Below are 55,265 nucleotides of genomic sequence, written 5' to 3'. Positions count from 1 at the left end.
GTTAAAGAGCGACCTCGCGGCCTGGCTGAGGAAATGGTCGCCGCCCTACCCAAACTCACCAGCCGGGCGGTGGTACCGGCGATACGGAAAACGGTCTTGAGCGGATCGCCAATTATCTCGCCAAGCACAATGCGTTACGCGCCTTGTCATTTATTGCGAAGCCGCAGATCAGATGTGGGGATCTCATCGTAATCCAAACAGCTTCGCCCTCGCCCCGCCACGAGCGTCAATTCGTCGCCAAGTTGGTGGCGACAACCTGATCCTCCGCCGCATCGACGCCGACGGTCCTGCTAAAAGATCGCGGCAATGATCACCACGGCGCCCGCCAAAATGGTGATGGCCAATAACCCGGCGGCGAGCAGAAGGAACTCGACTGGCTCGTCCGCCAGAAGGTATCCTCTCTTCTGATGCTCCATGATCGCGCTCCCCACTCAATCGTGCGAATCAAATCCTCCAAGGAGATTAACTTCCGCTATCATTTAAGCAAGGTTGCGCATGACCTATGCGCGATGGTGCGCTGAACTGCTAGCGTCGGGTACAAGTTTGCCATGTCGTTGAGGACCAGTTGGCCAACGTCGCTGTCATGGGGCATTAACCCGATAAGTCGACCGAGCGCCAGATGCGCCGGCGACTCCCTAATACGCTCAAATCTCCGCTTTGCCTTGCCCGCCTTCACGAAGAGGGGTGAGTGCAGCGAGCGCCGACTGCTGTGTTTCAGAGACATGCCGACCTCACCCCAATCCGTTGCTGACATTTCAGGATCGCTTTGAGCTATACACCGATTTCGCTCCCGCTCAATTCGATCGAACAACCGCGGGATCTGCGTCCTCGGTCGGCTTTGTCGGCGTAAGCGTGGCTTTAATCTGATCAATCTTTCCCGCGGCCTCACCGACACCGAGAATAGACTTGGCCTTTTCGAGAGCGGCAGCGCTGACTTCGCCGGTTTTTGTCGCCGATGCCAGCGCATCTTTCAGGGCCTGGTCGCCGAGGATCGGGTCATCCTCGGACGGCTCGACACCGTTATCAAGTTCATATTGGGCATATGCCACGGCGTAGGCGGAAATGGCGGTCATTCGAGGGTCGGACGTGTGCAGATAGGCCTTGAAGCTGCGATTGAGTGAGTTCAAACCGGCAAGTTCCGCCGAAGCCTTGCGTTGTTTCGTGGTAACGGCAGGTGTTCGCTCCGCTTTCCTGGATTGCGACTGACCAACAGCTTCGCCTGACTTGCCTCTCGCGGCGTTGCCTTGCGACTGTGAATTACCATGCGTGGAGCTGCTGCCTTGGCTACCGCTATTGCCATGACCACCGCCACCATTGCCATTGCCGCCGCTTCCCCCTCCATTGCCACCACCGTTTCCGCCTTTCGCCATGGCCGCGATGTCGAAACCGGCGACGGCGAGGGGACTTGCGGCGAGGGCAAGAGACAGGGCGGCAATGGAAGCCAGGGTGGTGATGCGCATTGTGTCCTCCAAATCAAGCCGCCAACGCGACGGGATCGTTCAAGATGATCCCGAAGTTATCGGAAGATCGCCCACCCGACATCGGACGGAGGTCTGATACGGTTCAAATGAGAACGACAAGGGCCTTCGATGTTAACGAATGGCATCGCCGCCATGAGATTCTTGTGACGGATAATCCAATACGGAACAGAGTTCGCGTCATTTGCCTTTGCCCTTCACGGCGCCGCCACGTCGCACAGTCTGCCTGATCGACTTTAATCTTACGGTCGCCGGCACGCCGTGCAGGGACCCTGTCCCGCTTGCGCTAAGTTGGATACTAATATACTACTTATTTCCAAGCCAGCGGGAGGTGGCGACTGATGGAGAGAAATCTCGGGCCTATGTTTGTCGGCATGCGGCGTGCGACGCGATGAGCGAAGCTCGCAAGAAGCGCTCGCTCGCCGGCGTCACACATCTGTCGCATCAGCGCGCGGCTGCCCCGCGCGCTGCGACGCTCGTCTACAACGCGCTGCGCGACGACATCATCTCATTGCGCCGGAAGCCGATGGACCTCCTCAATGAGAAAGAACTGGAAGCGCAGTTCGGCGTCAGCCGCACGCCGATCCGCGAGGCGGTCCTGCGTCTTTCCGACGATGGCCTCGTCGATGTCTTTCCGCAATCCGGCACCTTCGTTTCGCGCATTCCACGTCGCGCGCTCTACGAGGCGATCCTAGTCCGCAAGGCGCTCGAGGATACGACCGTGTCAATCGCCGTCGAGAAGATCACACCGTCAGGTATCCGCGCGCTGGAGCGCAATCTGACTGACCTCATCGCTTGCGTGCGCGACGACGATGTCGCCGCGTTCCATGTCATCGACAACGATTTTCACAAGCTAATCAGCGATATCTCCGGCTTCCCCGGTATATGGGCGATCATCCAGCAAGTGAAGGTCCACTCCGATCGCTACCGCCTGCTGACCCTGCCGCAGGAAGGTCGTCTTGTCCGCGTCATCGAGGAGCATTCGGCGGTGATCGGCTGCATGAAGACGGGCGACAAGGCAGGTGCCGCCGCCGCCATGGGCTTTCATCTTGGCAAACTGCTCGGCGAAGTCGAGAAGGCCGAAATCTGGGATCCGAACTATTTCGTCGAGGATGCAAAATCTCCCTTGGAACCCACTGAAGAGAAGGGAAAAAATCAATGAAGATCGATGTCCGTCACGCTTCCCATCCAGAGGCCGTTCGCGGCTACGACACGGAAACGCTGCGCCGCCATTTCTTGCTCGAGACAGTCTTTGAAGGCGGCGAAATTCGTCTCACCTACTCTCACTATGACCGCATGATCATCGGCGGCGCAACGCCGCTAGATGAAGGCCTGACGCTCGGCGCGCCGAAGGAGATTGGTCAGGAAACCTTCCTCGCTGAACGCGAGCTCGGCGCGCTGAATATCGGCGGCACAGGCCGCGTTATCGTGGACGGCAATACGCATGAGCTTCAGAAATACGACTGCCTTTATGTCGGCAAGGGCGCCAGGGATGTCCGCTTCGAAAGCCTTGATGCCGCCAAGCCCGCCAAGTTCTATCTGGTCTCGACACCGGCGCATGAGGTTCATCCGACCGTGCTTCTGACCCGCGACAAGGCGCGCCATCTGACGCCCGGCGAAGCGACGACCGCTAACAAGCGTTCGATCTATCAGTTCATCCACCCGGAAGTCTGCCAGTCCTGCCAACTGACCATGGGCTTCACCATGATCGATGACGGCAGCGTCTGGAATACCATGCCGGCCCATACGCATGACCGGCGCATGGAAGCCTATCTCTATTTCGATCTGGAAGCCGACCAACGCGTCTTTCATTTCATGGGCGAGCCGCAGCAAACCCGCCATATGCTGGTTGCCAGCGAGCAGGCGATCATCTCGCCGCCCTGGTCGATCCACTCAGGTGCTGGCACCAAGAATTACAGCTTCATCTGGGCGATGGCCGGCGACAACAAGAGCTTTACCGACATGGACCATATCGCCATCGCGGATCTGAGGTAGGGCGATGAGCAATCCCTTCGATCTCTCGGGCCGCACCGCCATCGTTACCGGCGCCAATACCGGTATCGGTCAGGGCATCGCCATCGCGCTCGCCAAAGCGGGCGCTTCGATCGCTGCCGTCGGCCGCTCGTCGATGGAGGAAACTGAAGCGCTGGTCACCAAGACAGGTGTCCGCTTCCACGCGATCAAGGCGGATCTTGGCACAATCGCCCCGGTCAAAGATATCGTTGCAGAAACCATCTCGGTTTACGGTGGCCTCGACATTCTAATCAACAATGCCGGCATCATCCGCCGCGCCGATGCGATCGACTTTACCGAGGAGGATTGGGACGCGGTCATTGATACCAATCTGAAAACGGCATTCTTCCTGTCGCAGGCGGCGGGTCGGCACATGCTGGAAAAGGGTAGCGGCAAGATCATCAACATCGCCTCGCTCCTGTCGTTCCAAGGCGGCATCCGCATACCATCCTATACGGCATCGAAGAGCGGCCTCGCCGGGATCACCCGGCTGCTTGCCTGCGAATGGGCCGGAAAGGGTGTCAACGTCAACGCGATCGCGCCCGGATATTTCTCGACGAACAACACGACGGCGCTGCGCGAAGATCCGGACCGCAATGTCGCGATCCTGGCGCGCATTCCGGCCGGACGCTGGGGTTCGCCATCGGAGCTTGGCGGTACCGCCGTGTTCCTGGCATCGGCAGCATCCGACTACGTCCACGCTACCGTCATCCCCGTCGATGGCGGCTGGCTCGCACGATAAGGCATGAGCGCCGGCGTGATCCGCCGCGCACGGAGGAGTTATGCAGTATCAGTTCGATTTCGGGGCACTTGTGCCCTATTGGCAGGATTTCCTGACCGGCGCACTGACGACGATTGAGATCACACTCTTTTCGGTGATCATCGGAATGGGTATCGGCGTGGCATGCGCGATTGCCCGCCGCTCGAACTCGACCATCCTGCGCGGCATCGTCGGCGTCTATATCGAAACAGTGCGCAACACGCCGTTTATCGTGCAGATCTTCTTCATTTTTTTCGGCCTCTCGTCCATTGGTTTCCGCCTGCCGATCATCGCGGCGTCGGTCTTCGCGATGGTCATCAACGTCGGCGCCTACACCGCCGAGATCGTCCGCGCCGGGATGGACTCGGTCCATCCAAGCCAGATCGAGGCCGCCGAGGCGCTTGGCCTCTCGAAGCTCCAGATCTACCGCGACATCATCCTCCTGCCGGCGATCGAGCGCGTCTATCCGTCACTCTCCAGCCAGTTCATCTTGATGATGCTGTCGACGTCGATCTGCTCGCAGATCTCGGCCGAAGAACTGACGGGCGTTGCCAACAACATTCAGTCGAACACATTCCGATCGCTCGAAACCTATTTCGTCGTCGCGCTCCTCTATATCGCGATCACCTATCTGATGCGCGCCGCCTTCTTCGGGCTTGGCCTCATCGCATTCCCGCGCCGCCGCCGGCTCGGGCTTGGCGTGTGAGGTGACGATGCTCGGCGCATTCTCCACCAACCATCTCTTCTACCTGCTGGACGGCCTGCTCTGGACCGTCGTGCTTTCGGCGCTGGCCTTCGTGCTGGGTGGCGTTGCCGGCTTCTTCGTCATGCTGGCGCGCATCTCGCGCTTCCGCTGGTTGCGGCGCGCGGCGCTCGTCTACATCCAGATCGTCCAAGGTACGCCGCTGCTAATCCAGATGTTCCTGCTTTATTTTGGCCTCGGCGTCTTCGGCGTGGCGGTTCCGCCGCTCGTCGCTGCCGGCCTCGGCATGATGGTTTATTCGAGCTCCTATCTCGGCGAAATCTGGCGCGGCGCGGTGGAATCGATCGCCAAGACGCAGTTCGAGGCGGCCGAATGCCTGGGTCTCACCCGCTGGCAGGCGCTGTTCGACGTCATTCTTCCGCAGGCGCTGAAGATCGCGACGCCGCCAACGGTCGGCTTTCTCGTTCAGCTCGTCAAAAATACCTCGCTCGCATCCGTGGTCGGCTTCCTGGAGCTGACGCGCGCCGCGCAGGTCATCAACAACTCCCTGTTCCAGCCGTTCCTGGTCTTCGGCGTTGCAGCGCTCTTCTATTTCTGCGTCTGCTATCCATTGTCGGTCTGGAGCCGTTCGCTCGAGAGGAAACTCAATGCCGGCCGCCGTTAAACTCACCAATGTCGTCAAGCGTTTCGGCATCCTTGAGGTGCTGAAGGGCGTGTCCTTCGAAATTAATACCGGGGAGGTCGTGGCACTGATCGGCCAGTCCGGTTCCGGCAAGAGCACGGCGCTGCGCTGCATCAACCGCCTGGAGACGATCCAGGATGGCACGATCGAAGTCTGCGGCCACCACGTCGAGGACCCGAAGCTCGATCTGCGCGCGCTTCGTCGCGATATCGGCATGGTGTTCCAGAGCTACAACCTCTTCCCGCACATGACCGTGGCGCAAAACATCATGCTGGCGCTGCGCCGCGTGAAGAACATTCGCAAGGACGAAGCCTACGAGATCTCCAGGCAGGTTCTCGCCAAGGTCGGCCTAATGGAGAAGATCGACAACTACCCCGAACAGCTTTCCGGCGGCCAACAGCAGCGCGTGGCGATCGCCCGCTCACTCGCGATGCAGCCGAAGGTGATGCTCTTCGACGAAGTGACATCGGCGCTCGATCCGAAACTCACCGGTGAAGTGCTGCGCGTCATGGAAGATCTAGCCCGCGGCGGCATGACCATGATCGTCGTCACCCACGAGATGGGCTTCGCCAAGCGCGCCGCCAATCGCGTCATCTACATGCATACCGGCAAGGTCTGGGAGACCGGAGGGGCAGACATCCTTTCCAATCCGCAGACGCCGGAGCTGAGGGAGTTCATGGCTGAAGAGCTGTGAGCTGAGGAGGAGGACCTGCGTGAAACCGCAGGGTCGGACAAACGAGAGAGGAGACTCAAATGCCGACGAGAATGATTTCGAAACTGGCACTTATTGCCGGAGCTGGCCTGCTGGCCTTTGCATCGGTCGCCAATGCCGACGTGCTTGACAACATCAAGAAGGCCGGGAAGGTTCGCATCGCCGTGGCAATGGGCATTCCGGAATATTCCTTTGTCGACGAAAACCTGAAGCCGACGGGCTCGGATGTCGAAACCGCCAAGCTGATCGCCAAGGATCTCGGCGTCGAGCTGGAGCTGGTGGAAATAACCAACGCCGCCCGCGTTCCCTCGGTCCAGACAGGCAAGGCCGACATGGTCGTCTCGTCGCTCGGCATCACCGAAGAGCGTAAGAAGGCGATCGACTATTCGGTTCCCTACGCGACGCTCGCTCTCGTCGTTGCCGGTCCGGCTGATGAAGCGATCAAGGACTATGCCGATCTCGACGGCAAGCGCATCGGCGTGACCCGTGCAACCACCAACGACCAGGACATCACCGCCAAGGCCAAGGGCGCCGATATCGTCCGCTTCGAGGACGATGCGACGCTGATCACTTCCGTCGTCTCTGGCCAGGTCGATATACTGTCCAGCCAGTCGGCGGTCATCAACGGCATCAACAAGAAGATGACCGCAAATCCGCTGCAGGTAAAATTTACCCAGAAGGAAACTAATCTGGGCATCGGTATCCCCAAGGGCGAGACAGCCTTGAAAGGTTGGCTCGACCAGTGGGTTAAGACCAACTTCGACAACAAGGTACTGCGTGACATCTACCGCAAGTACCACAATGCCGAACTGCCCGACGATCTGACCTCGCGTCAGTGATGGAAGGAAAAATCCTGGGGTCGAAAGGCCCCAGCGAATTTCCGGAAGGTGAAATTAGCCCAGCTCCGATGCTGAGAATCTATATCGCTAGCTGAGACTTCTGTGGCTCTTGAACATGGGGTAATCGCGGGTCGGTTTCCCCAAAGGCATTGCCTCAGCAATATCTGACATGGTTGGTTGCCCCCGGTAAGATGGAAATACGGGCTCACGATTGGAACCGGGCCCGGCTGAAACCCTCAACAAGACTGATGCCAATGATGCGGATGGCCTAGCGCAGTTGGCAGAAGCCGGATTTTACAAAGTCGTGCGAGTAAAGACTTTCGACAACATGGTGACGCGCACACTGGTGGCAGCGCGTAGCCAGCTCTTAAGCATTTCCAAGCAGCTCAGCAACCAAATACGTGGCCTCTTAAAAACGTTTGGTCTCATCGTACCCAAAGGGAAAGGCGGGGCATTTGATGCTAATGTGAGAGCGCTGCTAGATGGAAATAGCGGCCTGGCAGCTGTGATATTGCCCCTGCTCGAAGCATGGCGCGACATACGTAAGCGCGCATCCAATCTTGATCACCAATTGCTCGTAGCTTCCAGACAGAGCCGGGCTAAGAAGCTCCTGATGACGATTCCAGGCGTTGGTGCCGTCACGGCCGTCTCGTACATTGCCGCGATCGAAGATCCCGAAAACCTCCCCACCTCGCGCTCAGTCGGCGCTTTGCTAGGGCTGACGACGCGGCGCTATCAGTCTGGCGAAATAGATTATGGTGGCCATATCTCGCGACGCGGTGACAGTCGGCTGCGAGGATTACTCTACGAGGCAGCAACCGTTCTCTTAACAACAACCACTGCTAGGACCGAATGCAGTCTAAAGACCTGGGGGCTGATGCTGCGTGAGCGGCTGGGCTTCAAACGTGCCGCGGTTGCTTTTGCGCGAAAACTTGCCGTCATAATGCATAGCATGCTCAAGGCCGGGGAAGCGTTCAATCCATTGGGCGGCGCAGCGGCTTAACCGAAGCGCCGGCCTACCTGCCTCAGCACCTCAATCCGACTGGGATGCTGGGCGTCCCTGCTGTGGACGTGGGTTAGGTCATTCCGTCGATTCCGTCGCAGCTCATTGAGACTGCGTCTTGAACATAGGAAGACCTGCCCTGCGAAAACCCATCTTGCGGCGACTGCATGTCGACCGCGGAGACAACCGTGCTCCCAGCACCGGACGAATTTGCAGGGATGAAAGATGTCGAAAGAAAATCTAGGAAAGATGTCGCGCTAGCAACACGGCAATGACGTACCTCGTTTAAAATCTGCTTGACCCGATGCAAGCGATTAGACAACGGAATCGAACACCCGTTTACTTAGATAATTACCTCGGTAGAATTCATTAAATTAGGAACGGAACAGAGCCTTTCAGTCAGCACAGTGTCGTAGATGCGTCTCCCTCGATCACTTTTCTACGGCTGCAATCCGGCGCAACGCGCGGTATTTCGAATATGCGTTTCCATCTCATTGCGCGCCAAATCTCCGTCATTGGCCTTTAGAGCTGCGATAATGCGGCGGTGTTCCGCAATTGATTGTCGCATTCGTTCCGGATCCGTGATGGGGATAGGCTGACGCTGCGTTTCCGTAACCTGATCGCGCACCGTCTGGTAAAGTGCCTTCAGCATGGTGTTGGCGCAGGCGGACACGATGATGCCGTGAAACTCCAGATCGGCATCAACATTGGCGAGCAGGTCCTGATTAGCCCAGCACTCCTCCATGGTCTTGGTTGCCTTTTCCATCATATCGAGCTGTGCCTGGGACAGTCGCCCAGCGGAAAGGCGGGCGATCTCACCCTCTAGCAGGATACGGGTCTGGAAAACATCAAAAACAGAATAACTTTCGGAATAACGCCACGGCGCCATGTTGCCCGTTTGGCCGACAGTCCCATCACCGGCGGCCACGAATGTCCCTCTCCCAGCTTCCGTTTTAAGCAAGCCCAATGTCTCGAGCGTTAATAGTGCCTCGCGTAACGATGCTCGGCTAATACCGAATCTCTGGGAGAACTCACGTTGAGAAGGGACTTTTTCGCCTGCTTTCAATTCTCCAGACTGGATCATGGCCTGGATTTCGCGGGCAACCGATTGTGGTAAAAGCGTTTTATTCAGCATCCGATCCTTGCTCCCTGAAACCTACACTGCCTCTTTCGATACATTTTTCAAATGGGATCTTGCAAAGGATTAAAGCGCGTGCTTGTCTGGTCATACTGGTCTGACCAGTTAGACCAACGTAGATTGGCTTGAATCATAAAACAAGGGGTTCTCAAATGCTTCACGTTTCACGCATGAAAAGTACATTTCTAGCCGGACTGATATCGGCGCTCGGCGTCTTCAGCGTCCATGCTGCTGATCTGACGGTCGGTGCCAACATTGGTAACGTGCCATGGGAGTTTCAAGATGCCAGCGGGAAAACCGTTGGTTTCGAAGTCGATCTCGTCAACGAAATCGCAAAGCGCCTTGGCAAGTCGGTGGAGTTCGTCAACACGCCGTTCAACGGGCTCTTTCCCGCTGTTCAGTCCGGCCGTATTAATATGGCGATTTCATCGATTACCATCACTGAAAAGCGCTTGGCGTCGGTTAGCTTCGCCCAGCCATACTACGATAGCGATCAGTCTCTGACCGTGACAGCAGCTTCCGGCATCACCGGCCTGAAGGACATGAGTGGCAAGGTCGTTGGCGTAGACACCGGATCGACGGGCGATATGTGGGCGGAAGCCCATAAGGGTGATTACAAGCTTGGCGAAATCCGCAAGTTCGAAGGATTGCAGCCCGCCATGCTCGATCTCGTTGCCGGCCGTGTCGATGGCTATATCTCCGACATTCCGGCACTGCTCTACTACGCCAAGGACAAGCCGGAGCTAAAGGTCGTCGAGCGTATTCCGACAGGCGAAAAATACTCGATCATGTTCAACAAGGGCGATCCGTTGGCCGCAGAGGTCAACGCGGTTATCACCAAGCTGAAGGGCGAGGGCTTCATCGCCAAGTTGCATGAAACTTGGTTCGGCGCGAAGGCCGAGGACACGACCTCGACCGTTGCCGTACTTGATATGCCCAAGGCCAAGTAGGCTTACACCGCGTCTGGCGGGACTACTCGTGTCCCGCCAGATTGCCAAGGGAGCCTGTCCGGCATGAACCTCATAAATACCTTCTTCAACGTTCCCGTATTTCTCAACAGCTTGCCGCAATTGCTTTGGGGACTTGTTGTCACCATTCAGATCGGTATTGCCAGCATCCTTTGCGGTCTGGTCGGCGGTCTATTTCTGGCGGTGGCACGTCTTTATGCGCCGGCCACTTTCACGCCGCTGATCCGTATCTACATCGACATCTTCCGGTCGATCCCTTTGCTGGTGCTGTTGATCATTATCTATTACGCCCTCCCATTCGTCGGGATCCGGCTGTCGCCATTCTTCTCTGCTGTGACCGCGCTATCCTTGGTCTCTGCCGCCTATACCGCGGAAATCTTTCGCGCTGGCATCGAGGCTGTTCCCCACGGTCAATTTGAAGCATCCGCAGCCCTTGGCCTCTCCAACCGCAACACGATGGTGGATATCATTCTTCCGCAGGCCATCCGGATCGTCATTCCACCGCTTACCAACAACTGCATCAATGTCATGAAGGACACCGCCCTTGCATCGGTCGTCGCCATGCCGGACTTGTTAAAACAGGCAACCCAAGCGCAGGCGCTCAACGCCAACCCGACGCCGCTGATCGGTGCGGCCCTAATCTACATCGCCCTGCTCTGGCCAATGGTCGCCCTGGTGGCGCGGCTTGAAAGACATTTCAATCGGGGGAAACGCTGATGGAAAAGACCACACCCCCACTGATTTCGATCCGCGGGCTGACTAAAGCGTATGGGCTATTTACCGTTCTGCATGGCATTGACCTCGATGTGGCAGAAGGCGAAGTCGTCTGCGTTATCGGCCCTTCCGGTTCCGGCAAATCCACGCTCATTCGCTGCATCAATCATCTGGAAGCCTTTCAGCCAGATAGCAGCATCACCGTAGATGGTATTCGCGTTGCGCCCGGCCCGGCCCTAGCCAAGGTGCGTGCCGAAGTCGGCATGGTGTTCCAGTCGTTCAATCTGTTTCCGCACATGACCGTTCTGAGAAACGTCATGATCGCTCCCATGAGGGTTCGAAAGACACCAGAGGCGGAAGCCGAACGCAAGGCGCGCGAGCTTTTGGCCCGCGTCGGGATTTCTGAGCAGGCAGGGAAATTTCCAGGTCAACTCTCAGGCGGTCAGCAGCAGCGTGTGGCCATCGCCCGGGCGCTGGCCATGGAGCCACGAGTTCTGCTGTTTGACGAGCCAACATCGGCTCTCGATCCGGAAATGGTCGGCGAAGTGCTGGATGTCATGCGCAAACTGGCCGGCACCGGAGTGACCATGGTGATTGTCACACACGAGATGGGTTTTGCCCGTCAGGTGGCAGACCGCGTCATCTTCATGGATGGCGGGCGCCTCGTCGAGGCAGGCACACCTTCAGACATCTTCGACAATCCAAAAGAGGCAAGGACGCGTGGCTTCCTTCGCGCCGTCCTCAATCACTGAGACCATTCGGGAGACACTAGGAATGACCACCTCATCACCGCTCGACCTCGACTACGTGCGCAGCCAGTTCCCAGGCCTAAACCGCGGCTGGACCTATTTTGACAATGCCGGCGGATCTCAGATCCTTAAAGGCGCACTGGATCGCATCAATAAATTTCTGATCGAAAAGAACGTGCAGATCGGCGGGTCCTACGCCGTATCGCAGGCGGCCGCCGAAGCGCTCTACGAAGCGCGGACTGCAGCAATGCACCTGGTCAACGCTTCGTATCCGGAAGAGATCGTCTTCGGCAATTCCACCACAGCGTTGCTGCAGAACCTTGCCCGCGCGATGCAGAGCCAGCTTTCGTCAGGCGACGAGATCGTCGTCACGGTCAGCGATCACGAATCGAATATCGGCCCCTGGGACCGGCTGAAAGAGGCGGGCATCACGCTGAAGATCTGGCCGCTCAACAAAGACACGTTGATGCTCGATCTCGCGGACCTGGCGCTGCTGATGAGCGATCGCACCAAGCTCGTCTGCGTCACACACGTTTCCAACATCCTTGGATCGATCAATCCGATCCGCGAGATCGCCGATTTCGTGCATGCGCGTGGCGCAAAAATTTGCGTCGATGCCGTGGCATTTGCCCCGCACCGTGCCGTTGACGTACAGGCCCTAGACGCCGATTATTACGTCTTCAGCCTCTACAAGACTTATGGCCCACATTACGCGCTGATGTATGGCAAACATGACCTGCTGCTCGAACTCGACACGCTATACCATTATTTCTACGGCAAGGACAAAGTGCCAGGCAAGCTGGAGCCGGGCAATCCCAACTATGAACTGGCATATTCCACATGCGGCATCGTTGATTATCTAGCCGCACTCGGCGAACAGGCAGGCGAGACCGGACCGGTGCGCCAGAAAATAGAGGCAGCCTTTGCGGCAATCACCGCACAGGAAAATCTTCTGACGGAAAGGCTCCTGGGCTACCTACGATCTCGAAACGATTGCCGGATTGTTGGCCAGGCCAACCAGGACGAGAAGCGCGTGCCTACAATTGCCTTCCGCTTCGATGGCCGTGAGGCCGGCGAGTTGTGCAAAGCAATGGACGGCGAAAACATCGCCATGCGTTTCGGGGATTTCCATTCGAAACGGCTTGCCGAATATCTTGAGCTGACCGACCATGGCGGCATGCTGAGGGTGTCCATGGTTCATTACAATACGCTGGAAGAGGTCGATCGCTTCACGGCAGCACTTGACCGTATTCTGGCTGGAGATGCGGGATTTGCGAAAGCAAGCTGAGCTGTGAACGACAAGGAGGACAGGGAATGATGCGTTTCGATACGGTGATCAGGCACGGAACCGTGGTGACGGCAAGCGACACGTTCGTCAGCGATGTCGGCATCAAGGATGGTCGTATCGTTGCACTTGCCGCTGACCTGACCGATGCCGACGAGATGATAGACGCCACGGGACTCTTCGTGATGCCCGGCGGTATCGACAGCCATGTCCATCTTGACCAGCCCTCCGGCGATGGCATCGTCATGGCCGATGACTTCGACAGCGGCACCCGCTCCGCCGCCATTGGCGGCAACAGCACAGTTTTGGCCTTCTGCATGCAGGAAAAGGGACAGTCGCTTCGGGAGGCATTGAAGGTCTATCATGCCAAGGCAGAAGGGAAATGCCACGTAGACGTTGCCTTTCATCTGGTCATCACCGATCCGACTCCAGAAGTCCTCGGCCAGGAACTACCAGCATTGGTGCAGGACGGCTATACCTCGTTGAAAGTCTTCATGACCTATGAAGGCCTGCGGTTGCGCGACGACGAAATTCTTGCGACGCTGGATGCGGCACGCCGCACCGGCGCTCTCGTCATGGTTCACTGCGAGAACGAGGATGCGATCCGCTACCTGATCGGCCGGCATGAGGAAGAGGGCAAGTTCGCGCCGAAGTTCCACGCCACGACGCGGCCCGTTGCCGCCGAGCGAGAAGCCACCCACCGGGCACTTTCGCTTGCCGAAATCGTGGATGTGCCGGTCGTGATCGTCCACGTTTCGAACCGCGAGGCGATGGAGGAAATACGCCGCGCCCGCCAGCGCGGCCAGAAAATTGTTGGCGAAACCTGCCCGCAATATCTGATGTTGACCGCCGGCGATCTGGATCAGAACGAGATGGAGGGCGCCAAATATGTCTGCTCTCCACCGCCGCGTGACAAAGCGAGCCAGGATGCCTGCTGGGAGGGGTTGGAACAGGGCGTGTTCGATCTTTTTTCGTCCGATCATTGCCCTTTCCGTTTCGATGACCCCGAAGGAAAATTGAATGAGAAAGGCAAGCGGCATTTCCGTTGGATTCCGAACGGCATTCCCGGGGTTGCCACACGCTTGCCGATTCTTTTCTCTGAAGGTGTCATGAAGGGCCGGATCGACATCAACCAGTTCGTTGCGGTGACCTCGACCAACCATGCCAAGCTTTATGGTATTTATCCGCGCAAAGGCACGATTGCCATCGGTGCCGATGCCGACATTGCGTTATGGGATCCGGACAAAAGAGTCACTGTGACAAATGATATCCTGCAGCACGGCGCCGACTATACACCTTATGAAGGGCAGGAGGTGCGTGGCTGGCCAGTGCAACTGCTCTTGGGTGGCCAGACGATCGTGAAGGATGGGCTTCTAGCCCAGCAGAAGAGACGCGGCAACTACCTCCAGAGAAATCGATCTTCCCTCGTGTCGAAAGGCAAGTACCCCAGCTAGATAAAGCGTCGAAAAGTCCAAACCCGCTCACCGATTGGAAGCCCGGCTCAGCCACGCGCGTTCTATTTTAGGCTTTTGATAGGATCAGAACTACTTGCGTACCAAATGTTAAACTTCGTCCACCGCACCACGCTGGATCGCTCGCCCAATCTTCATGCCCGTGACGAATTCTTATGACGAACACGTTGTCATCTTCGATTATCCGAAACACGATCAGGTGCGCTTTGAAGGATGAATTCTGACCGGCGACTTAATCTCGAAACTCTCGCGAGCAATCCGTGGATTATCGGCGATCAAATCAAGTAAATCGAAAGGTTCATTGTTGTAGCGACCGTGCCTGCGGTGTTCCGAATATGCGCAAACCTTGCTCGGCGATCGCGACGACGTCCTCTTCCGCCTCGACAGATAACGTATATCTCATGATTTATTGGCACGAGCTTCAGCCTCAGCAAACAAGTCATGCTTCGATCGCACTCCAACGCCGCTCTCGAGCCCGGCGTCTACGAAACTCCGCATCGCTGCGACCTTGTCATTCCGGACCTGGTCACGGCGGATCAAATCACGCACGTAATCGCTAACGTTTGAATACCGTCCTGTGCGAGTTTGTGCCTCGACGCAGTCCCTGATCGGATCCGGTAGGGATACGTTCATTATTGCCATCGGTACACTCCATCTACGTCCACTGTGAACCCATTTGACAAAGATTGTCAAAGGTCCGGCAGTCGGCCTCATAGTGATCGCGGCAACTGCTTGTGGAATGCCAGTGGCGCCCGGAAGCGGGTTCTTGAAGTGTTGGTGAAGGCGGAACCGTTTGCCCACCTATTTTCATGAACTGAGAGGCAGGGGATCGGTGCCCTAGCTTGGAATTATATCGATAGCTTAACCCACGGCCACGCTTGCGGCCAGTCACCTCATCAACGAAGCCCAATCGCTCCAGATCTGCAAGTGCAGCGTTGACCGTAGGTGCGGACAGACCTGTTATCTGAACAACCTGGTTGGCCGTGTGAAAAGGATTCTGTTGGAAAAGCTCGTGAATGCGAAGGGCCGAACCTGCTCTATCGCTCTCGACCGTGATCCGTGTCGGATGAAAGCCGTTACCCACGGCCAGCGGCCGAAGCCGTCAGGTCCTTCATGTTCCTCCAACCTGGCCTCCATCTCGGGCTTCGACATAAGAACCTTTGCCAAATTCGTGTCTGCCGCCGTGGAAACTACCCGACGTCAGAACGCCGGGTTGAAGATATGAGGTGCGGCGAGCAGCGCTGGAGTGATCGCGACCATGGGCGGGAGGTCTTTGCCCCCTCGGTCGCATTCAAAAACTCCGGCTCGTTCTTCGGGCGGAAACCATTTCGGCTGATCCTGCCAGATCTGCTCGATCTCTACGAATACCTTGATGCCCATATCGACCGTCATCGCGGTGTGCTCCTTGGAGGAGCCAAGGATCCCGGAACGCTTTTCGTCAAGACGGTGATCCTAGCCATGCGCCGAGATCGCGGGCGCGATCGAAGCTGCTGGCGTTTCCTATTGCAGCAACCAAAGCCGTGGCATTCAACACTCCAATACCCGGAATGGCTGTTAGCCGACGCCTTGCAAGATCATCTCGTGCGAGCGCCAAGAACTCAGAATTGAGCGCTGCCGTTTTGGCATCGAGCATATTCCACTCGCTTCGCAGTTCGACGATCAACTGGTGAATTCGCGCTGACAGACTGCTCTCCTGTTAGCGTGGAAGAGCGTCCAGCGCACTCTCGAATTTGCAACGGCCAGCAGAGAAGATCCGGCCCGCTCCAAAAGGATGGCGCGGTTCTGATTGATCAGCGTCGTTCTTTGAACACGACCGAACTCTGTGCAAGGACTGGATATCGAGTTGCTCTTTGCTTTTGAGATCGACGAACCGCATTGCCGGACGCGACGCAGCTTCGGCAATACCCTCCGCATCCCGATCGTCGTTCTTCTGCGCTTTCACATATAGTCGAACGTACTCTGAGACATCAGCCGAACCTCGTGCCCTTGAGCCACGAAGAGCCGACCAAGGTAGTGAGCGCCGCAACATACTTCCATAGCAATGACACACGTTGGCGTCTTGCTGTTAAAACTCAATTAGCGTCTGCCGCCGTATCGTTCGACGTACGATGATTGCACCGTGGTCGTCGACACCGACAACGCTGCAGCTATCCTTGCCGATGTCAGCACCCAAAATTGAAATCGTCATGGGTCGGCTCCTCTTCCTTCAATGACGGACCATCCTACTCCATGTCCTCTGAAGGGGGCCATCCCATAATCAACACCATTGCGACTAGCGAGTTTGGGAAGAGCGATCTCATCTTGTCAGCAGGAGGTGTACCACGGAGATCGCTGGTACCGGATAAACGCGGCCGCAATAGCAGAAAACGTGGATACGGTCTGTCTACTGTGTCCGCATTACCTTCCGAAGGTGTGGTAGGAGCGCCACGCGATAAGAGAGTAGCTCGACAAAATCTTCGTCGCGATAGGAACTCAGATTGTGGAAAAATGATCCGCACGCCAGGGATCGACGTAATTCAACCGTGATGAAAGATAAGTCGTTGAGGCTTAGGAACGTGTCTTTTGCTCAGGCCTAGAGGTGGCAAGACGATGGATCGAACCTATTTCACAGGTGTCTCGCGGCCGCTGGCCACAAGTGAGCCAAACCTTGTGTTGCTTATTGTCGATGATGACATCACCTTCGCGAGAAGGCTTGGCATGGCTTTTCGAGAGCGCGGACTGGCTGTGGAAATATCCACGACCATCGAGGAAGCTGAGGTCGCCATCAGGCTTCGTCAATTCGATATAGTTATCACTGACCTGCGTATCGGAACGGGTAGCGGCCTAGAACTCGTGGAACTAACGAGTGAGATTTCTCCAACAACAAAATTGCTCGTCCTCACTGGATACGGGGATGTTCGGGCAGTGGTGTCGGCGGTCAAACGCGGGGCCACAGAGTTTCTGAGCAAGCCCGCCGATGCCGATGAGATCTTGGAAGTACTAGGCATAAAGATCGAAGGAGACAGGTCCGCAGATCAATTCATCAAGTCCGCAGACCTGGTGCGATGGGAACATATCAATACGGTCTTCGACCAGACTGGCCGTAATATATCAGCGACAGCGCGACTGCTCCAGATGCATCGGCGCACGTTGCAAAGATTGCTGGCCCGTGGGCCTCCGGGCAGCTGAATTATCGATCAGTTACGCCATATTTGTTTTTTTGATCTGCCGACAAAATGCGGCGCATCAACTGCGTCCTACTCGAAATCATTTGAAGGCGGGACAGGCTCCCCGCCCCAGGAGCTGTCGCGGGCCGTATAAACGTGCGCAGGGGTTGGCGGCACGTCCGCCGACCCCTTTTTTAATGGAGATGGTGGTTGAAGTATGAGGATGACATGACAGTTTTCCACGATCCGGTCACAAGGTCTGTGATCGTCGTTTTCCGCGGGAAAACGATCATATTGAGAGGGCCGTTTCAAGATGGTCGAAGCGGAATTGCTGCCGGTGAAGAGTTGTGCAAAGAACTCGGATGGCAGTCAAATGAGCGACCTGAAAGCTCGGGATTAACGCAACCCGAATAGTCTATAAAACAAATGCCGAGCCGCTAAGGCGGCCCGGCATCTCTCATCACATTTTCGGCAAAAGAACCTTGTCGATGACGTGAATGACGCCATTCGATTGCTTCACGTCTGCGATCGTCACCGTTGCCGTTCCGCCTGCCTCGTCGGTCAACATGATCTTACCCATGCTTTCCCTGGCTTTCAGAACGCAGCCGCCGACGGTTTTGATATCATGCTCGCCACCATCGTCTTTGATCATCTTGGCAACGGTACTGGCCATTGCGTCGGCCGCAACGACATGGCAGGTGAGGATTTTCGTGAGCTTATCCTTGTTTTCAGGCTTCAAAAGCGTGTCAACGGTGCCTTTTGGAAGTGCTTCGAACGCTTCATTTGTCGGCGCAAACACCGTAAACGGCCCTTTGCCCTCAAGCGTGGAGACGAGACCAGCAGCTTTCACCGCAGCCACGAGCGTAGTATGATCTCTTGAATTGGCGGCATTTTCTACGATGTTCTTGTTTTCATACATGGCCGCACCACCGACACTCGGGTTTGCGGCATATGCACTGAAGCTACCTGTGGCGGTGGCGGCAATGGCAACGGCCGAAACTATCATAAGCTTTCTCATAGTCGTCTCCTCTCAATGCCGGCCTTCTGGCTCGGTACTGATTGTACGAACGACCATGGCGCCGGTTCAAAATTCTCTCCACGACACCGAAGAATTTGGTGCTTCAATGTATCACGAATTCGTAAGAACGCTCGAACGTGGACGATATCCGTCAGATGCCAATCAATGGCTGTATCATCCGCAACAATCTACTTTTGAAGCGCAGCAGCGAGGCATATGCAGTTCTTGCCGGCGTCGACCCTAGGCTGATGCATCAGCGTGTCGTCCGCATCTCGACATCACCGCGCGAAAATGTCGAAACCGCGTCGCTGACGCTGCCTTCAAGGACAAGTGTCAATTCCATGCCGCGGTGCGAATGCTCCGGAACTGGCTGACCAGCAGGTACTTTTAGCAGCCGTACAGTTGTCGTGTTGTCGCCGGTCGGTATCAACATCCGCGCTGCCCCGCGACCGAGTTCGCACAACTTCAGCCCGCCGGCGGCCTCGATGTATCCATTGAGGGGCTTGGGATAGGGTTTTATCCTGTCGAGGATTCTTTTTTATAGGCAGGACGTTTTCTATCTCTCCAGCATCGATCCTTGCCTTGAGGCTCTGCCAGCTCTGCGACACGTCAGTTTCATCGGGAAGCTCGCAGTCTAAATGGCCGCCGACACTCTCCAGGATGCCGAGCTTTGATCGACAGGCTGGGTAATAGCGAGATGAGTTGCTACAGCTACACTCCAGCGCTCTGTTAGATCGTGCCCCACCGAGCGGTGTGACTCGGTGGTAGCGCAGCCTCTCGCGAGCGCGCCCCCAATTGCGCTGTAGCGAGTGAGGGGCTGTGCGGGCGGCCATCAGTGTTTTCCGCTAGGGTCGAGTTGTTCAAGACACAACCTGACGGAAAGATCACTGATGACCACTGACATGATGAACGTGCGTTCGCTCGTTGAGAAGAGCGCGGATGCGGATTTGTTGCGCGAGATGATCGGCTTTGCCGCTGAATGGCTGATGGAACTGGAGGCCGGCTCAGCTACGGGTGCAGGTTTCGGGGAAAAGAACCCTATGCGGCTTGCGCAGCGCAATGGCTATCGTGACCGCGATTGGGAAACGCGAGCTGGTGCAGTCAGGCTTCGCATTCCGAAGCTGCGCGAAGGTAGCTACTTTCCGAGCTTCCTCGAACCGCGCCGCATGGCGGAGAAAGCTCTGACGGCTGTTATCCAAGAGGCGTACATTCAAGGAATATCGACACGGTCGGTCGATGATCTGGTCAAAGCCATGGGGATGAGCGGCATCTCCAAAAGCCATGTGAGCCGGTTTCGCGCCAGCGAGAGATGGTGGAAGCGGATTATGGCGGCCTTTGTGTTCGCAGTTTTTGTGTTCACGCGCGGACATACATTGGCATGCCGCTGCACCTCTGGAACGAAACTGGCAAGCCTGACCGCTTTCATCGTGCATCGATACGCGAGCATCGATCGTGACTGACTGTTTTACGGCTCGATCGCGTTCGTTAAGTGGCGCCAACGTGTTGAGTATCTTGGCGGGGCAGTGACAGGTCGTTTTGATTGCAACGGTAGATACTTCAGCAAAACCACGAGGGCTGTTCAAGAATCGATCGGAACCCTCTCAATATTTGAGGCGTGAGTTCGACACGTCAATACGGTGCCGGACCGGCAGCGAAAGCAGCCAGGTCAAGGCGGTAGCGGGATCGGCACGTGTGCATCAATTGCCGACGGCGCTTACGCCCTTTAGCGCCTTTGCGAGGCTCAATCCGCTCATGTACGCGGCCTCAACGCGTCCAGCGATACACCAGTCGCCGCAAGCCGCAAGCTGTGTTTGCTTATCCCACAGAAACGGCTCACGAGCGGGAGTTTCGACGTCAGCGTACCGCCACTTGTGGAGGACAGTAGTTTTGGCTTCCGCCAATTCGATCCGCATAAAGCGCTGTAAGCCTGTCATCATTTCCGCGTGGACGATATCGACGGGCAAGTCGATATTGGAATCGGCCCAGGCGGAATTGGCGTTGACCACGACCGATGCTGGGCCTGTGCGGCCTGGCTTCGTTTGGTTAAAAGCAATCCATCCGATGATGGGATCAGAAACGTGAGCGCCCGAGAAAGGAACGATGGTGTTGGCATCCCGTGTGATCATCAATGTGAAGCATGCGTGCATTCTGACATTATTTATAATCTGATGATGTGCGAACATCGATGGGAGCAGAGCCGCGGTTTGGGCAGCTGGCGCGGTCACGATGATCCAATCGAACGGCCCCTCCAAAACATCCCCGGCGCGGATGTGCCAACGAGCGGGCTCCCCAATAATTTCGTCTACTCTCAGACCCAGCCGGATGTCGAGGCCGGCGGATATCCATTTCGGCAGGGCGGTCATGGAAGGAACCGCGACGTATCGCGTCGAACTGGGAAAGACGCGCCGGACAGGGTTGCCTTCCGCCAACGAAACAACATCGCCCATCCACGGCTTAACGAGACCGATGCTACAAGCCTCATTCACGAGGTTGCCGAACTCCTCATCCCTCACCGTGAAATATTGTGCTCCGTGGTCGAATGCGACATCCCCGATCCGACGCGTTGCCATCCGACCGCCGACGCCTTTGCTTTTTTCAAAAATTGTTACGTCGGCAACTTTCGCAAGCGACTTCGCAACCGTGAGGCCTGCCATGCCTGCCCCGACAATCCCAACTCTCAATTTGGCTGCCACACATAACCTCCACTTTAAATGCCCGCCCTTCCATTTTGCGCTTGTGATCCACGCTGCACCGACAATCTGCGCTATAGCCTGCGCATGTGTCCCTGCGCTATCAGATTTTCAACCAAGCTGCGCTCGGTATCGAACGGATGACCATCCCATCCTTGATGTGAGAAACCAGCGAGTAAAACCTGATCGTCAGGAGCGGAGATCTCACCAATGACATAGGCGATGGCGAGCAATCCCGAGCTCGGAACCACATAGCTGACAGGCGTGAAAGCCTGAAGCTCCAAATCGACGAGTTCGTGATATCGGCGCGGTATCACCGCGAAGCGTTTGTTTGTTTCACCGGCGAAGCTGGCGAACTGTTCCGTGTAGTCGTCACAGAAGTCGTCGAGCGAAGGGTGTTGGATCGCAAGCAGCGGCTTTAGCTCGACGAATTTCGAAATATCGCGAACGCACCATATCGTTGCGGCTCTTTTGACGGCAGGATTGTTGCGCCAGGTCGTTGACCCGATCATCACTGCCGCTGGGCGACCGGTGTTGCACACGGCAACAATATCGGTTCGAACGCCGCCCTCGCCGACCGACCGGCAGTCATTAAACCTGATGACGAGATCACAGCTATCTATGGCGCTCGCGTCATCGTTCGAAAATGTGCCGTTGCCAACAATCGCGATGGTTTTCGCCATTGATCTCCGCTCCGTAGGACGAAGTGTCTACGACACTCTCACGCAACAGATCAAAAATTTGGTGTCCGCGTCCGCTGGATTTGATCCGGCCACAGACGCTGATCGTACCATCGGAGCAAAAAAACAGATGAGAAGTTACAATGGACGCAATCGTTGGCGAGACCGATTTTCGAGCCACCTCAGAAATGCCGACACGGGAGGAAGCCGAGGCCGCGGTGCGGACCTTGATCCGCTGGGCCGGCGACGATCCCTCGAGAGAGGGTCTTATCGATACGCCGAGGCGCGTGGCCAAGGCCTACGGTGAGCTCTTTTCCGGCTACGACACAGCCCCTGCAGACATCCTGGCGAAAACCTTTTCCGACGTTGCGGGATACAGTGACATGGTGATTGTCAAGGATATCGAATTCCATTCTCATTGCGAGCATCACATGGTGCCCTTTCACGGCGTTGCCCACATTGCCTATTTCCCGGATGGCGGCGTGCTTGGACTGTCAAAAATGGCTCGCCTTGTCGATCTCTTCGCACGCCGGCTGCAGACGCAAGAAACGATGACATCTCAGATTGCCAAGGCGCTGGACGAAAGTCTGCTGCCCAGAGGCGTGGCTGTCATGGTCGAAGCCGAGCACATGTGCATGGCGATGCGCGGCATTCGAAAACAGGGTGCTAGAACCATAACGACTACGTTTACCGGGCAATTCGAAAGTTCGGTAGCGGACCAGTCGCGCTTTATGCTGCTCGTCCGCGGCTGAGCTACTGTCCCGATTCTTACCATGAACAGGAGCATCGCATGGCCGACACATTGATGAAATCTCTCGATGCGGGATACTCGGCTCTTGTTATCGGGGCAACCGGCGGCATCGGGTCGGCGATTTCGGGCTGCCTCGCATCGGACCGAAACTGTTCAAAACTTGTTCAACTTTCGCGAAGCATTGACGGAATAAACATCACGAACGAGGAGACGATCCGCCTTGCGGCGGATGGATTGAAGTCAACGGCTTTCGACATGATCATCTGTGCCACCGGTGCACTGACAATCAATGGCATAGGCCCCGAGAAGTCTATCCGGCAAGTGTCGCAACAAGCCATGCTCGACCAGTTCGCCGTCAATGCCGTCGGACCCGCACTGATACTGAAATACTTCGTACCGCTGCTTGCCAGGAAAAAGCGAGTGATCTTCGCGTTCCTGTCGGCGCGTGTTGGTTCGATTGGCGACAATCGGCTCGGTGGATGGATTTCCTATCGATCGTCGAAAGCGGCGCTCAACCAGATCGTTCACACTGCCGCAATCGAGGTCACCAGGATAAATAAGGAATCGGTCGTCGTTGCAGTTCATCCGGGCAGTGTCATGACATCCTTGTCGGATCCGTTCTCCGCCGGCCATGAGAGATCAGAGCCAGAAAGCGCGGCTTCTGCAATACTCCAGGTGCTCGACAGTCTTCAGCCCGTCAACAGCGGCGGATTCTTCGCTTATGACGGCAAACCAATCGTATGGTAACGCTAAGTGACATCGGGAAGCATGGTTCGGATCTAGCATCCGAGAATTGGGGCGACTTTGGCTCGGCTTCGTAGCGATGCGGCAATTGGCGGTGCGATCGGCTTTGGGCAGCTGTTGGTGACCCCGAAACTATCTACGAGGGACAATCAGCCTTAATACAGACTGAGCGAAAAAAGCCAGTCAATGGATGGCAGGTACAACCACATCCTGACTGGATTTTCGTGCGCGAGACCAGCGTCGATGAAGTGTTCTGGAATGAGAAAACTAGATGAGGTATTAACGCCCCATGGTCGGTTGTTCGAACGGCTATATAGATGCCCGAAAAAATTACGACAATACTTTGACCACGGTATTCGTTATCGCGTTTAACGGCGATGGGGAACTTCTATGTATACGCCGCGCGCGCGCTCCGGGCGTAGGTCTGTTGGGACTGCCAGGCGGATACCAGATGCGCGGAGAAACATGGCAGGAAGCCGGAGGAAGGGAAGTGCTTGAAGAGACCGGCTGTGTTATCGAAGCGACAAGTTTGCGACTAATATCACTTTCCACCGATCGCTATCACAACAACCTGATCATTGCTCGCACCGATGAGCCTGCAGAGATCACGACCTCGCATGATGATGAAAGCTTGGCCGTTCTGTTCCTGCGCTCGGCTGGCGCACGACAGGAATGGGCACACCCAGACCTTTACGACGCAGCGGCGTCATCCTTGGTGGCAATCGAGACCCCTTGAGGCCAGGATCCAGCCCCGTGCCCAACTCATGCATTCTTCGTGATCAAGTACGGACCGAACGACGGTAGACCGCATACAACCGCAATAGCTTCATAGGAAAAATAAGAGGAACAAATGCTAAAAGTTGCACCGAATGCGCTCCCGGATGAAAATGGGTTCTTTGGCAATTTTGGGGGTCGGTTCGTTTCGGAGACACTGATGCCTTTGCTTCTTTCCGTCACCGAGGAGTGGCAGGCGGCCAAAACGAGTCAAGACTTCTGGGACGAGCTGGAGGACCTGTCGCGACATTATGTTGGCAGACCGAGCCCGCTCTACTTTGCCGAAAGATTGACCGAGCGGCTACAAGGCGCGCGCATTTACCTGAAACGCGATGAACTGAACCACACTGGCTCTCATAAAATAAATAACTGCCTCGGCCAGATTCTCATTGCACTGCGCATGGGCAAAAAGCGCATTATTGCCGAGACGGGCGCTGGTCAGCACGGCGTGGCCACGGCAACGATGGCAGCACGTTTCGGCCTTGAGTGCATCATATACATGGGTGCGACAGATATCGCCCGTCAGGCGCCAAACGTCTTCCGCATGAAGCTCTTAGGCGCTGAGGTTCGCGCCGTCACCTCAGGCAATGGCACGTTGAAGGATGCCATGAACGAAGCCTTACGGGATTGGGTGTCAAACATCGAGGACACCTACTATCTGATCGGAACTGCAGCCGGCCCTCACCCCTACCCCGAGATGGTCAGGACCTTGCAATCCGTGATTGGTAGGGAAACCCGAAAGCAGATCCTGGAGTACGAAGGGCGGCTGCCCGATCTGCTGGTCGCAGCCGTCGGTGGCGGCTCGAACGCAATCGGCTTGTTCTACCCGTTTCTGGGAGATAACGGCGTTTCCCTGCGCGGCGTAGAACCGGCGGGCAAAGGGCTCGATACGAGGGAACATTGTGCATCTTTGACGAAAGGCTCGCCCGGAGTTCTCCACGGCAATCGCACCTATCTTCTGCAGGATGGCGACGGACAGATCATGGAGGGTCATTCGATCTCCGCCGGCCTTGATTATCCAGGTGTCGGGCCTGAGCATTCGTGGCTCAGGGACGAGGGCCGCGTGACCTACGCATCAGCGACTGATGTCGAAGCACTTGAGGCGTTTCAACTCCTGTCGACGGTGGAAGGCATCATTCCTGCGCTGGAGCCAGCGCATGCCATTGCTGAAGTCATGAAGATAGCACCAACCATGGACCGCGATGCCTTGATGATCGTCAATCTCTGCGGCCGCGGCGATAAGGACATCTTTACGGTATCAACGCTTTTGACGCTTGAGTAGGTTGGCAAGCGGAGTGCCGGGCGTCTTCCCATCAGGCGTACTGAACAGGCCGTGAACAGCCTAGAAATCGGATTACAGACCGCGAATTTCGGTTTACCGACAGGGTTCGCCATGCAGAGATCGCGGCCTCCAGGATCGATGAACCGCAAAACCGGTCCCACGAACAGCATGACGATGTTGAAGCCTACCACCCAGATGAACATGGTCTCTAGTTTCCGGGTCAGCGGTTGATGCCGGGGTCGAGGTGGCGTGTCGCGGCGTGCCCTATATTCGTAAAGATCCAGAAACACCGGCACCCTCCATATCGAAGCCTTGACATCTTACGGTGAAATCTGTCCGTCAGCCAAGGACAGTTGGTCGCCCCCAAACAGCGGCCACGGCCCTGCCGAGACGTGCTGGTCTGCCCTTAAGTCCGAAAAGAAAAGCGAAGTCAGGCCTAGCGTAAAAGCAACTTTTGCGTCGAAATGCACTCATGACGAAGGCTGCGGTCTCCACAGAAATAGGACAAGCGGTGATGCCGAAGATGATCAAGAAATCGGAATTGCCAACCAAAACCTGCGCAACCTGCGGATTGCCCTTCGCGTGGAGACGAAAGTGGGCGAAAAACTGGAACGATGTCAAATTCTGTTCTGACCGCTGCCGTCAGGACAAAAACATGCCGAAGGGCAACTAATCAATCCAGACGTCAGCTCACCAAGACGCTCTTCAAAGCCGCAATGCTATCGAGAATCAGTCCTAAACTTGACAGCATGCGGGCTCAAAGAGCTATGCCCCTTCCGAATGCCGGACCTAAATGTTTGATCCGCACTCTAAGTTTCTACGTATTTAGAGCATCTCAGCTGCTGGGAACTCAATTGGATTGCCGGATCTCAAAATTGGATCGAAATGCGTTCCCTCTCACACGCGAGGCGGCACTCAGCCGAATGGAAGGGTTTTTGCCCCTGGCCGGTGAGGCATACGCGCGCAAGCGCAACGTCGATCTCGGCGCGAACAGCCATGTGCATGTCTCGCGCCTATCGGCGGCACTGCGGCGTCGACTGATCAGTGAAGAGGAGTTGCTTGCCGCGGTCGTGGCGGAGCATGGCCCGGATGTCGCCGAAAAGTTTATTAGCGAGGTGTTTTGGCGCAGCTACTGGAAAGGCTGGCTTGAGCAACGACCAGGCGTTTGGGCTGGTTACAAAGAGGCAGTCGAGCGCGAGAAGCAACGACTTGAAGGCGATAGGGGTTTGGCAAGCCGCTACACCGATGCCTGCGACGGGCGCACGGGGATCGACTGCTTTGATGCGTGGTCGCAAGAGTTGCAAGCCACAGAATATCTCCACAACTGGGCGCGAATGCAGTTTGCCTCGATCTGGATTTTCACCCTCGGTTTGCCGTGGGAGCTTGGAGCTGACTTCATGCTGGAGCGTCTGGTCGACGGCGATCAGGCCTCCAATACGCTGTCATGGCGCTGGGTCGCGGGACTGCATACGAGTGGCAAACCTTACCTCGCGAATGCCGACCGCGTACAAGCGACGACCGGCGGCCGGTTCGCGCCGATTGGTCTCGCAACTCGTGCCCTTATTCCACTTGACAATGTTTCCATCCCCGATGCTTCGCCGCCGAGACTGTTTGCCTTACCGGACCCTTCTTGCCCGACGACCCTGTTGCTGACCGTCGAAGATCTGTCGTTGGAAACCTTGGCGGGAATCAATGCCCTGGATATTCAAGAGATTGCAGTGATGCCAGGGGAAACCGACGCGGACTGGTTGTCACTAGGCGACGCCCTGGTGCGAGCACGACTTCGTTGGCCCAATGCCGCGGTGATAGACTGGGTTGATATAACATCCTGGTCTGACGTTAAGGCATCAGGAAGGGTGCAAATCGTCACCGGCTTTGCTGCGGTGGGGCCAACAGCGGATCGGCTTGAGAAGCTAAAAACAGAATTGGCAGCGCAAGGTATAGCTCTTGCCGAGCACCTGCGGGACTGGGATCGGCGCACCTGGCCACACTGTCGAAAGGGTTTCTTTCACCTTCGGGAAAAGATTCCAAGCCTTCTCAATCGGAGGGGTCGCCGAGTATGACCGAACGCGTGACCGTCTGGTTTGATAGCAACTGCCCGCTGTGCCGCCGCGAAATCGCTTTGATACGACGTCTCGATCGCCGTGGAGCGATCCGTTTCCTCGATGCCTGTGACCCTGCGACCGCATGCCCCTTAAACCGAGCGGACATTTTGGCTCGGTTCCATGCAGAGGAGGCCGGCACGCTGCTGTCGGGTGCTGCAGCTTTTGCTGCAATGTGGCGCGCCATTCCGGCGCTACGCCCGCTTGGCCTGATCGCCGGTTGGCCCCCCGTCACGCCGCTGTTCGAAACAGCCTATCTCGGTTTCCTGCGTCACCGGCCCCGTCTTCAGAGGATGCTTCAATGAACGACCGTACCCGTCCCGTCCCGCAGGGCCGGCTCACTCGGCTCGCTGGCCTTGGAAAACTTGCCGGTGGTATTGCCGCTGGCGTCCTTGGCGAAGGCCTGGAAAGACTGGCACGGGGAGACCGGCCGCATTTGTCGGACTTGCTTTTGACCCCAACAAATGCCCGCAGGGTGACCGATCAGCTCTCAAGGATGCGCGGGGCCGCCATGAAACTCGGGCAGATGCTGTCGCTCGATGCCGGCGACCTGTTACCTGCTGAGTTAACCGTGATACTTTCCCAGTTGCGGGACGCGGCCCATATGATGCCATCAAGCCAGTTGCAGAAGACGCTGAATTCGGCTTGGGGTGCCGACTGGAGGCGACATTTCGCCGAATTCGATATCACACCCATTGCCGCGGCATCGATCGGTCAAGTCCATCGCGGCGTTCTCACGTCTGGGCGGCAGGTCGCGGTCAAAGTCCAATATCCAGGAGTTTCGGCTAGTATCGACGCCGATATCGACAATGTCGCCACGCTACTACGGATGTCAGGCCTGCTTCCACGAGGTCTCGATGTGGCCCCGCTTTTGGCTGAGGCAAAGCGTCAGCTCCACGACGAGGCGGATTATCTGCGCGAAGCAGAGCAAATGGGTCGTTTTGGGCATTTGCTGGCGGGAGATAGCCGTTTTGTCGTTCCCGAACCCATCGAAGCCCTGCTTCGCCCGACGATCCTGCCGATGGATTTTCTGGTGAGCGTTCCGATCGAGACGTTGGTAAGCGCCCCAGCCACCGAAGGAAGAGGTGCAACGGAAGCTCTTTTTGATCTCGTATTGAAAGAGTTGTTCGAATTCGGTCTGATGCAGACGGATCCGAACTTTGCCAATTATAGATGGCAACCAGACAGCGGACGGATTGTGCTTCTCGATTTCGGAGCAACACGGCAAGTACCAGCTCAAACCGTCGAACACTATCGTGGCCTTCTGCGTGCCGGGTTGGCGGGAGATAGGACAGCTGTCCGAGAAGCGCTTGTTTCGATGGGCTTTGTCTCAAAGGCGCAGGCTTCCAGGCACGCCCCCGCACTCGACGCGGTCATCAGAACTGGTCTGCGTCACTTGAACGCAAGCCGTGATGGATTATTTGACTTTGCGGATCGACAGTTTGTCGGAACGGTTCGCGACCAGGCCGCACCTCTCATCGCCGATCGCTCGAGCTGGGGGCTGCCGCCGCCTGACAAACTCTTCATCCAAAGGAAGATCAGCGGCATGGTGCTTCTGCTGACGCGGCTAGAGGCTCGAATGAATATAATGGACCGTCTCGCGGCCTATACTTGATGCATTACGAGCACAGCTGTCGAGCAATGCTGATCGTTCACTTTGGTGCGAAAAACGCGTGGCCGAGCAAAGAGTAAGCCAAACGCCCCTCGCATTGTCTAGCAATCCCCGCTCCACGATTGAATCATCGTAGCACTAGAGAAGATCATGCACCCATCGTCATCGAGACCTTAGCATCCGGCCGTCCCGAACGAGAACCATAGTGATTGCAGATTCGAGGAGTTTGCGTTTGGCAAAACTGATATTGATCCTGGGCGACCAGCTTTGTCCGCAGATTTCGTCGCTGGATGGCGCGAACAAGAATCAGGACGTCGTCCTGATGTGCGAGGTGATGGCCGAGGCGGCCTATGTCGGCCACCACAAGAAGAAGATCGCCTTCATTTTTTCGGCCATGCGCCATTTCGCCGATGAGCTGCGGGAGGCAGGGTTTGCGGTCCGCTATACCAAAATCGACGACGCCGACAATGGGGGCTCTTTCACAAGCGAGCTGAAGCGAGCCATCGAGAGTGTGACGCCGGAAGCGATATGTGTCACCGAACCTGGCGAATGGCGGGTGCTCGAGGAGATGAAGCGGTGGTCAAAAAGCCTTGGCATGCCAGTCGAGATTCGTCCCGACAGCCGCTTTATCTGCTCTCACGAAGAATTCGAGACCTGGGCTGCGGGTCGGAAATCGTTGACGATGGAATTCTTCTATCGCGACATGCGACGCAGGACCGGCCTCTTGATGGAAGGCGAAGCGCCGGTCGGTGGCCGCTGGAATTTCGACGCGGAAAACCGCAAGTCGGCCGAGCCTGACCTATTGCGACCGCGCCATCGCCGTTTTGAAGCCGACGAGATCACGACCGAGGTCCTCGCGACCGTTGCGAAGCTGTTTCCGGACAATTTCGGCAAGCTTGAGCGCTTTGGTTTTGCCGTCACACGGGCGGAAGCAAAAGAGGTTCTGGACGGTTTTATCGCCGATTTCCTGGCCAACTTCGGCGAAACGCAGGACGCGATGTTGCAGGATGATCCATTCCTCAATCACTCGCTCCTGTCCTTCTACATCAATATCGGCTTCCTCGACGCGTTTGCCGTCTGTCGCGCCGCAGAGCGAGCCTATTTCGACGGAGCCGCGCCGCTCAACGCCGTCGAGGGCTTCATCCGCCAGATCATCGGCTGGCGCGAATATATGCGGGGCGTCTACTGGCATGCAGGGCCAGGCTACGCAGAGAGCAATTTCTTCGACAACGACAGTCCCCTACCCTCCTTCTACTGGTCCGGCAAAACCGACATGAACTGCCTGGCGACGGTCATCAACGAGACGATCGAGAATGCCTACGCCCACCATATCCAGCGTTTGATGATCACCGGCAATTTCGCGCTGCTTGCTGGGATCGATCCAAAGGCCGTGCATCGCTGGTATCTCGAAGTTTACGCCGATGCCTATGAATGGGTCGAGCTGCCGAATGTCGTCGGCATGAGCCAGTTTGCCGACGGTGGATTTCTCGGGACTAAGCCCTATGCGGCAAGTGGAAACTACATCAACCGGATGTCCAACTATTGCGTGACCTGCCGCTTCGACCCCAAAAAGCGCATTGGCGAGGATGCGTGTCCATTCAACGCACTCTATTGGGATTTCCTCGCGCGCAATCGCAGCAAGTTACGGTCAAACCGCCGGCTGGCGCAGCCCTATGCCACCTGGGACCGGATGGATAGGGCGGTTCAGAACGAGCTACGGCAACAAGCCAGAATATTCCTGGCCAATCTCAAGTAAAATTGCCATCCACTTATAATGGAATAACGCAATGACCGCACACCCGACGCAGCCTGACAGAATCTTCGAAAGCAACCATCGCTGCTACGGCTATCGCAGACTGCAGGCGCCACTGGCAAGGTAGAGCGTGACAATCTCGGAAAAGGTTGTGCAGCGATTGATGAAACAGGAGAGTTTGGTCATCGCCAGACCGCGGCGACTGCGTTTTGGCTCGCATATGGAGGAAGTTAGTCCTGCGCCGGAGAACCTGATCAACCGGGAAAAACGGAACAGTTTTATCCTGGCGACTGGAGAACCATCACGATCAAGAAGTTTGCCCGCGAGGTTGATGCCTACATCCGATGGTACAATGAAAAGTGCATCAAGTTATCATTGGGATCACTCAGTCCCATCGAGTATCGCAGAAGTCTTGGCCTCAGCGTCCAGATCAGTCCAAGTTTTTATCCGCATCCCCACCGGAGATGCCCAGAGCGCGACATGGTGATCGGATAAAACAGCACCCAGGACATCAGCTCATAGAGCAGCTGTTCGAGCGACTTCGGCGGTTTCATGAAGTCCAAATTTTCTCCCCCTTTGCTTTCTGCCCTAACGTCCTTCTCTTATCAGCGAGAGGTGGTGATGTCTCGGCTGTCTTTCGTTCGGCGCACGCCATGCACCGAAGCGGCAGCCCCGCAGTACGCTGCGACAATCTGCCCATCGAGCGGACTTGAAGCATAAACATTATACGTTATATTAAAATGTATATGAGATCAGATTACGGAGCCAGCCATGCCTGTCATCAAGATTTGCGAGAAGCTCTCGGTCTCGCCACAGCCGAGCGTCGACGATATCAGGTCCCTGCGTGACCAGGGATTTGCGACGCTTATCAACAACCGTCCCGACGCCGAGGACGCCGCCCAGCCGGGAACGGAGGCCGAACGCCAGGCGGCCGAACATTGCGGCCTCTCCTATTTCTTCGTTCCCGTCACGCTCGGCACCATTACCGAAGCGGACGTGCGATCGTTCCAGAAGGCGCTCGACGCGTCCGACGGCCGGGTGTTCGCCCATTGCAAGTCCGGCACGAGATCCCTCAGCCTGTATCTGATCGGCGAGGTTCTGGACGGGCGGATGGCTGCCGAAGACGTCATCGAGTTCGGCCGTGCCCACGGCTTCGACACGAGCGCCGCCGCGGCCTGGCTCAAGCAGCACGCGGCACGCCGCCCGCAAGTGAAGGGCTTCTTCGACAAGCGCACCTGGAGTGTCCAGTATGTCGTGTCCGATCCCGATACCCGCAAGTGCGCCATCATCGATCCGGTGCTGGATTTCGACGAAAAGGCCGGAGCCACAGCGACCATCAATGCCGACGCGATCCTCGACTATATCAGGGAGAATGATCTGACGGTCGAGTGGATCCTCGACACCCACCCGCATGCCGACCATTTCTCCGCGGCCCAGTATCTGAAGGAGAAGACCGGTGCCAGAACCGCGATCGGCGAACGCGTCGTGGATGTGCAGCGGCTGTGGAAGGGGATCTACAACTGGCCAGAGCTCGTCACCGACGGCTCGCAATGGGACCGGCTCTTCGCTCACGGCGAGACATTCAAGGTCGGCTGCATCGACGCCAAGGTGATGTTCTCGCCAGGCCATACGCTTGCCTCGATCACCTATGTGGTCGGCGACGCGGCCTTCGTCCATGACACGCTGTTCATGCCCGACAGCGGCACGGCGCGCGCCGACTTTCCGGGTGGCGACGCCCGCATCCTTTGGACGTCGATCCAGGACATCCTCACCCTGCCGGACGAGACCCGCATCTTCACCGGACACGACTACCAGCGAGGCGGCCGTGCTCCGCGCTGGGAGAGCACTGTCGCCGAGCAGAAGAAGTCCAACGGGCATCTTGCTGGCGTGAGCGAAGACCAGTTCGTCGCGCTGCGGACGAAACGTGACAAGACGCTGCCGATGCCGAAGCTGATCCTGCACGCCCTGCAGGTGAATATTCGCGGCGGACGTTTGCCGGAGCCTGAAGCCAATGGCAAGCGCTACCTCAAGTTTCCGCTCGACGCATTGCAGGGAGCCGCATGGGAATGAGTCCCGTATCGAAAGCTGTAGCGAAGGCAGGCCTCTCCCTTGCCGAGATGGCAGGCCGGGCCGGAGAGGTTGCCGATCTCCTGAAGACGTTGTCCCACCAGGCGCGGCTGACGATCGTGTGCACGCTGGTCGAGGGCGAGTTCTCGGTCAGCGAACTCGAGGAAAAACTCGACTTCCATCAGCCGCATCTTTCTCAATATCTGACGGTGCTGCGGAACTCGGGCATTGTCGAAACCCGGCGGGAGGGAAAGCAGATATTCTACCGCCTGACGGAAGAGAAGGCGGCCCGGCTCGTCGGCGCCCTCTACGATATCTTCTGTGCGGAGGAAGAGACATGACCCCCTATCTCCAGTCTTTGGCAGGCGGCATGCTGATTGGCGCATCCGCGGCCATGCTCCTGCTTTTGAACGGCCGGATTGCCGGCATTAGCGGCATCGTCGGGCGTCTGGCGCAAGGCGTCGGACTGATCACCAATCTCGCCTTCGTGCTTGGCCTCCTGATCGGGCCGTTGGCGTACCTGCTGGCATTCGGCGGGTGGCCGATCGTCGAGATCACCGCAACCTGGCCGCTGATCATCGTTGCCGGGCTTCTCGTTGGCTTCGGCTCGCGCATGGGCTCTGGTTGCACCAGCGGGCACGGCGTTCTCGGGCTTGCCCGCCTGTCGCCGAGATCCGTGGTGGCCGTCGCCACATTCCTGGCGGCCGGCGTGATGGCCGTCGCAGTTCTTCGAGGACTTGGATTATGAGCAGAAACAGCTACCAATTCGGCGCCGCCGTTGCCTCAGGCATCGTCTTCGGCATCGGCTTGTCGCTCTCCGGCATGCTGAACCCTGTTCGAGTCCAGGGCTTCCTCGACGTCTTCGGCAACTGGGATCCAAGTCTTGCCTTCGTGCTCGGCGGCGCCGTCGCCGTCGCCTTCGTCGGCGTGCAGGTGATGAAGCGGATGCGGCACCCGGCCTTCGACGACAGCTTCCATTTGCCCACGAACCGAAAGATCGACGCGCCGCTTGTCATTGGTTCGGCGCTCTTCGGTCTCGGCTGGGGGATTGGCGGCTTCTGCCCCGGTCCTGCTGTCGCCTCCCTGTCGGTTGGCATACCCCAGACGGTCCTTTTCGTCTTGGCCATGCTGATCGGCATGACCCTTTACGACCGGGTCTGGAGCACAAGGACATGACTGGTTCCGTCTTTGCGGCCGTCGGTTCCGGCGGGATCGTCGGCTTCATGCTCGGCCTTCTAGGCGGTGGCGGGTCGATCCTGGCGACCCCGCTCCTCCTCTACGTCGTCGGCGTCGCCCAGCCGCATGTCGCGATCGGGACCGGCGCGCTGGCGGTCTCGGTGAACGCCTTCGCCAACTTCGCGAGCCACGCCATCAAGGGGCACGTCTGGTGGCGGTGCGCAGCCGTCTTCTCCGCGCTAGGCGTCCTCGGCGCGCTTGCCGGCTCCAGCCTCGGAAAGGCGATGGACGGAGACCGGCTGATCTTCCTGTTCGGCATACTGATGGTCGTGGTCGGCGCTCTTATGCTCAAGCCCAGGAAGCCGACACCAGTCGAAAATCGGCCGGTCGATCTCAGGATGTGCCTTGTCACTGCGGCCGTGGCGCTTGCCGCGGGAGCGGCTTCCGGCTTCTTCGGGATCGGCGGGGGGTTCCTGATCGTCCCAGGTCTGATGCTTGCCACCGGCATGCCGATGATTAACGCGATCGGCACGTCGCTCCTCTCAGTCGGCGCGTTCGGGCTGGCAACCGCGCTGAACTATGCAGCGTCCGGGCTGGTGGACTGGTGGCTAGCAGCCGAGTTCATCGGTGGAGGCGTTGTTGGCGGCCTGCTTGGCATGATGCTCGCGACGCGGCTGAGCGCCTACAAAAACGTCCTCAACCGCTTGTTCGGGGCGCTCATATTCATCGTCGCCGGCTATATCTTCTACCGGAGCGGGGGCGCCACGTCCTCTTGAGGTCAGCCCTGCCAGGCGCCGGGTATGGTTGGCCTGAACATTCATCACCCAACGTTGTGATCTAATGGACCGAGATGTGAAGTCACGATGTCGTTTCCGGAACAGAGGTGGCGGCATCAAGTTTGAGGTCATCAACAATGAAGTCGTCATGACCTTCCTTGGTCTCGAAGCCGAAATGCTGGGCGCGGCTGCAGTTCGCGTTCACCAATGTTGAAACGCTCGACCAGCTGCCTTGCGATCTCCGACCCTGTCAGCCCATCGGCGAGGCGCACGTCCAGAATGGCGATATCGGCCTCGGGAGCCAACTCCAGAGATCGGGATCCCTCAGATCGCGCAAGTCCTGCTCCGTGGTCTCCGCCATGCCGATGGAGGCCAATTCCGCTGCGACCGTAACCGTGCCCACGACCGTGGCTATTCCAAACGCAGCGCTTGCGAGGCCGTGGATGTTCGCCCGCCGCAACTCGGCGGCGGCGGTCCAATCGGGTCAGGCGGCACGGGCAGTTGCCGGGCCGCCAACCGGGCTCGATCAATTGATGACATGGATCACCTTGCGGGCCGAAGGTTCGATAATGACCCGCTCGTTGTTGACGATCGCGTAGCCATATCTCGGGTTCTCGGGAACCGGCGTGACCACGACAGCTCTGGCAAGGCATGACCGACGACGACCTTTTCCTGCACGACGACAGGCGCTGCCGGAGCCGGCGCTTCGCGAACATAAGTAACAACCTTTGCCGGCGGCGGCAGCGCCGGACAAACGGCTGTAATTGCTGCAGGCTCCGATGGCGCAGCCACGTAGGTGGCGCTGGAAGTAATGATGGCGAAAAAGAAATGTACTTATAGTGATTGATCGCAACTCCATTACGAGGTCACGTTCCAACTGCCAGAAGTGCGGTGGTACGCTCAAAGAGCTCCTGCGCCGCCTGTGGCTTCCCAAAGAGATAGCCTTGCCCCGTTTCGCATCCGAGCCATTGCAGGGTTTCGACCTCAGACTTGCCCTCGATCCCCTCCGCGACGACGGCGAGCTTCAGCCCATGCGCCAGCGAAACAACAGCTTTGACAATTTCCAGAGCACCACCATCGGCGTTCATGACCCGAACGAAAGACTGGTCGATTTTCAGCTTATCCAAAGGAAGCGAAGCCAGGTAACTCATTGACGAGTAGCCCGTGCCGAAATCGTCAAGTGCTATGGAAATTCCCACACCTCTCAATCTGCGCATTTTCTCGATAGTTGGTCCGCCTTGCTCCAAAAATGTGGACTCGGTCAACTCGAGGCAGAGACGCGACGCGGCCAAACCGGAAGCGGCTATTGCTTCCTGAACACTCGCCTCAACGTCGGACCTTGCGAACTGAATAGGAGACACGTTGACTGCCACCGAGATGTCGCCTGGCCAATTGGCTGCCTCTGTGCATGCTTCCATCAGTGTCCAGCGCCCCATTTCGCATATAAGCCCGGTGGACTCCGCGATCGGGATGAATTCGAGAGGCGAGATAAGACCGAATTCCGGATGCTGCCACCTGATAAGAGCCTCAGCGCCGATCAGCCGGCCACTGGCGAGTTCGATTTGTGGCTGGTACAGCAAGAAGAATTGGCTTTGTACGAGCGCCTCTCGCATGTCAGCTTCCAGACGCCGCGCTCGCGCTTGGCGAACGGCCGAAGCGGGATCATATTGCGCCCACTGGCGGCCAGGCACAGAGCGTACCAAATCCAGTGCGGACTCGGCCTCCCTGACGCGGCTTTCAGCACTGGCATCGGCGTTCTGCGCAATACCAACCCGAATACCGACAGGTACCGAGGTGAACCCGACGGCGATTGGATCCGTAAACAGATCAAGAAGCCTAGAAGCGACACGTTCCGCCTCTTCAAGGTCCGGGGAACTCAAAGCGACTGCGAAAATATCTCCTGCCAATCTGGCAATGAGGATCTCGCCCAACTCTGAACGCAGGTGGGTGGCTATAGCCCTCAGCACGTCGTCGCCGGTATCCCGACCAAGGGTCGCGCAGACGCCAGAAAATCGCTCGACGTCAAGCACCGCGATTTGGCGGGCCTCCTTGGACACATCAAGGCGGGCTGCGAACTCGCGACGATTGAGAAGCCCAGTGAGCTCATCGTGTTCGGCTAGGTATCGCAGCCGTTCATGATATAGTCGACGAGCTGTCACGTCTCTTAAAATGAGGCAGCCAGCAAAACCGTCATCATGTTGAGTAGCGTCAGTTCGCTCGTTCGGTGAGATCGTTGTGACGACCTCGAGATGAACGGTCTTCGCACCGACCTGCGTCGAGAACTCCATGGTCGTCGAATGAATTTTCGAAGGGTCGGCGCAATGTTTCGCGATGAGCACCTGCACGGCTTCGACAACTGTAGGATCGGCATGGCTGAAAAGATCGTTACCGACCTTTGTATTGAATAGCTGCTTGGCAGACTGGCTCGCTTCGATAATTTTGAGACGACCGTCGAACGCAATGACACCGTCGGAACTGTCTTGAATGATCCGTTCCATCAACCGGCGGGTATTTTTCCTCTCGACGTTTGCGACGACAAGGAGCATTTGCCCGAAATCAAGCCGTTCATTGAGAAACATCAGAAAAGAAAGCGACAGGATCAACCACGGGACGGCGGTTCCAATGATGAAACCGAACTCCTTCTGAAGAAGAAACGCGACGATTTCGATCAGCAACCCCAAAGATCCCGTAAGAATTGCCAAGCTTGCGATGCCGATCGAGCGCCAGGTCAGAGCGACCACAATCAGCACCGCGGAAAAAAACAACTCAAGGGGTAGTTGGTTGAAGGTGCGAAGGTCCCTATTCTGCAACAAGGTTTCGGCTGCAAGAACATGGATCATTGGACCAGCCAACACGCTATAAATTGGAACGGGGAAGATGTCCTTCAGTTCAGTGGCCGAGGCTCCAACAACAATCGATCTCCCTCTCAGCGCATCGGCGCCCACATGACCGTTGAGCACGTCGGACAAAGCGAACGTCGGAACGGTATCCGGACGTATTGAAAAATCAATCAAAGACGTCCCGGTATGCCTGTCTGATTTCGCCAAAGAAGCCGCAGCGGATTGCGTGGAGACGGCATCAGATTCCTCTCCAAGCGAGAAGCGACGAACATTGCCATCCAGATCCAATGCAACATTTGCGAACACTGGCCATGACTTCTCGGCCAGCAAGCCAATCGGCTTGGTGATAGTGGTTTTAAAACCCGTAGCTGTGACTTGCTGGCGAAAAACTGGGAGAAGGACACTTCCACCAGCTCGGTCGAGACCTGCGGCAAGCTTATCATCCTCAGACTTCTGTGAAGGTGTGCTGAAGTCGACGTCGATGAAAATGTCACCAGCACCAGCAGCGGAAATCCGGTCGATCAGCTCGGCGTATACGCCACGTGGCCAAGGCCAGATACCTATAGCGTCCAAGCTCTTTTTATCGATGGCTATGAACGCGAGCGCCCCGGTGGCACTGCGGGGAGCCATTTGAAATCGCTTCGCGACGAAGTTGTCGTTCCAATTCTGCACCACAAACATACCGGGCGCGACCAACGGCAATGCTATCATGCTGGCAATTAGAGCAAGTCGAAGGACAACAGACCCAGATCTACCGCCTAGCGACCTCCAGAGAGCCTTGGATTTGGCAATCACTTGTTGTTGCCCCTGCCGCCGTTACCATTTCCACTGTTTCCGTTTCCGGTTGCACCCCCATTACCATTGCCGTTCCCGTTATTCCCGTTTCCATTTCCTCCACCACCACTGTTGCCGTTACCACCGTTACCATTGCCGCCGCCGCTGCCGTTCCCGCTTGCGCCACCGTTGCCGTTTCCATTCCCGTTATTTCCTTTGCCGTTTCCACCACTGTTGTGGCCGCTGTTGCCATTTCCACTGGTGTTGCCGCCGGAACCGCCAGCGTTTCCATTACTGCCACCTTCTCCACTTGCGTTGCTGCTTTTGCTATCAGACGCTCCTTTACCTGCGGAAGCGCGGCCGACGGTTACCGGTCCTCCGCTCGGCTTCACTTGCCCGATTGCAGGAATGCGCGCAGCCGAACGCGGAACACTAATAATGGATGGTTCTACTTGGCCCGACACTGTCATTCCTTGATTGCGATCAACAGCCGCTTTCTGACGGGGACCGATGTTGGACCGCTGTCCGCTCGCAAATGAGGTAACTTCAACCAGTCCCCGATCCACTGAAACGGATGCCTTGGTCCTGCCGACCGTCACGTGAAAGATGGTTCCCTTCACGACGGCGGCGAGAAACGGCGTCTGAACAGTCGTATGAGGCTGGCTTCTCCTTTCGATCTCGAGGTCAATCGAACCAACCTGCTGAAGGATCTCAGTCTTGCGGGCGAAGAAGCCAGACGTTGTGATGGAAGCGAGTGTGTCTGGTTGCAATGAGATTGCTTCGACGCCTCGCGTAAGCTGCAGTCGCCCGCGAGGCCCAGTCGAGAGCCATGCCTTGTTTGGAACTACATCTCCAACATGGACGTCGGACCAGGTCGATTGATCGACCGTTACCTTAACCTGACTTGTGGTCTTAACGACAACCCAGTCATCGCTGGCAGCCTGGGCTGGACCGGAAAAGAAAACAACCACCAGAAAAACCCAACGAAAAACAAACGACATGCACTGCCCCCTAGATTGATAATGGTATAAGGGCACGCTTCAGTTAAGAATGATTATAGAGAAGCAGCAATAGCCCTCGTCCGCTGGCGTACAGAACCGGTCGCTGCCGCAACCGTGGCGGCGTTGACCTACAACCGTTGCCAGGCGAGAAACTGATAGTCGTGCACCTTGAAATAGACTGCATTTGAGTTAGTTGCCTCGCAATTCTTGGGGGCACGTTTGACGATTGATGAATTGATTGACCTACAGGAGGCGGTTGGGAGAGCTCGGTTGTTAGGCCTACCCATGCATGACAATCCCTATGTTCGTCCACAGCAGCTAGCTAAGTCAGATCCCGATTTGGTTGGAGACCGCGCGATCAGGCACGATGCTTGGAAGTTCGGTTGGGAAGTGGAAGATGCAGCCTTAAGGATACACATCTCACGTCGTTTCAACGAGGATGCCGACGATTACGCCGATGCGCATTCGTTTCGGGCCAGGAAAGGGGCAGCGCTTGCATTTGCATGCAGCAACGCCTTCCCCCCCAGGTCACGCGCTTTGCGGCGGGCTTCTCCGAGACCTTTCACGGCGAGCTCTGGCGGATCTATCCGCTGTCGATCCCAAATAAACGGTCACGATTGAGGTCACCGAAAAGATCGATCTCAGACAAGGTCTTGTCGAGAATATCCCCCCCTCAATCTCGCCTTTCCGCCTCTCGTTCTCGTGCCAGTCATCGCCATCATCATCTGGGCTTGCGATCAAAAACGGCCTTGGAAGTATCAGGGGACTGGTTTCGCAGATCAGGACAATGACGTCGGACGATCTATCGATTATCGCCACCAGGACGTTGCTGCGGGATCTCACCCCGCTTGTGCACCCACTCAACAATCTCCTGCGCAAGCTCGGCCGCTCGCTGACCATGGAGCGGCGTTTCTCCGATCTTGCCGCCCATCGGCTCCGTAGGCCACAGGCCGGCATCAAGCTGCTGCTGCAGCATCGTCGCTCCATAAATCGAGGCGCACTGCACCCATCGCATCCGTGAATGTCAGCTCGGTTTTCCTGTCCTATCCGGCGGCATAAAGGCCCATGTTTTGGCCGAGGACGTCGCCCGCCCACAACGTCACGAGACTATAAATAGCGAGGAGCGAAGGTGTCGTGCGAAGGATAGCGTTACCTCTCCACTGGCGCTGCGTCTCCACACCCAGATGAGCGCGTGTTTCTGCGAAGGTCACCTCGATTTGCCAGCGACGGACAAAGTAGGCAATGATTTGGCTTGGCTCGAGATCGGTGTCGGTGCTCATGAGCGCTTGAGGTGCGCGGCGGCCTAATTCGAGATGCGCTTGCCAACATGATTCCTCTCGGCCGTGTGGGCAGACCTGATCAGGTGGCGCGGCAGCCCTCTTCCTTGCCAGCGACGAGAGCAGTTTCACGACAGGTGCGGAACTAGCGGTCGACTGGGGGTATGGCTCAGGTCTGATCCAATATTAAAAGTGTGGAGCAGGCTGGCCAAGTTGTCACTTACTAATGTAGGCTGCCAGTTCATCGGGGGTTGCGTTGGGAAAAGTCTGCTTCAAGTATTCCAGGAATGCCGAGACACGGGCGCTGAGCAGTCGCCGCGATGGATAAAGCGCCCATAGAGCGATCTCCGAACCCTCGACATCTCCCCAATGTTGCAAAGTCCCGTCTGCCAGATCGTGGTCTACCAGCGAGATCGGCAGACGTGCAGCGCCAACGCCGGCTCGCACAGCATCCCGAACCATAATGAGGGACGAAAGCGAGAGGACCGGTTCGATCCTTATCTTTGCAGGGCCCTTAGACGTCATGAAGTTCCAGGTCTCAGGACTGCTGGATCCACGCACGACGGCCGGGGCCGGTAGTTCGCCGCGAGGGCGGGTAAGATCAGGGCTCGCCACAACGACCAGCCGGTCACGCAGGAAAGCTCGACCGACAAGAGTTTCGTCCGGATCTGGATTAACCCGGATCACCAAGTCATATCCCTCCTCGATCATGTCGACGGCCCGGTCTTCCGCGGTGATCTCCAACCGCACCTCCGGATGTCTTAACGCAAAGCCCGCGGCAATCTTGCCCATGGCAGTTTGCGACAGAAGAAGCGGCGCACTGATCCGCAATCGGCCGCGCGGCGTCTCAGCGCCCGAAGCAATCGCTGCCGCCGTTTCGTCCACTTCGGTCAGCAGCGCGGCTGTTCGCTCGTAAAGAGCCCGCCCTTCCTCGGTAAGCTTGAGGTTACGCGCGCCACGTTCGAACAAACGTAGTGACAGGGAAGCCTCTAGCTCGGTTACGCGCCGCGACAGTGTCGCCTTAGGCCGGCCGGTGGCCCGCGCAGCTCTCCCGAACCCTCCATGGCGGGCAACCAGGTTAAAGTCAGCAAGAGCAATCAGGTCCATTGTCGTTCCATCTGTGAGACGGCAAGTCTAAAATATCGGACTATCGAGCCATCAGTGAACCATCCATATTCGGCGTGTCAAGCATCCAAACCCGGAGATTCTTCCATGACCGTTCTCGTTACCGGCGCCACGGGTAATATTGGCAGCCAAGTCATCCAGCACCTTGTCAATCACGGCGCTGAAGTTCGCGCCCTCGTCCGCCATCCCTCCAAGGCAAATTTCCCTGCAGGCGTTGACGTCGTGAAAGGTGACTTCCTCGACGTCGACTCGCTGCACAGCGCCTTTGACGGAGTTTCCACCCTGTTCTTGCTCAACGCTGTAGCACCGGACGAATTCACCCAGGCTCTGATCGCGCTTAATGTGGCTCGCGCAGCTGGCATTGAACGCATCGTCTATCTGTCGGTCATTCACCCCGATGTTTACGTGAACGTGCCGCACTTTGCCGGCAAGTTCGGCGTCGAGCGGATGATCGAGCAGATGAGCCTTCATGCCACCATCCTACGCCCGGCCTACTTCATCCAAAACGATCTGACGATCAAGGACGTCATCACAGGCCACGGCGTCTACCCGATGCCCGTCGGCGACAAGGGACTCGCCATGATTGATGCGCGAGATATCGCGGAGATCGCCGCCCTTGAGCTGTTGCGTCGCGAGCATGCCGCACAGCCACTCCCGTTCACGCGGATCAATCTGGTCGGGCCCGCGGCGCTTACCGGAACGGAAATCGCCGCCATCTGGACGGACGTAATTGGCCGTCACATCCACTACGGCGGCGATGATACCGCGGCATTCGAGCAGAACCTCAAGCAGTTCATGCCAGCCTGGATGGCTTACGACATGCGCATGATGGGCGAGCGCTTCCTGACTGACGGAATGCTGCCTGAGGACGGTGATGTCGAGCGCCTGACGACGCTCCTCGGCCGTCCACTCCGTTCTTATCGCGCCTTTGCCTCGGAGACCACGGCCTCTCTCTGAGGAAGGCCGTCCCACATCTCGAACGAGGAACATCATCATGATTTATTCGACCGCAACCGTTACGGTGAACCCCGAAGGCGAAACAAAACTTACCCAGGAGCAGGTCTGGAAGGGCCTGGAGCTGAAGGTGCGCGATGCGCGCCTGTTTCTCCCGCCCGGTCTCTGCACACGCTGCGATGTCGTGGAAACGGCTTACTGAAGCTTGGATTCCACTGCTATCTCGGTTTGCGCGACAACCAGCCTGGCGGCCCGGAAGAGCGGGCCGAGCAGGCGCAGTTCGACAGCGACGAGGGCTGCAGATCGGCGCTGCTGTCGACGCTGAAGCGGGCGCGCGAACTGCTCGCAGAAGGCAAGCTCTGATCACGCACTGGCCTTCAAGCGGATCCTGCGTTATGCAGACTCCGCCCGTGTCGTGAACGAGGCCCGGCAGCACAAGGACGAAACCGCCAAGGTTGCGTCGATGGTGCGTGAAAATGTCATCGCTCAGCTCGCCAACATCCAGCCCCACCCGTCGGTACGGTTCGCCCTCGCAGAAGGGCGCGTCACCCTCCATGGCTGGATTTACGACATCGCGAGCGGGCTTATCGAAGCTTTCGATGGCAGCAGGGGCGCCTTCGTTTCCCTTGCGGACAATCCCGAGGTCCAAGCCATCAAATATCAAGCCAGGCGCGTTGCAACGATGTAGTTTCTAGGGCGGAAACTGTCTCATGCCCTAATTCAACCCATACATGCCGGCGCCGATCACTCGTCCATCGGGAACGCAAAACCAGCTTTCACTCGATCCATCACGACCATGGTCTTGAACCCTTTGATATCGTGGTTCTCATAGAAGAACCTGCGCGTGAAGGCTTCGTAGTCCTCCATGTCCTTCGCCGTTATCACCAAGATGAAATCGGCATCGCCCGTCACGTAATAGCCGATCATCACTTCTCGGGTGGCGCGGATCGCCGCCTTGAAACGATCAACGATATCGGCCCGTTCGCGCTCAAGCGAGACAAGGACGATCATTGTAATCCCACGACCGGCCGCCTTGGGTGAGACGATCGATACGTCCGCCTCGATCACCCCTTCCTCACGCAATCGCTTCAGACGGCGCTGACAAGCCGTCGGCGAGAGATTGATGATCTTTGCCAACTCTTCCGAGGTCAAGCGGTTGTTCTTCTGGACGGCATCGAGGAGTGCCCTGTCGGCTCGATCAAGCGTTAGCATGCGGAAATCCTGCGATCAGCACCAATATAAGCATGATTCCTGCATCCGGGCTGACATCAATGCAGGCAATCGATCATGGCGAGAGGTTAGTCTCTTTGTAAACATCTTATTGGAGCTTCGCATGAAAGGCCTTGCCAATACCGCGCTGAAAAACCTGAAACGACCCGATCTGATCGAACGCCGGGCCTTTCTGAACGGCGCGTGGGCTGCGCGTGGAGAGACCCTGTACGTCATTGATCCGGCAACCGGTGAGCAGTTCGCAGAAGTCGCGGCTTGCTCGCTCGAAGATGCCGATGCCGCCGTCGATGCTGCGAGAAACGCCTTTGTCGACTGGCGTGACAAACTCCCCGTTGCACGCGGTCGGATCCTACGCACGTGGGGCGGGCTGATGCGCGACAACGCCCAGGATCTCGCCATTATCATGACGACCGAACAGGGCAAGCCGCTGGCGGAGTCACTCGGCGAAATTTCCTATGCCGCAAGTTTCCTCGAATGGTTTGCCGGCGAAGCCGAGCGTGCCTATGGCGAAACGTTTCCGAGCCACCTGCCAGGCAGCCGGCTTTCGGTCCAGATGCAGCCGATTGGCGTTACCGTGGCGATCACGCCATGGAACTTTCCCTGCGCCATGATCACGCGCAAGGCGGGCGCCGCGCTGGCGGCTGGCTGCACCATGATCGTCAAGCCTGCTCCCGAAACGCCGCTTTCAGCGCTCGCCTTGGCAAAACTTGCCCAAGAGGCTGGAATGCCGGCCGGCGTCTTTCAGGTTATCACAGGCGAAGCCGCGCCGCTTGCCCGCCGCCTGCTGGAACACACGGATGTGCGGGCGTTTTCCTTCACCGGTTCGACGGAAGTCGGGCGCATCCTGCTCAGCCAGTCGTCGGCCACCGTGAAGAAAGCCTCGTTGGAACTTGGCGGCCATGCACCCTTCATCCTGTTTGACGACGCCGAATTTTCCAAGGCCGTAAAGGGCTGTATCGGCGCCAAATTCGCCACGTCGGGACAGGATTGCCTCGCCGCCAACAGGATATACGTCCAGCGCGGCAACCACGATCGGTTTGTGGATGCCTTTGCGAAGGCGACCCGAGAGCTTAAGGTCGGCCACGGTCTTGAACCCGCCACCAAGATCGGGCCGATGACGCGGCTGACTGTTGCAGAGAAATGCCGTCAGCAGATCGCCCAGGCGCTCTCGGCCGGTGCACGTCTCGTGTGCGGCGGGCAGGACAGTCCACTCGGTGGCAATTTCGTAATGCCAACCGTGCTTGCCGACGTCACGGACGAAATGCTGATTGCCCGCGAGGAGACCTTCGGCCCGGTCGCAGCCATACTGCCGTTCGATGACGAGGAGGAGGTACTCTCCCGTGCCAACGCCACCGAAATGGGGCTGGCGGCCTATCTCTACACCAACGATCTTGGCAGGGCGATGCGCCTCACCGATCGACTTGAATACGGCATGATTGCCGTCAACACGCCGATATTCACCGGCGCCCCGATACCCTTCGGTGGCTGGAAGCAATCCGGCCTTGGTCGCGAAGGCTCGCGCCACGGCCTCCTAGAATATCTCGAAGCAAAATATGTCTGCTTCGGCAATCTCGCCGCATGAAAGGACCCGCCGTTATGACCACCAACGTTAACCAGATCGCCACGATGGACCGCAACTCGGTCCTGCATCCCTTCACGCAGCTCAAGGATTTCGCAAGCGGCAAGCTCGGCGATCCGACGATCGTCGAAACCGGCAAGGGCATCCGGATCCAGGATGCCAACGGCACGCAGCTGATCGACGGTTTCGCCGGCCTCTACTGCGTCAATGTCGGCTATGGCCGCACCGAGGTCGCCGAAGCCATCTCGCGCCAAGCCTATCGCCTCGCCTATTACCATACTTACGCCGCTCACACGACGGATGAGCTCGCGATCCTCTCCGATAGACTGGTGAGAATGGCGCCGGGCAAGATGAGCAAGGTTTTCTACGGCATGTCGGGTTCCGATGCCAACGAAACGCAGGCAAAGCTTGTCTGGTACTACAACAACCTGCGCGGTAAACCGAACAAGAAGAAGATCATCTCCCGCGAACGCGGCTATCACGGTTGCAGCGTGGTTTCCGGCTCGATGACCGGCATGAGTTTTTACCATGACCACATGGACCTACCGCGTGCGGGCTTTCTCCACACCGGCGTGCCGCATCACTATTGGGGCGCGGAAGCCGGCGAGACGGAAGTCGAATTTTCCAAGCGCCGTGCCGATGAGCTCGAAGCCTTGATCCTGCGCGAAGATCCCGACACGATCGGTGCCTTCATCGCCGAGCCGGTGCTTGGCACCGGCGGCATCACTCCCCCGCCGCAGGGCTATTGGGACGAAGTGCAGAAGGTCCTGCGGAAATACGATATCCTGCTGATCGCAGACGAAGTCATCACCGGTTTTGGGCGAACCGGGTCAATGTTCGGATCACAGCACTACGGTATCGAACCCGATCTGATCACCATCGCCAAAGGCCTCACCTCGGCCTACTTCCCGCTATCGGGGGCCATCGTCGGCGAGAAGGTCTACAAGGTGATGGAAGAAGGGGCCGACCGCGTCGGCGCTTTCTCGCATGGTTACACCTATTCCGGCCATCCGATTGGCGCAGCAGCGGCCAATGCCGTTCTCGACATCGTGGAGAAAGAGGATCTACCGGGCAATGCGCGCACGGTCGGCACCTATTTCCAAGCGCAACTAAAGGCCAGATTCGCTCAACTTCCGATCGTCGGTGAAGTCCGCGGTGTCGGCTTGATGGGGGCCATCGAATTTGTGGCCGACCGGGAAAAGAAAATACGTTTTGCACCCGGCCTTACTGTTGGCGCGCGAATCTCGAAGGCCGCGCGCAGTCGCGGGCTCATTGCCCGTGCCATGCCGCATGGCGACATCTTGGGTTTCGCACCACCGCTTGTCACGACCAAAGAAGAAGTCGATGAGATCGTTGCCATCGCCGAATCCGCCGTCCGCTCCGTCATGGACGAATTGGTTCATGCAGGCGAGACGATCTGAGGAAAGCATGATTGCCGGCGAGACGAACTTCGCCCGGCAACAGCGTCTTTGGATTATTCCCCAGGCAATGGCGGCTCGCGATGCATAAGGCTTCAATTTTCTAGAGGGAGCATGCATAATGTCATGAAATTATCGCCTCAAAAACGAGACAATTCATGCGCCGCCAAGCCAATCCCTTCGCTACCGATCCGACTCCCGCGACAAAACCGGTTATCTGGCGGCCGAGCGTGGCGAAGCAGAAGGGCGAGACGAAGCACGCGGCTCTGACCGAACGGATCATCGCCGATATCGATTCCGGCATTCTCAAACCAATGGATCGGATGCCGACGCATCGCGATCTGGCGCGCGAACTCGGCCTTTCCGTGCAGACCGTCAGCCTCTCTTACAAGGAGGCGGAAAGGCTCGGCTATCTCAGCGGCGAAATCGGCCGCGGGACCTTCGTCAGGGCGCGCGTGACGGACCGCGCGGGCCGGATGATGCTCGACCACAGCCAGAACGAGATACTCGACCTTTCAATCATCCGCGCCGTCTATCTCGATGCGCATGAGGACGCTTCGCGCGAGATTTTTCGCGAGCTTGCCGAGAGCGATATCGCGAGCTTCATGCGCCCTTGCCGGCCGATCGCTGGGCTCGACCGGCATCGCGAAACCGCACGGCTCTGGCTGCAGCCGATGGGTGTCAGCGCCGGCGTCGAGCGCATTATCGTGACAAACGGGGCGGCGCACAGCATCTTTCTCGCACTGAGCTGCGTCATCCGCTCCGGCGATGTCGTGCTGTGCGAAAACCTCACCGATCACGGCATCATAGGGCTCTCCAATATCCTCGGCTTCAGCCTGAAAGGATTGCCGACCGATGCCGAGGGTATTTTGCCCGACGCGCTGGAAGCCGCCTGCGCCGTGGGAAGCGTGAGGGCGCTGGTGCTCATTCCCACGCTCAACAACCCGACCAGCCATGTCGCCGGTACCGAGCGCCGGCGCGCGATCGCCGAAATCGCGCAACGATACAGCATCTTCGTCATCGAGGATGAGGTTTACAGACCGATGATGGAGGAGGATCTGCCCTCGATCACCGAGCTGCTGCCCGATCTCGGTTTCTTCGCCACAAGCTTCACCAAGACCGTGCTGACCGGCCTGCGGGTCGGCTACCTCGTCGTCCCGCCGGCCTATTCCATCCGCGCCGCCTCAATCCTACGTGTATCCAGCTGGAGCGGCACTTATCTGACCGCCGAGATCGCCACGCGCTGGGTCGAGAATGGCACGGCCCAGGAATTGCTGGCGATACAGCGCGATGAGGCGCGCGCGCGCCAAGGCATCGCCGCCGAGATCCTCGGCGACCATTTCGCCTCCAGCCACCCGCTTTCGCTCTGCGCCTGGCTGAAAGTGCCGCAACACTGGACCGAAGACGGCCTAGTGCGCTCGCTAGCCAACCAGAATGTCGCGGTCACGCCGTCGGAGCCTTTCATCGCCGGCCCCGGCCATGGCGGCGGCATCCGAATTTGTCTCGGCGGGCGAATGAGCCACACGACCCTCCGGAAAGCGCTAACAACGGTGCGCCGGGTCTTCGAGCAATTACCGCCCGTCTACGACGTCGGTTCCATCGGGTGATGTCCGGTTCAGTACAATCATTGAATCATTACAATATAATAATTGACATGATTTTACTTCGCTCTCAACATGACAATCATGAGGAGCGAGCCTAGATCAATAGAGAACGAGACGCTGCCAGTCAGCCTGGCTGAGATCTCGCGCGCTGCCGATCGCATCCGTGGCCGAGTGACACGCACGCCACTTGTTCACTCCGCTTCTCTCTCCAGGCGGGCTCGCCAGCCCGTTCATCTGAAGCTCGAGACCCACCAGCCGATCGGCGCCTTTAAGCTGCGCGGCGCGACGAATGCCGTTCTCGCGCTCAACCCTGCGGCCCGCGCGCGCGGCCTTGTCACCGCTTCGACCGGCAATCACGGCCGCGCCGTCGCCTATGCGGCACGCGCGCTCGGTATCCCCGCAACAGTCTGCATGTCATCGCTGGTACCGGCCAACAAGGTCGATGCCATCAGGGCGCTCGGCGCCGAAATCCTTATCGTCGGCGTGTCGCAGGATGATGCGCAAGATGAGGTCGAGCGGCTGGTCGAAAGCCGCGGCCTGACGCCGATCCCGCCGTTTGATCATGCTGATGTCGTTGCTGGTCAGGGCACGATCGGCCTCGAAATCGTCGAGGACCTGCCCGATCTCGCAACCGTGCTTATCCCCCTTTCCGGCGGCGGATTGGCGGGCGGCATCGCAGTCGCGGTCAAAGCGCTTAAGCCGCGGGCGCGGATCATCGGCATATCGATGGAACGTGGCGCGGCGATGCACGCATCAATCGCCGCCAGCAGGCCCGTTGCGGTGCGCGAGGAGGAAACGCTGGCGGATTCGCTTGGTGGCGGCATCGGCCTTTCGAACCGGGTGACCTTCCCGCTCTGCCGCGATCTGCTCGACGACATCGTCCTGCTGACCGAAGACGAGATCGCCGCAGGCATTCGCCACGCTTCGCGCGAAGAGGGCGAGATCGTCGAGGGCGCCGGAGCGGTCGGCATTGCCGCCATTCTCGCAGGCAAAGTCGAACTCACCGGCCCCACTGTCGTCGTCCTCTCGGGTAGCAATATCGACGCCAGGGTTCACCGGGATATCATCGAGGGAGGTGCTACATGAGCCGCATTCGCATCCTGACGGAACGGGACCTGCGCGCCGTCGTCAGCCTTGATATCTCGGCCATCAACTACATCGAGCAGGCCTTCCTGGCGCTCGCGACGCAGCCGGTCGCGATGCCGCCGATCCTGCGGCTCGACATTCCCGAATTCCGTGGTGAAGTCGACGTCAAGATGGCCTATGTGCCGGGTTTTGATTGCTTCGCGATCAAGGTCAGCCCCGGTTTCTTCGACAACCCCAAGCTCGGTCTGCCGAGCCTCAACGGGTTGATGATCCTGTTCAGCGTTAACACGGGCTTGGTTGAAGCCCTGCTTCTCGACAACGGTTACCTCACTGACGTGCGCACCGCCGCAGCCGGTGCGGTCGCCGCCCGGCATCTGTCGCGCGAGGACGCCTCAGTCGCCACGATCTTCGGTGCCGGCATGCAGGCGCGGCTGCAGCTCCAGGCGCTGATGCTGGTGCGCCCGATCAAATCAGCGCGCATCTGGGCGCGTGATCAAGCCAAGGCGGCGAAGCTCGCGGCCGAATGCGCGAGGCAATTCGGCATCGCCGTTGCCGCCCTCCCCGATCCGCGCGAGGCGACACGCGGCAGCGACATCGTCGTCACCACCACACCGACCGAAAAGCCCATCCTGATGGCCGATTGGCTGGAACCCGGCCAGCATCTGACGGCGATGGGTTCGGATTCCGAACACAAGAACGAGATTGATCCCGCCGTCTTCGTCCGCGCCACCTACATTGCCGACCGCCTGTCGCAGACCCGCATCGTTGGCGAGTTGCACCACGCGATCGAGGCGGGCTCCGCGACGCCACAACAGCAATTCGCCGAGCTCGGTGCGGTTATCGCCGGCACGGCGAAGGGCCGCGTCAGCGCCGGGGACATAACCTTTGCCGACCTGACCGGGACCGGCGTTCAGGACACCGCGATCGCCAATCTGGCCGTAAGTCGTGCAGCAGCGGCGGGCAGCGGTCAGGCAATCGAGAACAAGAGAGAAATGGGAGATGCCGCATGAGCGTGACGCTGAACTTTACGCGTGAGGAATATGCCGAGCGCCTGTCCAAAACCCGTCACGCCATGGAAAAGGCCGGGATCGATCTGCTCGTCGTCACCGACCCGTCCAACATGCACTGGCTCACCGGCTACGATGGCTGGTCCTTCTATGTGCATCAATGCGTGCTGGTGCCGCCATCCGGCGAGCCGATCTGGTATGGCCGCAAGCAGGATGCCAACGGCGCCAGGCGCACCGCTTACCTGAACCACGACAATATCATCGGCTACCCGGACAACTATGTGCAATCGACCGAGCGACACCCGATGGATTTGCTCTCGCAGATCTTCGACGAGCACAAATGGTCGGGGCTCACCTTCGGCGTCGAGATGGACAACTACTACTTCTCGGCGGCAGCCTACGCCTCGCTGCAGAAGAACCTGCCGAATGCCCGCTTCAAGGACGCAGCCGGCCTCGTGAACTGGCAGCGTGCTGTCAAGAGCCCGACCGAACTCGACTATATGCGCAAGGCCGGCAGGATCGTCGAACTGATGCACAAGCGCATCGTCGATGTCGTCGAACCCGGCATGCGCAAATGCGATCTCGTCGCCGAAATCTATGACGCGGGCATCAGGGGAACGCCGGATTTCGGCGGCGACTATCCGGCAATCGTGCCGCTTCTTCCGTCGGGCGCCGATGCTTCCGCGCCCCACCTCACCTGGGACGACAAACCGATGCGCATCGGCGAGGGCACGTTCTTCGAGATCGCCGGCGCCTACAAGCGTTATCACTGCCCGCTGTCGCGCACCGTCTTTCTCGGCAAGCCGACGAAAGCCTTTCTCGATGCCGAAAAGGCGACCCTCGAAGGCATGGAAGCCGGTCTTGCCGCGGCCAAACCGGGCAACAGGTGCGAGGACATCGCCAACGCCTTCTTTGCGGTGCTTAAGAAATACGGGATCATCAAGGACAACCGCACCGGTTACCCGATCGGGCTCTCCTATCCACCGGACTGGGGCGAGCGCACCATGAGCCTGCGCCCCGGCGACCGGACGGAACTGAAGACCGGCATGACCTTCCACTTCATGACCGGTCTCTGGCTTGAGGATATGGGGCTGGAGATCACCGAGAGCATCGCGATCACAGAAACCGGCGTCGAATGCCTGTCGAATGTGCCTCGACAGCTTTTCGTGAAGGGGTGATGCAATGCTGACCAGCGCCGCGCTCCGTCCCTCGCCGATCAACCCTTCCGTCGATTTCGACGCCGAGGGTGTGCAGCACGGACATCTGCGCCTGCCCTATAGCCGCGATGACAGCGCCTGGGGCTCGGTGATGATCCCGATATGCGTCATTGCCAATGGCGAAGGCCCGACCGCGCTCCTGACCGGGGCCAATCACGGCGACGAGTATGAGGGGCCGGCGGCACTCTTCGAACTGGCACAGACGCTTGATCCCGCCGAGATTAACGGACGCGTCATCATCGTCCCGGCGCTCAATTATCCCGCGTTTCGTGCTGGAACCCGGACCTCGCCGATCGATCGGGGAAACCTGAACCGCAGCTTTCCGGGCCGTCCGGATGGCACGGTGACGGAGAAGATCGCCGACTACGTCACGCGCCATGTGATACCACTCACCGATATCGTGCTCGACTTCCATTCCGGCGGCAGGACACTGGATTTCCTGCCCTATGCAGCGGCCCACGAGCTACCGGACAAAGACCAGGAAGCGCGCTGCTTCGACGCCGTCGCCGCCTTCGCGGCACCGTTTTCGATGAAGATGCTGGAGATCGATGCTGTCGGCATGCTCGATACGACCGTCGAGGAAATGGGCAAGGTCTTCGTCACCACCGAACTCGGCGGTGCCGGGACGGCCACGGCGCGGTCGATCGAGATTGCCCGCAAGGGCAGCCTCAACTTGCTGCGGCATGCCGGGATTCTTTCGGGTGAACCGAATGCCGCGCCCACTCGTTGGTTGGATATGCCATCGAGCGACTGCTTCACCTTTGCGCAGGATGAGGGACTGATCGCCTTCGCCGCCGATCTCGGCGACCCGGTCAGGAGAGGCGAGGTCATCGCCCGCGTCTACCCTGTCGGCAAAACCGGCATTGCGCCAATCGAGTACCGCGCCGCGATGGATGGCGTGCTCGCGGCTCGCCACGTACCCGGCCTGATCAAGGCCGGCGACTGCCTTTCCGTGATCGCGACGTTCACGGAGGATACCTAACCCAAGAGACCCCGCGAGATCCGAAAACGGACAGCAAAACCCTAACCAGAGGAGAATTCGCATGCCAATCAAGACAATCGCCGGCCTTTCCGCCCTTGCACTGATGATGGGCGTAACGTCTGCCAGCGCACTGACACTCGAGGAGGTCAAGCAGCAGGGTTACATCCGCGCCGCGACCGCCAATGAAGTGCCCTATTCCTACATGCAGCCCGACGGCACCTCTGCCGGCATCGGTCCCAATGTCGCTAGCGCGGTGCTGAAATCCATGGGGATCGAGGAGATCAACTGGACGGTGACGCCGTTCGGCACGCTGATCCCGGGCCTCAAGGCAAAGCGTTTCGACTTTGCCGCGGCCGAGCAGAACATCTCGCCGGAGCGCTGCAAGCAGGTCGCCTTCACGGAGCCGAACTCGTCCTATGGCGAAGGCCTGCTCGTTAAGAAGGGCAATCCGAAGGGCTTGAAGACCTATGCCGACATCGCCAAGGACCAGTCGCTGACGGTGGCCGTAGTCTCCGGTGCCAACAATGTCGACTTCCTGCGCGCCGTCGGTGTCAAGGATGAGCAGATCGTCTTCATTCCGGCCAATGCCGATGCTATCCCGACCGTTCAGAGCCGCACCGACGCCTATGCCGCGACCGAATTGACTGTCGCGGCGCTCGCCAAGGGCCAGGCCCAGGTCGAGCAGGTCGCGCCGTTCACGGACCCGATCGTCAAGGATGCGCCGGTTCGCAATTATGGTGGCTTTGCCTTCCGCCCGGAAGACAAGGAACTGCGCGACGCCTTCAACGCCGCCCTCGTCAAGTTCCGCACGACGGATGAGTACAAGGCGATCCTCACCAAATACGGCCTGTCCGAACAGAGTATCGCTGCTGCCGCCGACAAGAAGGTCGATGACCTCTGCGCCGGCAAGTAACGGCAGAAGGCGCCCGATCCCATCGGTCGGGCGCCGCTCCTAACGATCAGGAGACTTCCGTATGAACTGGACAGCCTACCTGCCGATGCTCTGGCATGGCGCATTCATCACGATGACGATCACGCTGGCGTCCATTGCCGTCGGCGCGATGCTCGCTTTTATCTTCGGCATCCTGCGCGTCGAGGGAGGACCGATCCTCTCGGCTGTCGCGCTGTGTTACACAGAGGTGTTCCGCGGGACCTCGCTCTTCGTTCAGCTTTTCTGGTTTTACTACGCGCTGCCGCTCGTCGGCCTGAGCTTCGATCCGATCACCACCGGCATCTTGGTGCTGGCGGCCCACGCCGGCGGATATGGCGCCGAAATCGTGCGCGGGGCGCTGTCATCCGTTTCCGTGCAGCAGCTGGAGGCCGCCCGCGCCTTGAATTTCAGCCGCTTCCAGACGCTGTTTCGCATCTCGCTGCCGCAGGCGATCGTGGAGATGATGCCGGCCTTCGGCAATCTGGCGATCGAGACCCTCAAGCTCTCCTCGCTCGTGTCGCTGATATCGATTGCCGATCTCACTTTCGCGGCCCAGTCGATCCGCAACATCACGCTGGATAGCGCGAGCATCTATTCGATCACGCTCCTCTGCTACTTCGCCATGTCGCTGGTGCTGACGGTGGCGATCCGGCTGATCGAGCGTTTCGTGCGGCGAGGACATGCCTTCCCGCAGATGCCCCGTTCGTGAGGATATGACCACATGATGTATGGATACGAATGGGATACGACGACCTGGCTCACCTATACAAGCTCGATCCTGCCGATCATCCTGATCGGCTTGACCGTGACGTTGAAGGCAGCGGCGGCAGGCTTTGCCATCGCGCTCGTGCTCGGCCTCGTCTTCGCGCTGCTGCGCCGCAGCCGCTTGATCGCGATCTCCTGGACCACCGCCTTCGTCGTTGAGTTCCTGCGCGACACGCCGCTTCTGGTGCAGCTGTTCTTTCTCTATTACGTGCTGCCCGACTTCGGCGTCGTGCTTCCGGCCTTCCTGACGGGCGCCATCGCCCTTGGCCTGCAATATGCCGCCTACACATCCGAGGTCTATCGCGGCGGCATCGAGGCCGTGGCCCGCGGCCAGTGGGAAGCGGCAACGGCGCTCAATCTGAGCCGCATGCAGGCCTACCGCGACATT

General features: G+C 58.1%; 54 protein-coding genes and 10 pseudogenes (1 of these 64 cut by a window edge). 47 read left to right on the top strand and 17 right to left on the bottom strand.

The features are described 5' to 3' along the window. Positions 1-290: 290 nt before the first annotated feature. Together ACVTFQ_RS30210 and ACVTFQ_RS30205 are read right to left on the bottom strand one after the other, a co-directional pair. Positions 291-416, bottom strand: a complete 126-nt coding sequence (locus tag ACVTFQ_RS30210; RefSeq protein WP_283193903.1) for a hypothetical protein — start codon at positions 414-416, stop codon at positions 291-293. Positions 417-794: 378 nt separating this feature from the next. Then, the gene (locus tag ACVTFQ_RS30205) at positions 795-1,460 is read right to left on the bottom strand and encodes a hypothetical protein (protein ID WP_470424466.1); all 666 of its coding nucleotides are present in this window, start codon (positions 1,458-1,460) and stop codon (positions 795-797) included. A gap of 409 nt (positions 1,461-1,869) precedes the next feature. On the opposite strand from ACVTFQ_RS30205, the gene ACVTFQ_RS30200 reads away from it, so the two are divergent. The 8 genes and pseudogenes from ACVTFQ_RS30200 to ACVTFQ_RS30165 form a co-directional block, all read left to right on the top strand. Continuing rightward, a complete protein-coding gene (locus tag ACVTFQ_RS30200) occupies positions 1,870-2,640 on the top strand; it encodes a GntR family transcriptional regulator (RefSeq protein WP_470424465.1) in 771 nt (256 codons plus the stop codon). Further along, positions 2,637-3,473, top strand: coding sequence for a 5-dehydro-4-deoxy-D-glucuronate isomerase (kduI, locus tag ACVTFQ_RS30195; RefSeq protein WP_111564748.1), 837 nt, complete (start codon positions 2,637-2,639; stop codon positions 3,471-3,473). The genes ACVTFQ_RS30200 and kduI overlap by 4 nt, the downstream gene beginning before the upstream one ends. A gap of 4 nt (positions 3,474-3,477) precedes the next feature. After that, positions 3,478-4,233, top strand: coding sequence for a 2-dehydro-3-deoxy-D-gluconate 5-dehydrogenase KduD (gene kduD, locus ACVTFQ_RS30190; protein ID WP_470424464.1), 756 nt, complete (start codon positions 3,478-3,480; stop codon positions 4,231-4,233). Positions 4,234-4,273: 40 nt separating this feature from the next. After that, on the top strand, positions 4,274-4,957 hold the full coding sequence (locus tag ACVTFQ_RS30185; RefSeq protein WP_111564750.1) for an amino acid ABC transporter permease: 684 nt from the start codon (positions 4,274-4,276) through the stop codon (positions 4,955-4,957). Positions 4,958-4,964: 7 nt separating this feature from the next. After that, a complete protein-coding gene (locus ACVTFQ_RS30180) occupies positions 4,965-5,618 on the top strand; it encodes an amino acid ABC transporter permease (protein WP_470424636.1) in 654 nt (217 codons plus the stop codon). Beyond that, positions 5,602-6,330 carry an amino acid ABC transporter ATP-binding protein gene (locus tag ACVTFQ_RS30175; protein WP_111564752.1) on the top strand — a complete coding sequence of 243 codons (729 nt, stop codon included), beginning with the start codon at positions 5,602-5,604 and terminating at the stop codon, positions 6,328-6,330. Before ACVTFQ_RS30180 ends, ACVTFQ_RS30175 begins: the two co-directional genes overlap by 17 nt. Before the next feature lie 59 nt (positions 6,331-6,389). After that, entirely contained in the window at positions 6,390-7,187 is a 798-nt protein-coding gene (locus ACVTFQ_RS30170) for a transporter substrate-binding domain-containing protein (protein WP_112950312.1), read from the top strand. Positions 7,188-7,425: 238 nt separating this feature from the next. Continuing rightward, positions 7,426-8,190: pseudogene (locus ACVTFQ_RS30165) on the top strand (IS110 family RNA-guided transposase); the annotation flags it as partial. A 439-nt stretch (positions 8,191-8,629) separates the two neighbouring features. Here ACVTFQ_RS30165 and ACVTFQ_RS30160 read toward each other — a convergent pair. After that, a complete protein-coding gene (locus tag ACVTFQ_RS30160) occupies positions 8,630-9,325 on the bottom strand; it encodes a FadR/GntR family transcriptional regulator (RefSeq protein ID WP_111564754.1) in 696 nt (231 codons plus the stop codon). A gap of 173 nt (positions 9,326-9,498) precedes the next feature. On the opposite strand from ACVTFQ_RS30160, the gene ACVTFQ_RS30155 reads away from it, so the two are divergent. The 5 genes from ACVTFQ_RS30155 to hydA all read left to right on the top strand — a co-directional run bounded on the left by ACVTFQ_RS30155 (position 9,499) and on the right by hydA (position 14,498). Then, positions 9,499-10,278, top strand: a complete 780-nt coding sequence (locus ACVTFQ_RS30155; protein ID WP_413394208.1) for an ABC transporter substrate-binding protein — start codon at positions 9,499-9,501, stop codon at positions 10,276-10,278. Positions 10,279-10,341: 63 nt separating this feature from the next. Further along, positions 10,342-11,013, top strand: coding sequence for an amino acid ABC transporter permease (locus tag ACVTFQ_RS30150; RefSeq protein WP_112436348.1), 672 nt, complete (start codon positions 10,342-10,344; stop codon positions 11,011-11,013). Next, complete coding sequence (locus ACVTFQ_RS30145; protein ID WP_111564757.1) at positions 11,013-11,762, top strand: amino acid ABC transporter ATP-binding protein; 750 nt, start codon at positions 11,013-11,015, stop codon at positions 11,760-11,762. The genes ACVTFQ_RS30150 and ACVTFQ_RS30145 overlap by 1 nt, the downstream gene beginning before the upstream one ends. Before the next feature lie 22 nt (positions 11,763-11,784). Further along, positions 11,785-13,047: a cysteine desulfurase-like protein gene (locus tag ACVTFQ_RS30140; protein WP_470424463.1), complete on the top strand. Its 1,263-nt coding sequence runs from the start codon at positions 11,785-11,787 to the stop codon at positions 13,045-13,047. Positions 13,048-13,076: 29 nt separating this feature from the next. After that, positions 13,077-14,498: a dihydropyrimidinase gene (hydA, locus tag ACVTFQ_RS30135; protein ID WP_112982286.1), complete on the top strand. Its 1,422-nt coding sequence runs from the start codon at positions 13,077-13,079 to the stop codon at positions 14,496-14,498. 136 nt (positions 14,499-14,634) lie between these two features. On the opposite strand, the pseudogene ACVTFQ_RS30130 reads toward hydA, so the two are convergent. The 3 genes and pseudogenes from ACVTFQ_RS30130 to ACVTFQ_RS30120 form a co-directional block, all read right to left on the bottom strand. Further along, positions 14,635-14,919, bottom strand: a pseudogene (locus ACVTFQ_RS30130) (type II toxin-antitoxin system RelE/ParE family toxin); the annotation flags it as partial. Beyond that, complete coding sequence (locus tag ACVTFQ_RS30125) at positions 14,916-15,158, bottom strand: type II toxin-antitoxin system ParD family antitoxin (protein ID WP_470424462.1); 243 nt, start codon at positions 15,156-15,158, stop codon at positions 14,916-14,918. The gene ACVTFQ_RS30125 and the pseudogene ACVTFQ_RS30130, both read right to left, overlap by 4 nt. A 165-nt stretch (positions 15,159-15,323) precedes the next feature. After that, positions 15,324-15,576, bottom strand: a pseudogene (locus ACVTFQ_RS30120) (winged helix-turn-helix domain-containing protein); the annotation flags it as partial. A gap of 5 nt (positions 15,577-15,581) precedes the next feature. Here ACVTFQ_RS30120 and ACVTFQ_RS30115 point away from each other — a divergent pair. Continuing rightward, positions 15,582-15,965 (top strand): annotated as a pseudogene (locus tag ACVTFQ_RS30115) (hypothetical protein); the annotation flags it as partial. Between the two features lies 1 nt (position 15,966). On the opposite strand, the pseudogene ACVTFQ_RS30110 reads toward ACVTFQ_RS30115, so the two are convergent. Next, a pseudogene (locus ACVTFQ_RS30110) lies at positions 15,967-16,704 on the bottom strand (IS110 family RNA-guided transposase); the annotation flags it as partial. A gap of 401 nt (positions 16,705-17,105) precedes the next feature. Here ACVTFQ_RS30110 and ACVTFQ_RS30105 point away from each other — a divergent pair. Further along, positions 17,106-17,684, top strand: a complete 579-nt coding sequence (locus ACVTFQ_RS30105) for a response regulator transcription factor (protein WP_112949860.1) — start codon at positions 17,106-17,108, stop codon at positions 17,682-17,684. A 438-nt stretch (positions 17,685-18,122) separates the two neighbouring features. On the opposite strand, the gene ACVTFQ_RS30100 is transcribed toward ACVTFQ_RS30105, so the two are convergent. After that, positions 18,123-18,668: a fasciclin domain-containing protein gene (locus ACVTFQ_RS30100; protein ID WP_470424635.1), complete on the bottom strand. Its 546-nt coding sequence runs from the start codon at positions 18,666-18,668 to the stop codon at positions 18,123-18,125. A gap of 265 nt (positions 18,669-18,933) precedes the next feature. Beyond that, complete coding sequence (locus tag ACVTFQ_RS30095; protein ID WP_470424461.1) at positions 18,934-19,113, bottom strand: cupin domain-containing protein; 180 nt, start codon at positions 19,111-19,113, stop codon at positions 18,934-18,936. Between the two features lie 457 nt (positions 19,114-19,570). On the opposite strand from ACVTFQ_RS30095, the pseudogene ACVTFQ_RS30090 reads away from it, so the two are divergent. Then, positions 19,571-19,972 (top strand): annotated as a pseudogene (locus tag ACVTFQ_RS30090) (transposase); the annotation flags it as partial. A 405-nt stretch (positions 19,973-20,377) separates the two neighbouring features. Here ACVTFQ_RS30090 and ACVTFQ_RS30085 read toward each other — a convergent pair. Beyond that, positions 20,378-21,373, bottom strand: coding sequence for an NAD(P)/FAD-dependent oxidoreductase (locus tag ACVTFQ_RS30085; RefSeq protein WP_470424460.1), 996 nt, complete (start codon positions 21,371-21,373; stop codon positions 20,378-20,380). 71 nt (positions 21,374-21,444) lie between these two features. Next, positions 21,445-22,053, bottom strand: coding sequence for a Urease operon accessory protein (locus ACVTFQ_RS30080; RefSeq protein WP_470424459.1), 609 nt, complete (start codon positions 22,051-22,053; stop codon positions 21,445-21,447). 140 nt (positions 22,054-22,193) lie between these two features. Here ACVTFQ_RS30080 and folE point away from each other — a divergent pair, with 140 nt between their 5' ends. The 15 genes and pseudogenes from folE (at position 22,194) to ACVTFQ_RS30005 (ending at position 35,087) form a co-directional block, all read left to right on the top strand. Next, complete coding sequence (gene folE, locus ACVTFQ_RS30075; protein ID WP_112949852.1) at positions 22,194-22,802, top strand: GTP cyclohydrolase I FolE; 609 nt, start codon at positions 22,194-22,196, stop codon at positions 22,800-22,802. 38 nt (positions 22,803-22,840) lie between these two features. Further along, on the top strand, positions 22,841-23,548 hold the full coding sequence (locus ACVTFQ_RS30070) for an SDR family NAD(P)-dependent oxidoreductase (protein ID WP_470424458.1): 708 nt from the start codon (positions 22,841-22,843) through the stop codon (positions 23,546-23,548). A gap of 286 nt (positions 23,549-23,834) precedes the next feature. Then, positions 23,835-24,281 carry an NUDIX domain-containing protein gene (locus ACVTFQ_RS30065; RefSeq protein ID WP_470424457.1) on the top strand — a complete coding sequence of 149 codons (447 nt, stop codon included), beginning with the start codon at positions 23,835-23,837 and terminating at the stop codon, positions 24,279-24,281. Positions 24,282-24,395: 114 nt separating this feature from the next. Then, a complete protein-coding gene (gene trpB, locus ACVTFQ_RS30060; protein WP_470424456.1) occupies positions 24,396-25,601 on the top strand; it encodes a tryptophan synthase subunit beta in 1,206 nt (401 codons plus the stop codon). Positions 25,602-26,073: 472 nt separating this feature from the next. Then, a complete protein-coding gene (locus tag ACVTFQ_RS30055; protein WP_470424455.1) occupies positions 26,074-26,274 on the top strand; it encodes a DUF2256 domain-containing protein in 201 nt (66 codons plus the stop codon). Positions 26,275-26,524: 250 nt separating this feature from the next. After that, positions 26,525-27,664: an FAD-binding domain-containing protein gene (locus ACVTFQ_RS30050; protein WP_470424454.1), complete on the top strand. Its 1,140-nt coding sequence runs from the start codon at positions 26,525-26,527 to the stop codon at positions 27,662-27,664. Then, positions 27,661-28,008, top strand: a complete 348-nt coding sequence (locus ACVTFQ_RS30045) for a thiol-disulfide oxidoreductase DCC family protein (protein WP_112436342.1) — start codon at positions 27,661-27,663, stop codon at positions 28,006-28,008. Before ACVTFQ_RS30050 ends, ACVTFQ_RS30045 begins: the two co-directional genes overlap by 4 nt. After that, on the top strand, positions 28,005-29,318 hold the full coding sequence (locus ACVTFQ_RS30040) for an ABC1 kinase family protein (protein WP_470424453.1): 1,314 nt from the start codon (positions 28,005-28,007) through the stop codon (positions 29,316-29,318). The genes ACVTFQ_RS30045 and ACVTFQ_RS30040 overlap by 4 nt, the downstream gene beginning before the upstream one ends. A gap of 229 nt (positions 29,319-29,547) precedes the next feature. Next, complete coding sequence (gene phrB / locus ACVTFQ_RS30035; protein WP_470424452.1) at positions 29,548-31,071, top strand: (6-4)DNA photolyase; 1,524 nt, start codon at positions 29,548-29,550, stop codon at positions 31,069-31,071. Positions 31,072-31,132: 61 nt separating this feature from the next. Continuing rightward, positions 31,133-31,494 (top strand): annotated as a pseudogene (locus ACVTFQ_RS30030) (IS3 family transposase); the annotation flags it as partial. Between the two features lie 345 nt (positions 31,495-31,839). Then, a complete protein-coding gene (blh, locus tag ACVTFQ_RS30025) occupies positions 31,840-33,138 on the top strand; it encodes a bifunctional sulfur transferase/dioxygenase Blh (protein WP_470424451.1) in 1,299 nt (432 codons plus the stop codon). Further along, positions 33,129-33,476, top strand: a complete 348-nt coding sequence (bigR, locus tag ACVTFQ_RS30020) for a sulfite-sensing transcriptional repressor BigR (RefSeq protein ID WP_470424450.1) — start codon at positions 33,129-33,131, stop codon at positions 33,474-33,476. The genes blh and bigR overlap by 10 nt, the downstream gene beginning before the upstream one ends. Beyond that, on the top strand, positions 33,473-33,883 hold the full coding sequence (locus ACVTFQ_RS30015; protein WP_470424449.1) for a YeeE/YedE family protein: 411 nt from the start codon (positions 33,473-33,475) through the stop codon (positions 33,881-33,883). Before bigR ends, ACVTFQ_RS30015 begins: the two co-directional genes overlap by 4 nt. Further along, on the top strand, positions 33,880-34,311 hold the full coding sequence (locus ACVTFQ_RS30010; RefSeq protein ID WP_470424448.1) for a DUF6691 family protein: 432 nt from the start codon (positions 33,880-33,882) through the stop codon (positions 34,309-34,311). The genes ACVTFQ_RS30015 and ACVTFQ_RS30010 overlap by 4 nt, the downstream gene beginning before the upstream one ends. Further along, the gene (locus tag ACVTFQ_RS30005; RefSeq protein WP_470424447.1) at positions 34,308-35,087 is read left to right on the top strand and encodes a sulfite exporter TauE/SafE family protein; all 780 of its coding nucleotides are present in this window, start codon (positions 34,308-34,310) and stop codon (positions 35,085-35,087) included. Before ACVTFQ_RS30010 ends, ACVTFQ_RS30005 begins: the two co-directional genes overlap by 4 nt. A gap of 526 nt (positions 35,088-35,613) precedes the next feature. Here the strand turns inward: ACVTFQ_RS30005 and ACVTFQ_RS30000 are convergent. From ACVTFQ_RS30000 to ACVTFQ_RS29990, 3 genes and pseudogenes are all read right to left on the bottom strand, one after another. Beyond that, a pseudogene (locus tag ACVTFQ_RS30000) lies at positions 35,614-35,828 on the bottom strand (DUF1236 domain-containing protein); the annotation flags it as partial. A gap of 125 nt (positions 35,829-35,953) precedes the next feature. Then, positions 35,954-38,638, bottom strand: coding sequence for an EAL domain-containing protein (locus tag ACVTFQ_RS29995; protein WP_470424446.1), 2,685 nt, complete (start codon positions 38,636-38,638; stop codon positions 35,954-35,956). An 80-nt stretch (positions 38,639-38,718) separates the two neighbouring features. Next, positions 38,719-39,702 (bottom strand): FecR family protein, encoded by a 984-nt coding sequence (locus tag ACVTFQ_RS29990; protein ID WP_470424445.1) that lies wholly within the window; start codon positions 39,700-39,702, stop codon positions 38,719-38,721. 207 nt (positions 39,703-39,909) lie between these two features. On the opposite strand from ACVTFQ_RS29990, the gene ACVTFQ_RS29985 reads away from it, so the two are divergent. Both ACVTFQ_RS29985 and ACVTFQ_RS29980 read left to right on the top strand, forming a co-directional pair. Next, positions 39,910-40,323 (top strand): CrpP-related protein, encoded by a 414-nt coding sequence (locus ACVTFQ_RS29985; protein ID WP_470424444.1) that lies wholly within the window; start codon positions 39,910-39,912, stop codon positions 40,321-40,323. A gap of 166 nt (positions 40,324-40,489) precedes the next feature. Continuing rightward, positions 40,490-40,723 (top strand): hypothetical protein, encoded by a 234-nt coding sequence (locus tag ACVTFQ_RS29980; protein WP_470424443.1) that lies wholly within the window; start codon positions 40,490-40,492, stop codon positions 40,721-40,723. Between the two features lie 22 nt (positions 40,724-40,745). On the opposite strand, the gene ACVTFQ_RS29975 is transcribed toward ACVTFQ_RS29980, so the two are convergent. Next, entirely contained in the window at positions 40,746-40,982 is a 237-nt protein-coding gene (locus ACVTFQ_RS29975; RefSeq protein ID WP_470424442.1) for a hypothetical protein, read from the bottom strand. A gap of 32 nt (positions 40,983-41,014) precedes the next feature. Here ACVTFQ_RS29975 and ACVTFQ_RS29970 point away from each other — a divergent pair. Then, positions 41,015-41,169, top strand: a pseudogene (locus tag ACVTFQ_RS29970) (SDR family oxidoreductase); the annotation flags it as partial. Positions 41,170-41,195: 26 nt separating this feature from the next. Here ACVTFQ_RS29970 and ACVTFQ_RS29965 read toward each other — a convergent pair. After that, positions 41,196-42,086: a LysR family transcriptional regulator gene (locus ACVTFQ_RS29965; protein ID WP_470424441.1), complete on the bottom strand. Its 891-nt coding sequence runs from the start codon at positions 42,084-42,086 to the stop codon at positions 41,196-41,198. 105 nt (positions 42,087-42,191) lie between these two features. Here ACVTFQ_RS29965 and ACVTFQ_RS29960 point away from each other — a divergent pair, with 105 nt between their 5' ends. The 3 genes and pseudogenes from ACVTFQ_RS29960 to ACVTFQ_RS29950 all read left to right on the top strand — a co-directional run bounded on the left by ACVTFQ_RS29960 (position 42,192) and on the right by ACVTFQ_RS29950 (position 43,746). Then, a complete protein-coding gene (locus ACVTFQ_RS29960) occupies positions 42,192-43,061 on the top strand; it encodes an SDR family oxidoreductase (protein WP_470424634.1) in 870 nt (289 codons plus the stop codon). Between the two features lie 37 nt (positions 43,062-43,098). Beyond that, a pseudogene (locus ACVTFQ_RS29955) lies at positions 43,099-43,421 on the top strand (AtaL-like protein). A 7-nt stretch (positions 43,422-43,428) separates the two neighbouring features. After that, on the top strand, positions 43,429-43,746 hold the full coding sequence (locus ACVTFQ_RS29950) for a carbonic anhydrase (protein ID WP_470424633.1): 318 nt from the start codon (positions 43,429-43,431) through the stop codon (positions 43,744-43,746). Between the two features lie 56 nt (positions 43,747-43,802). Here ACVTFQ_RS29950 and ACVTFQ_RS29945 read toward each other — a convergent pair whose 3' ends face one another. After that, the gene (locus tag ACVTFQ_RS29945) at positions 43,803-44,270 is read right to left on the bottom strand and encodes an Lrp/AsnC family transcriptional regulator (protein ID WP_111564779.1); all 468 of its coding nucleotides are present in this window, start codon (positions 44,268-44,270) and stop codon (positions 43,803-43,805) included. Between the two features lie 121 nt (positions 44,271-44,391). Here ACVTFQ_RS29945 and ACVTFQ_RS29940 point away from each other — a divergent pair, with 121 nt between their 5' ends. The 10 genes from ACVTFQ_RS29940 to ehuD form a co-directional block, all read left to right on the top strand. Continuing rightward, positions 44,392-45,870, top strand: a complete 1,479-nt coding sequence (locus tag ACVTFQ_RS29940; RefSeq protein WP_470424440.1) for an NAD-dependent succinate-semialdehyde dehydrogenase — start codon at positions 44,392-44,394, stop codon at positions 45,868-45,870. Positions 45,871-45,884: 14 nt separating this feature from the next. Continuing rightward, a complete protein-coding gene (locus tag ACVTFQ_RS29935; protein WP_470424439.1) occupies positions 45,885-47,288 on the top strand; it encodes an aminotransferase in 1,404 nt (467 codons plus the stop codon). A gap of 155 nt (positions 47,289-47,443) precedes the next feature. Then, positions 47,444-48,892: a MocR-like ectoine utilization transcription factor EhuR gene (gene ehuR / locus ACVTFQ_RS29930; RefSeq protein ID WP_470424438.1), complete on the top strand. Its 1,449-nt coding sequence runs from the start codon at positions 47,444-47,446 to the stop codon at positions 48,890-48,892. Between the two features lie 69 nt (positions 48,893-48,961). Beyond that, entirely contained in the window at positions 48,962-49,975 is a 1,014-nt protein-coding gene (gene eutB / locus ACVTFQ_RS29925) for a hydroxyectoine utilization dehydratase EutB (RefSeq protein ID WP_470424437.1), read from the top strand. Continuing rightward, complete coding sequence (gene eutC, locus ACVTFQ_RS29920; RefSeq protein ID WP_470424436.1) at positions 49,972-50,985, top strand: ectoine utilization protein EutC; 1,014 nt, start codon at positions 49,972-49,974, stop codon at positions 50,983-50,985. Before eutB ends, eutC begins: the two co-directional genes overlap by 4 nt. Then, positions 50,982-52,160: an ectoine hydrolase DoeA gene (gene doeA, locus ACVTFQ_RS29915; protein WP_112436328.1), complete on the top strand. Its 1,179-nt coding sequence runs from the start codon at positions 50,982-50,984 to the stop codon at positions 52,158-52,160. Before eutC ends, doeA begins: the two co-directional genes overlap by 4 nt. A gap of 4 nt (positions 52,161-52,164) precedes the next feature. Beyond that, positions 52,165-53,181 carry a N(2)-acetyl-L-2,4-diaminobutanoate deacetylase DoeB gene (gene doeB, locus ACVTFQ_RS29910; RefSeq protein WP_470424435.1) on the top strand — a complete coding sequence of 339 codons (1,017 nt, stop codon included), beginning with the start codon at positions 52,165-52,167 and terminating at the stop codon, positions 53,179-53,181. Positions 53,182-53,242: 61 nt separating this feature from the next. Beyond that, the gene (gene ehuB / locus ACVTFQ_RS29905) at positions 53,243-54,094 is read left to right on the top strand and encodes an ectoine/hydroxyectoine ABC transporter substrate-binding protein EhuB (RefSeq protein WP_470424434.1); all 852 of its coding nucleotides are present in this window, start codon (positions 53,243-53,245) and stop codon (positions 54,092-54,094) included. A gap of 61 nt (positions 54,095-54,155) precedes the next feature. Further along, a complete protein-coding gene (gene ehuC / locus ACVTFQ_RS29900; RefSeq protein ID WP_283193543.1) occupies positions 54,156-54,821 on the top strand; it encodes an ectoine/hydroxyectoine ABC transporter permease subunit EhuC in 666 nt (221 codons plus the stop codon). 12 nt (positions 54,822-54,833) lie between these two features. Continuing rightward, positions 54,834-55,265: the 5' portion of an ectoine/hydroxyectoine ABC transporter permease subunit EhuD gene (gene ehuD / locus ACVTFQ_RS29895; RefSeq protein WP_470424433.1), read on the top strand. It continues 261 nt past the right edge of the window; 432 of the gene's 693 nt are visible here — the first part of the coding sequence; its start codon is at positions 54,834-54,836; its stop codon lies off the right edge, out of view.

Source organism: Rhizobium sp. O111 (genome assembly GCF_055616315.1).
Note: the sequence above shows the minus strand (reverse complement) of the source record. Positions and strands in the feature narration are given on the sequence as shown.

Coding starts and splice junctions, on each gene's coding strand:
- ACVTFQ_RS30210 (WP_283193903.1), bottom strand. CDS start 416: ATGGAGCATCAGAAGAGAGGATACCTTCTGGCGGACGAGCCAGTCGAG.
- ACVTFQ_RS30205 (WP_470424466.1), bottom strand. CDS start 1,460: ATGCGCATCACCACCCTGGCTTCCATTGCCGCCCTGTCTCTTGCCCTC.
- ACVTFQ_RS30200 (WP_470424465.1), top strand. CDS start 1,870: ATGAGCGAAGCTCGCAAGAAGCGCTCGCTCGCCGGCGTCACACATCTG.
- kduI (WP_111564748.1), top strand. CDS start 2,637: ATGAAGATCGATGTCCGTCACGCTTCCCATCCAGAGGCCGTTCGCGGC.
- kduD (WP_470424464.1), top strand. CDS start 3,478: ATGAGCAATCCCTTCGATCTCTCGGGCCGCACCGCCATCGTTACCGGC.
- ACVTFQ_RS30185 (WP_111564750.1), top strand. CDS start 4,274: ATGCAGTATCAGTTCGATTTCGGGGCACTTGTGCCCTATTGGCAGGAT.
- ACVTFQ_RS30180 (WP_470424636.1), top strand. CDS start 4,965: ATGCTCGGCGCATTCTCCACCAACCATCTCTTCTACCTGCTGGACGGC.
- ACVTFQ_RS30175 (WP_111564752.1), top strand. CDS start 5,602: ATGCCGGCCGCCGTTAAACTCACCAATGTCGTCAAGCGTTTCGGCATC.
- ACVTFQ_RS30170 (WP_112950312.1), top strand. CDS start 6,390: ATGCCGACGAGAATGATTTCGAAACTGGCACTTATTGCCGGAGCTGGC.
- ACVTFQ_RS30160 (WP_111564754.1), bottom strand. CDS start 9,325: ATGCTGAATAAAACGCTTTTACCACAATCGGTTGCCCGCGAAATCCAG.
- ACVTFQ_RS30155 (WP_413394208.1), top strand. CDS start 9,499: ATGAAAAGTACATTTCTAGCCGGACTGATATCGGCGCTCGGCGTCTTC.
- ACVTFQ_RS30150 (WP_112436348.1), top strand. CDS start 10,342: ATGAACCTCATAAATACCTTCTTCAACGTTCCCGTATTTCTCAACAGC.
- ACVTFQ_RS30145 (WP_111564757.1), top strand. CDS start 11,013: ATGGAAAAGACCACACCCCCACTGATTTCGATCCGCGGGCTGACTAAA.
- ACVTFQ_RS30140 (WP_470424463.1), top strand. CDS start 11,785: ATGACCACCTCATCACCGCTCGACCTCGACTACGTGCGCAGCCAGTTC.
- hydA (WP_112982286.1), top strand. CDS start 13,077: ATGCGTTTCGATACGGTGATCAGGCACGGAACCGTGGTGACGGCAAGC.
- ACVTFQ_RS30125 (WP_470424462.1), bottom strand. CDS start 15,158: ATGGCAATAATGAACGTATCCCTACCGGATCCGATCAGGGACTGCGTC.
- ACVTFQ_RS30105 (WP_112949860.1), top strand. CDS start 17,106: ATGGATCGAACCTATTTCACAGGTGTCTCGCGGCCGCTGGCCACAAGT.
- ACVTFQ_RS30100 (WP_470424635.1), bottom strand. CDS start 18,668: ATGATAGTTTCGGCCGTTGCCATTGCCGCCACCGCCACAGGTAGCTTC.
- ACVTFQ_RS30095 (WP_470424461.1), bottom strand. CDS start 19,113: ATGTTGATACCGACCGGCGACAACACGACAACTGTACGGCTGCTAAAA.
- ACVTFQ_RS30080 (WP_470424459.1), bottom strand. CDS start 22,053: ATGGCGAAAACCATCGCGATTGTTGGCAACGGCACATTTTCGAACGAT.
- folE (WP_112949852.1), top strand. CDS start 22,194: ATGGACGCAATCGTTGGCGAGACCGATTTTCGAGCCACCTCAGAAATG.
- ACVTFQ_RS30070 (WP_470424458.1), top strand. CDS start 22,841: ATGGCCGACACATTGATGAAATCTCTCGATGCGGGATACTCGGCTCTT.
- ACVTFQ_RS30065 (WP_470424457.1), top strand. CDS start 23,835: ATGGTCGGTTGTTCGAACGGCTATATAGATGCCCGAAAAAATTACGAC.
- trpB (WP_470424456.1), top strand. CDS start 24,396: ATGCTAAAAGTTGCACCGAATGCGCTCCCGGATGAAAATGGGTTCTTT.
- ACVTFQ_RS30055 (WP_470424455.1), top strand. CDS start 26,074: ATGACGAAGGCTGCGGTCTCCACAGAAATAGGACAAGCGGTGATGCCG.
- ACVTFQ_RS30050 (WP_470424454.1), top strand. CDS start 26,525: ATGGAAGGGTTTTTGCCCCTGGCCGGTGAGGCATACGCGCGCAAGCGC.
- ACVTFQ_RS30045 (WP_112436342.1), top strand. CDS start 27,661: ATGACCGAACGCGTGACCGTCTGGTTTGATAGCAACTGCCCGCTGTGC.
- ACVTFQ_RS30040 (WP_470424453.1), top strand. CDS start 28,005: ATGAACGACCGTACCCGTCCCGTCCCGCAGGGCCGGCTCACTCGGCTC.
- blh (WP_470424451.1), top strand. CDS start 31,840: ATGCCTGTCATCAAGATTTGCGAGAAGCTCTCGGTCTCGCCACAGCCG.
- bigR (WP_470424450.1), top strand. CDS start 33,129: ATGGGAATGAGTCCCGTATCGAAAGCTGTAGCGAAGGCAGGCCTCTCC.
- ACVTFQ_RS30015 (WP_470424449.1), top strand. CDS start 33,473: ATGACCCCCTATCTCCAGTCTTTGGCAGGCGGCATGCTGATTGGCGCA.
- ACVTFQ_RS30010 (WP_470424448.1), top strand. CDS start 33,880: ATGAGCAGAAACAGCTACCAATTCGGCGCCGCCGTTGCCTCAGGCATC.
- ACVTFQ_RS30005 (WP_470424447.1), top strand. CDS start 34,308: ATGACTGGTTCCGTCTTTGCGGCCGTCGGTTCCGGCGGGATCGTCGGC.
- ACVTFQ_RS29995 (WP_470424446.1), bottom strand. CDS start 38,638: ATGATAGCATTGCCGTTGGTCGCGCCCGGTATGTTTGTGGTGCAGAAT.
- ACVTFQ_RS29990 (WP_470424445.1), bottom strand. CDS start 39,702: ATGTCGTTTGTTTTTCGTTGGGTTTTTCTGGTGGTTGTTTTCTTTTCC.
- ACVTFQ_RS29980 (WP_470424443.1), top strand. CDS start 40,490: ATGACGTCGGACGATCTATCGATTATCGCCACCAGGACGTTGCTGCGG.
- ACVTFQ_RS29975 (WP_470424442.1), bottom strand. CDS start 40,982: ATGAGCACCGACACCGATCTCGAGCCAAGCCAAATCATTGCCTACTTT.
- ACVTFQ_RS29965 (WP_470424441.1), bottom strand. CDS start 42,086: ATGGACCTGATTGCTCTTGCTGACTTTAACCTGGTTGCCCGCCATGGA.
- ACVTFQ_RS29960 (WP_470424634.1), top strand. CDS start 42,192: ATGACCGTTCTCGTTACCGGCGCCACGGGTAATATTGGCAGCCAAGTC.
- ACVTFQ_RS29945 (WP_111564779.1), bottom strand. CDS start 44,270: ATGCTAACGCTTGATCGAGCCGACAGGGCACTCCTCGATGCCGTCCAG.
- ACVTFQ_RS29940 (WP_470424440.1), top strand. CDS start 44,392: ATGAAAGGCCTTGCCAATACCGCGCTGAAAAACCTGAAACGACCCGAT.
- ACVTFQ_RS29935 (WP_470424439.1), top strand. CDS start 45,885: ATGACCACCAACGTTAACCAGATCGCCACGATGGACCGCAACTCGGTC.
- ehuR (WP_470424438.1), top strand. CDS start 47,444: ATGCGCCGCCAAGCCAATCCCTTCGCTACCGATCCGACTCCCGCGACA.
- eutB (WP_470424437.1), top strand. CDS start 48,962: ATGACAATCATGAGGAGCGAGCCTAGATCAATAGAGAACGAGACGCTG.
- eutC (WP_470424436.1), top strand. CDS start 49,972: ATGAGCCGCATTCGCATCCTGACGGAACGGGACCTGCGCGCCGTCGTC.
- doeA (WP_112436328.1), top strand. CDS start 50,982: ATGAGCGTGACGCTGAACTTTACGCGTGAGGAATATGCCGAGCGCCTG.
- doeB (WP_470424435.1), top strand. CDS start 52,165: ATGCTGACCAGCGCCGCGCTCCGTCCCTCGCCGATCAACCCTTCCGTC.
- ehuB (WP_470424434.1), top strand. CDS start 53,243: ATGCCAATCAAGACAATCGCCGGCCTTTCCGCCCTTGCACTGATGATG.
- ehuC (WP_283193543.1), top strand. CDS start 54,156: ATGAACTGGACAGCCTACCTGCCGATGCTCTGGCATGGCGCATTCATC.